Origin of the sequence: Bacillus sp. FSL M8-0025, assembly GCF_037975475.1 — a bacterium.
In the GTDB taxonomy this organism is placed as follows: domain Bacteria; phylum Bacillota; class Bacilli; order Bacillales; family Bacillaceae; genus Bacillus; species Bacillus subtilis.
Window position 1 is genome coordinate 2,398,905 of record NZ_CP150258.1, and the last position, 57,671, is coordinate 2,456,575.

General features: G+C 42.9%; 62 protein-coding genes (2 of these 62 cut by a window edge). 11 read left to right on the top strand and 51 right to left on the bottom strand.

Annotated features, from left to right (window positions below):
* The 4 genes from pbpA to MKX38_RS12300 all read right to left on the bottom strand — a co-directional run.
* On the bottom strand, positions 1–1,339 hold the 5' portion of the coding sequence (pbpA, locus tag MKX38_RS12285) for a penicillin-binding protein 2A (protein ID WP_017696170.1). Its footprint begins 812 nt before the window's first position; 1,339 of the gene's 2,151 nt are visible here — the first part of the coding sequence; its start codon is at positions 1,337–1,339; the stop codon falls past the left edge of the window.
* Between the two features lie 113 nt (positions 1,340–1,452).
* A complete protein-coding gene (locus MKX38_RS12290; RefSeq protein WP_003230095.1) occupies positions 1,453–2,745 on the bottom strand; it encodes an MFS transporter in 1,293 nt (430 codons plus the stop codon).
* Between the two features lie 106 nt (positions 2,746–2,851).
* Complete coding sequence (sodA, locus tag MKX38_RS12295) at positions 2,852–3,460, bottom strand: superoxide dismutase SodA (protein WP_004398583.1); 609 nt, start codon at positions 3,458–3,460, stop codon at positions 2,852–2,854.
* 177 nt (positions 3,461–3,637) lie between these two features.
* Entirely contained in the window at positions 3,638–4,120 is a 483-nt protein-coding gene (locus tag MKX38_RS12300) for a DUF456 domain-containing protein (RefSeq protein ID WP_004398518.1), read from the bottom strand.
* Positions 4,121–4,229: 109 nt separating this feature from the next.
* On the opposite strand from MKX38_RS12300, the gene MKX38_RS12305 reads away from it, so the two are divergent.
* The 3 genes from MKX38_RS12305 to ispG all read left to right on the top strand — a co-directional run bounded on the left by MKX38_RS12305 (position 4,230) and on the right by ispG (position 6,641).
* Positions 4,230–4,991: a DUF1189 domain-containing protein gene (locus MKX38_RS12305; protein ID WP_015384107.1), complete on the top strand. Its 762-nt coding sequence runs from the start codon at positions 4,230–4,232 to the stop codon at positions 4,989–4,991.
* A 94-nt stretch (positions 4,992–5,085) separates the two neighbouring features.
* On the top strand, positions 5,086–5,385 hold the full coding sequence (locus tag MKX38_RS12310; RefSeq protein WP_029317899.1) for a LysM domain-containing protein: 300 nt from the start codon (positions 5,086–5,088) through the stop codon (positions 5,383–5,385).
* Between the two features lie 122 nt (positions 5,386–5,507).
* Positions 5,508–6,641: a flavodoxin-dependent (E)-4-hydroxy-3-methylbut-2-enyl-diphosphate synthase gene (ispG, locus tag MKX38_RS12315; protein WP_010886567.1), complete on the top strand. Its 1,134-nt coding sequence runs from the start codon at positions 5,508–5,510 to the stop codon at positions 6,639–6,641.
* Positions 6,642–6,666: 25 nt separating this feature from the next.
* Here ispG and MKX38_RS12320 read toward each other — a convergent pair whose 3' ends face one another.
* Positions 6,667–7,056: a DUF308 domain-containing protein gene (locus MKX38_RS12320; protein ID WP_010886568.1), complete on the bottom strand. Its 390-nt coding sequence runs from the start codon at positions 7,054–7,056 to the stop codon at positions 6,667–6,669.
* 132 nt (positions 7,057–7,188) lie between these two features.
* Between MKX38_RS12320 and MKX38_RS12325 the strand changes: the two genes are divergently transcribed.
* Positions 7,189–7,770, top strand: a complete 582-nt coding sequence (locus tag MKX38_RS12325) for a hypothetical protein (protein WP_339187267.1) — start codon at positions 7,189–7,191, stop codon at positions 7,768–7,770.
* A 42-nt stretch (positions 7,771–7,812) separates the two neighbouring features.
* Here MKX38_RS12325 and zur read toward each other — a convergent pair whose 3' ends face one another.
* Both zur and MKX38_RS12335 read right to left on the bottom strand, forming a co-directional pair.
* The gene (gene zur / locus MKX38_RS12330) at positions 7,813–8,250 is read right to left on the bottom strand and encodes a zinc uptake transcriptional repressor Zur (RefSeq protein WP_004398578.1); all 438 of its coding nucleotides are present in this window, start codon (positions 8,248–8,250) and stop codon (positions 7,813–7,815) included.
* Between the two features lie 137 nt (positions 8,251–8,387).
* Positions 8,388–9,269 carry a YitT family protein gene (locus MKX38_RS12335; protein WP_003230077.1) on the bottom strand — a complete coding sequence of 294 codons (882 nt, stop codon included), beginning with the start codon at positions 9,267–9,269 and terminating at the stop codon, positions 8,388–8,390.
* 115 nt (positions 9,270–9,384) lie between these two features.
* Between MKX38_RS12335 and MKX38_RS12340 the strand changes: the two genes are divergently transcribed.
* The gene (locus MKX38_RS12340; RefSeq protein ID WP_003230076.1) at positions 9,385–9,639 is read left to right on the top strand and encodes a DUF2624 domain-containing protein; all 255 of its coding nucleotides are present in this window, start codon (positions 9,385–9,387) and stop codon (positions 9,637–9,639) included.
* A gap of 26 nt (positions 9,640–9,665) precedes the next feature.
* Here the strand turns inward: MKX38_RS12340 and MKX38_RS12345 are convergent, their stop codons facing one another.
* Entirely contained in the window at positions 9,666–10,559 is an 894-nt protein-coding gene (locus MKX38_RS12345; RefSeq protein ID WP_029317898.1) for a deoxyribonuclease IV, read from the bottom strand.
* 9 nt (positions 10,560–10,568) lie between these two features.
* A complete protein-coding gene (gene cshB, locus MKX38_RS12350; RefSeq protein WP_004399101.1) occupies positions 10,569–11,885 on the bottom strand; it encodes a DEAD-box ATP-dependent RNA helicase CshB in 1,317 nt (438 codons plus the stop codon).
* A gap of 168 nt (positions 11,886–12,053) precedes the next feature.
* On the opposite strand from cshB, the gene MKX38_RS12355 reads away from it, so the two are divergent.
* Entirely contained in the window at positions 12,054–12,797 is a 744-nt protein-coding gene (locus tag MKX38_RS12355; protein WP_003246095.1) for a YqfQ family protein, read from the top strand.
* Positions 12,798–12,919: 122 nt separating this feature from the next.
* Positions 12,920–13,864, top strand: a complete 945-nt coding sequence (locus MKX38_RS12360) for a 4-hydroxy-3-methylbut-2-enyl diphosphate reductase (protein ID WP_029317897.1) — start codon at positions 12,920–12,922, stop codon at positions 13,862–13,864.
* 22 nt (positions 13,865–13,886) lie between these two features.
* On the opposite strand, the gene MKX38_RS12365 is transcribed toward MKX38_RS12360, so the two are convergent.
* The 25 genes from MKX38_RS12365 to rpsU all read right to left on the bottom strand — a co-directional run bounded on the left by MKX38_RS12365 (position 13,887) and on the right by rpsU (position 36,931).
* Complete coding sequence (locus tag MKX38_RS12365) at positions 13,887–15,008, bottom strand: Nif3-like dinuclear metal center hexameric protein (protein WP_015251693.1); 1,122 nt, start codon at positions 15,006–15,008, stop codon at positions 13,887–13,889.
* The gene (trmK, locus tag MKX38_RS12370) at positions 15,001–15,651 is read right to left on the bottom strand and encodes a tRNA (adenine(22)-N(1))-methyltransferase TrmK (protein ID WP_014480286.1); all 651 of its coding nucleotides are present in this window, start codon (positions 15,649–15,651) and stop codon (positions 15,001–15,003) included. Before trmK ends, MKX38_RS12365 begins: the two co-directional genes overlap by 8 nt.
* A gap of 256 nt (positions 15,652–15,907) precedes the next feature.
* Complete coding sequence (cccA, locus tag MKX38_RS12375; protein WP_003230068.1) at positions 15,908–16,270, bottom strand: cytochrome c550; 363 nt, start codon at positions 16,268–16,270, stop codon at positions 15,908–15,910.
* A 329-nt stretch (positions 16,271–16,599) separates the two neighbouring features.
* A complete protein-coding gene (gene rpoD / locus MKX38_RS12380; RefSeq protein WP_003226225.1) occupies positions 16,600–17,715 on the bottom strand; it encodes an RNA polymerase sigma factor RpoD in 1,116 nt (371 codons plus the stop codon).
* Positions 17,716–17,913: 198 nt separating this feature from the next.
* Positions 17,914–19,725 carry a DNA primase gene (gene dnaG / locus MKX38_RS12385; protein ID WP_014480290.1) on the bottom strand — a complete coding sequence of 604 codons (1,812 nt, stop codon included), beginning with the start codon at positions 19,723–19,725 and terminating at the stop codon, positions 17,914–17,916.
* 33 nt (positions 19,726–19,758) lie between these two features.
* On the bottom strand, positions 19,759–20,253 hold the full coding sequence (locus tag MKX38_RS12390) for a YaiI/YqxD family protein (protein WP_003230065.1): 495 nt from the start codon (positions 20,251–20,253) through the stop codon (positions 19,759–19,761).
* A 253-nt stretch (positions 20,254–20,506) separates the two neighbouring features.
* Complete coding sequence (locus MKX38_RS12395; protein ID WP_003230064.1) at positions 20,507–21,319, bottom strand: pyruvate, water dikinase regulatory protein; 813 nt, start codon at positions 21,317–21,319, stop codon at positions 20,507–20,509.
* Between the two features lie 25 nt (positions 21,320–21,344).
* Complete coding sequence (ccpN, locus tag MKX38_RS12400; RefSeq protein WP_003237058.1) at positions 21,345–21,983, bottom strand: transcriptional regulator CcpN; 639 nt, start codon at positions 21,981–21,983, stop codon at positions 21,345–21,347.
* 132 nt (positions 21,984–22,115) lie between these two features.
* The gene (gene glyS, locus MKX38_RS12405; RefSeq protein WP_003230059.1) at positions 22,116–24,155 is read right to left on the bottom strand and encodes a glycine--tRNA ligase subunit beta; all 2,040 of its coding nucleotides are present in this window, start codon (positions 24,153–24,155) and stop codon (positions 22,116–22,118) included.
* Positions 24,148–25,035: a glycine--tRNA ligase subunit alpha gene (glyQ, locus tag MKX38_RS12410; protein WP_003226213.1), complete on the bottom strand. Its 888-nt coding sequence runs from the start codon at positions 25,033–25,035 to the stop codon at positions 24,148–24,150. The genes glyS and glyQ overlap by 8 nt, the downstream gene beginning before the upstream one ends.
* A 296-nt stretch (positions 25,036–25,331) precedes the next feature.
* Positions 25,332–26,099, bottom strand: coding sequence for a DNA repair protein RecO (gene recO, locus MKX38_RS12415; protein ID WP_339187270.1), 768 nt, complete (start codon positions 26,097–26,099; stop codon positions 25,332–25,334).
* A gap of 36 nt (positions 26,100–26,135) precedes the next feature.
* Positions 26,136–26,279, bottom strand: a complete 144-nt coding sequence (locus tag MKX38_RS12420; protein WP_003230053.1) for a YqzL family protein — start codon at positions 26,277–26,279, stop codon at positions 26,136–26,138.
* 147 nt (positions 26,280–26,426) lie between these two features.
* Entirely contained in the window at positions 26,427–27,332 is a 906-nt protein-coding gene (era, locus tag MKX38_RS12425) for a GTPase Era (protein WP_003230051.1), read from the bottom strand.
* Positions 27,313–27,723: a cytidine deaminase gene (locus MKX38_RS12430; protein ID WP_003230049.1), complete on the bottom strand. Its 411-nt coding sequence runs from the start codon at positions 27,721–27,723 to the stop codon at positions 27,313–27,315. Before MKX38_RS12430 ends, era begins: the two co-directional genes overlap by 20 nt.
* Before the next feature lie 118 nt (positions 27,724–27,841).
* Positions 27,842–28,213, bottom strand: a complete 372-nt coding sequence (locus MKX38_RS12435; protein ID WP_015384119.1) for a diacylglycerol kinase family protein — start codon at positions 28,211–28,213, stop codon at positions 27,842–27,844.
* On the bottom strand, positions 28,194–28,667 hold the full coding sequence (gene ybeY / locus MKX38_RS12440) for an rRNA maturation RNase YbeY (RefSeq protein WP_003230039.1): 474 nt from the start codon (positions 28,665–28,667) through the stop codon (positions 28,194–28,196). Before ybeY ends, MKX38_RS12435 begins: the two co-directional genes overlap by 20 nt.
* Entirely contained in the window at positions 28,668–30,803 is a 2,136-nt protein-coding gene (gene pgpH, locus MKX38_RS12445) for a cyclic-di-AMP phosphodiesterase PgpH (protein ID WP_010886570.1), read from the bottom strand.
* A 78-nt stretch (positions 30,804–30,881) separates the two neighbouring features.
* Positions 30,882–31,841, bottom strand: coding sequence for a PhoH family protein (locus tag MKX38_RS12450; protein ID WP_014477373.1), 960 nt, complete (start codon positions 31,839–31,841; stop codon positions 30,882–30,884).
* Entirely contained in the window at positions 31,838–33,034 is a 1,197-nt protein-coding gene (yqfD, locus tag MKX38_RS12455) for a sporulation protein YqfD (RefSeq protein WP_015251682.1), read from the bottom strand. The genes MKX38_RS12450 and yqfD overlap by 4 nt, the downstream gene beginning before the upstream one ends.
* Positions 33,035–33,052: 18 nt before the next feature.
* Positions 33,053–33,334: a sporulation protein YqfC gene (gene yqfC, locus MKX38_RS12460; protein WP_003226191.1), complete on the bottom strand. Its 282-nt coding sequence runs from the start codon at positions 33,332–33,334 to the stop codon at positions 33,053–33,055.
* 56 nt (positions 33,335–33,390) lie between these two features.
* On the bottom strand, positions 33,391–33,810 hold the full coding sequence (locus MKX38_RS12465; RefSeq protein WP_339187275.1) for a hypothetical protein: 420 nt from the start codon (positions 33,808–33,810) through the stop codon (positions 33,391–33,393).
* A gap of 24 nt (positions 33,811–33,834) precedes the next feature.
* Entirely contained in the window at positions 33,835–34,830 is a 996-nt protein-coding gene (gene floA / locus MKX38_RS12470; protein ID WP_003230026.1) for a flotillin-like protein FloA, read from the bottom strand.
* 21 nt (positions 34,831–34,851) lie between these two features.
* Positions 34,852–36,165 (bottom strand): nodulation protein NfeD, encoded by a 1,314-nt coding sequence (locus tag MKX38_RS12475; protein ID WP_161476862.1) that lies wholly within the window; start codon positions 36,163–36,165, stop codon positions 34,852–34,854.
* A gap of 131 nt (positions 36,166–36,296) precedes the next feature.
* Positions 36,297–36,743 (bottom strand): GatB/YqeY domain-containing protein, encoded by a 447-nt coding sequence (locus MKX38_RS12480; RefSeq protein WP_003230022.1) that lies wholly within the window; start codon positions 36,741–36,743, stop codon positions 36,297–36,299.
* Between the two features lie 14 nt (positions 36,744–36,757).
* Entirely contained in the window at positions 36,758–36,931 is a 174-nt protein-coding gene (rpsU, locus tag MKX38_RS12485; RefSeq protein WP_003152957.1) for a 30S ribosomal protein S21, read from the bottom strand.
* Positions 36,932–37,103: 172 nt separating this feature from the next.
* Between rpsU and MKX38_RS12490 the strand changes: the two genes are divergently transcribed.
* On the top strand, positions 37,104–38,027 hold the full coding sequence (locus MKX38_RS12490) for a Na/Pi symporter (RefSeq protein WP_015714282.1): 924 nt from the start codon (positions 37,104–37,106) through the stop codon (positions 38,025–38,027).
* Positions 38,028–38,062: 35 nt separating this feature from the next.
* Here the strand turns inward: MKX38_RS12490 and mtaB are convergent, their stop codons facing one another.
* From mtaB to gpr, 12 genes are all read right to left on the bottom strand, one after another.
* Positions 38,063–39,418 (bottom strand): tRNA (N(6)-L-threonylcarbamoyladenosine(37)-C(2))-methylthiotransferase MtaB, encoded by a 1,356-nt coding sequence (mtaB, locus tag MKX38_RS12495; protein ID WP_014114458.1) that lies wholly within the window; start codon positions 39,416–39,418, stop codon positions 38,063–38,065.
* Complete coding sequence (locus MKX38_RS12500) at positions 39,418–40,188, bottom strand: 16S rRNA (uracil(1498)-N(3))-methyltransferase (RefSeq protein WP_015384126.1); 771 nt, start codon at positions 40,186–40,188, stop codon at positions 39,418–39,420. The genes mtaB and MKX38_RS12500 overlap by 1 nt, the downstream gene beginning before the upstream one ends.
* Positions 40,189–40,210: 22 nt before the next feature.
* The gene (gene prmA, locus MKX38_RS12505) at positions 40,211–41,146 is read right to left on the bottom strand and encodes a 50S ribosomal protein L11 methyltransferase (protein ID WP_004398884.1); all 936 of its coding nucleotides are present in this window, start codon (positions 41,144–41,146) and stop codon (positions 40,211–40,213) included.
* A 24-nt stretch (positions 41,147–41,170) separates the two neighbouring features.
* Entirely contained in the window at positions 41,171–42,298 is a 1,128-nt protein-coding gene (gene dnaJ, locus MKX38_RS12510) for a molecular chaperone DnaJ (protein WP_003230010.1), read from the bottom strand.
* 199 nt (positions 42,299–42,497) lie between these two features.
* Positions 42,498–44,333 (bottom strand): molecular chaperone DnaK, encoded by a 1,836-nt coding sequence (gene dnaK, locus MKX38_RS12515; protein WP_004398786.1) that lies wholly within the window; start codon positions 44,331–44,333, stop codon positions 42,498–42,500.
* 23 nt (positions 44,334–44,356) lie between these two features.
* Positions 44,357–44,920 carry a nucleotide exchange factor GrpE gene (gene grpE, locus MKX38_RS12520; RefSeq protein WP_029317891.1) on the bottom strand — a complete coding sequence of 188 codons (564 nt, stop codon included), beginning with the start codon at positions 44,918–44,920 and terminating at the stop codon, positions 44,357–44,359.
* 71 nt (positions 44,921–44,991) lie between these two features.
* Positions 44,992–46,023, bottom strand: a complete 1,032-nt coding sequence (gene hrcA / locus MKX38_RS12525) for a heat-inducible transcriptional repressor HrcA (RefSeq protein WP_339189425.1) — start codon at positions 46,021–46,023, stop codon at positions 44,992–44,994.
* Positions 46,024–46,103: 80 nt separating this feature from the next.
* Positions 46,104–47,243: a radical SAM family heme chaperone HemW gene (gene hemW, locus MKX38_RS12530; RefSeq protein WP_088326539.1), complete on the bottom strand. Its 1,140-nt coding sequence runs from the start codon at positions 47,241–47,243 to the stop codon at positions 46,104–46,106.
* 52 nt (positions 47,244–47,295) lie between these two features.
* A complete protein-coding gene (gene lepA / locus MKX38_RS12535) occupies positions 47,296–49,134 on the bottom strand; it encodes a translation elongation factor 4 (protein ID WP_003229999.1) in 1,839 nt (612 codons plus the stop codon).
* 133 nt (positions 49,135–49,267) lie between these two features.
* Positions 49,268–49,606, bottom strand: a complete 339-nt coding sequence (locus tag MKX38_RS12540) for a YqxA family protein (RefSeq protein ID WP_014477382.1) — start codon at positions 49,604–49,606, stop codon at positions 49,268–49,270.
* A gap of 16 nt (positions 49,607–49,622) precedes the next feature.
* The gene (gene spoIIP, locus MKX38_RS12545; protein ID WP_038429323.1) at positions 49,623–50,828 is read right to left on the bottom strand and encodes a spore autolysin SpoIIP; all 1,206 of its coding nucleotides are present in this window, start codon (positions 50,826–50,828) and stop codon (positions 49,623–49,625) included.
* Between the two features lie 62 nt (positions 50,829–50,890).
* Positions 50,891–51,997 (bottom strand): GPR endopeptidase, encoded by a 1,107-nt coding sequence (gene gpr / locus MKX38_RS12550; RefSeq protein ID WP_014480309.1) that lies wholly within the window; start codon positions 51,995–51,997, stop codon positions 50,891–50,893.
* A gap of 204 nt (positions 51,998–52,201) precedes the next feature.
* Between gpr and rpsT the strand changes: the two genes are divergently transcribed.
* Positions 52,202–52,468 carry a 30S ribosomal protein S20 gene (rpsT, locus tag MKX38_RS12555; RefSeq protein WP_003229989.1) on the top strand — a complete coding sequence of 89 codons (267 nt, stop codon included), beginning with the start codon at positions 52,202–52,204 and terminating at the stop codon, positions 52,466–52,468.
* Positions 52,469–52,482: 14 nt separating this feature from the next.
* On the opposite strand, the gene holA is transcribed toward rpsT, so the two are convergent.
* The gene (gene holA, locus MKX38_RS12560) at positions 52,483–53,526 is read right to left on the bottom strand and encodes a DNA polymerase III subunit delta (RefSeq protein ID WP_160221684.1); all 1,044 of its coding nucleotides are present in this window, start codon (positions 53,524–53,526) and stop codon (positions 52,483–52,485) included.
* A 39-nt stretch (positions 53,527–53,565) separates the two neighbouring features.
* Entirely contained in the window at positions 53,566–53,715 is a 150-nt protein-coding gene (locus MKX38_RS12565; protein ID WP_003229985.1) for a hypothetical protein, read from the bottom strand.
* A gap of 40 nt (positions 53,716–53,755) precedes the next feature.
* On the opposite strand from MKX38_RS12565, the gene MKX38_RS12570 reads away from it, so the two are divergent.
* Positions 53,756–53,890, top strand: a complete 135-nt coding sequence (locus MKX38_RS12570; RefSeq protein WP_003229983.1) for a YqzM family protein — start codon at positions 53,756–53,758, stop codon at positions 53,888–53,890.
* Positions 53,891–53,929: 39 nt separating this feature from the next.
* On the opposite strand, the gene MKX38_RS12575 is transcribed toward MKX38_RS12570, so the two are convergent.
* From MKX38_RS12575 to comEA, 3 genes are all read right to left on the bottom strand, one after another.
* Entirely contained in the window at positions 53,930–56,260 is a 2,331-nt protein-coding gene (locus MKX38_RS12575; protein ID WP_128993168.1) for a DNA internalization-related competence protein ComEC/Rec2, read from the bottom strand.
* Positions 56,261–56,263: 3 nt separating this feature from the next.
* Positions 56,264–56,833, bottom strand: coding sequence for a ComE operon protein 2 (locus tag MKX38_RS12580; protein WP_003229978.1), 570 nt, complete (start codon positions 56,831–56,833; stop codon positions 56,264–56,266).
* 66 nt (positions 56,834–56,899) lie between these two features.
* On the bottom strand, positions 56,900–57,517 hold the full coding sequence (comEA, locus tag MKX38_RS12585) for a competence protein ComEA (protein WP_032722140.1): 618 nt from the start codon (positions 57,515–57,517) through the stop codon (positions 56,900–56,902).
* Between the two features lie 83 nt (positions 57,518–57,600).
* On the opposite strand from comEA, the gene comER reads away from it, so the two are divergent.
* Positions 57,601–57,671 carry the 5' end (the start) of a late competence protein ComER gene (comER, locus tag MKX38_RS12590; RefSeq protein WP_032722142.1) on the top strand. It continues 751 nt past the right edge of the window, so the window shows 71 of its 822 coding nt (coding positions 1–71); its start codon is at positions 57,601–57,603; the stop codon falls past the right edge of the window.

Consider the following 57,671-nt stretch of genomic DNA (forward strand, 5'->3'; position numbering starts at 1 on the left):
CTCTTTGAATGTTAACAGGTCCTAAAGTAGTCCAGGATTTTTTACCATTTTTATCCTGACCGATATACAATGGTTCATCCTGAAAAACTGTATTCAGGTTGATGGCACCGGTTTGAAGGCCTGTCAAGACTGTTGCCCCTTTGACTGCTGAACCCATGGCGTAAGATGACGTCATTGTACCTAAAGCGTAATCATCAATTTTATATTTCCCATTTTCTTGTTTAATCTGCTTGCCCGCCATTGAAAGCACTTCACCGTTTCTTGGGTCCATCATGACAACGAATGCCCTGTCTAACAATTGCGTGCTTGGTCTTGCTTTAGCAGATTTGAGGTTCTTCTCAATGATTTTTTCCACTTCTTTTTGCAAATCAATGTCAATCGTAAGGACGAGATCTTTACCGGCTTTACCTTCAGAAACGGTTTTCGTTCCCGTGACATTGCCGTTTGAATCTGTGATATTTTCGACTTTGGCTTTTTGGCCCTGCAGAAGGCTTTCGTATTGGTATTCCAGATAACTTTTTCCGACCCTGTCATTTCGGCTGTAGCCAAGCGACAGATAATGGTCGAGCAAGTTGGACGGCAATCCTTCATTAGAGCTGGAAACACTTCCGAGCACTGAGCGAAGAAGGTTTTTATAAGGATATTCACGTTCCCAATCGGACGTGACATCAACACCTGGCAGTTCGTCTAAATGTTCACTTACCACTGCCATTTCCTTCGCTGATACATCTTCGTTTTTGATATATTGAGGGGTCAATGCATAGCCCGAATCCATCTGTCTTTTGATAGCAAGGATCTGCATATCTTTATCCGTCAATTCATTCAGCTGCTTATCAGTAATCCGTTTTAGCTGAAGCTGGTATAAATCGTCATCGGATATTTTTTTGTCTTCAACCTGCTGTCTTTCTTTAGAGCTAATGAGCTTTTTCGCTTCTTTCGGTCTAGTCAAAATCCAATAATCTTTTTTATCCCGTTCTGTTACTTTTTTTGTATCGACTTTGATCATGTCAGACAGCTTTTTTGCGATCTTTAAGCGCTGTTCTTGCGTGGTCGATTTAGATCTCGTGTATGTGATTGCATTTAAAGCCTTATTTGTCACAATGGCATTAAAGTTTCGATCATAAATTTTCCCGCGTGGTACCGCTGAGCTGACTTCACTTTGTTCCTGCTTATTCGCTTGGTTTTTGTAATCATCGCCTTGCACGATCTGCTTGATGCCCAGTTCCACAATAATCCAGGTGAATATAACAAAGGCAGCTAAAAATAAAATATTCAGCCGGATCGGAAGCGACTTCTTTTTCTCTTTATGATTTTGCTTTTTTGGTTTATTTCTCCTCATAACATCACCTTTTCTATTTACAGAAAGAAAAGACACTCAAGTAAGAGTGCCAGTTTTCATTTTAAAGGTTTTTTCGACTTTTTTCTACAGATAACCCCTTTTTGGCAAAAAAATTATCTCTCGCCTTTTAACAGGGTCGGTTCTGTTACCCGTTTTTGGCCATCTTCTTCCATGGTTTCATTTTCCCCTTCTTTCTCCTTAAAACGGATATCCTTGACAAAGTAATAAATCAAAGGATGTCCTATACCCAATATCGCAAGTGACAAAGGAATTCCCACATCCTCTTTCAGAAGGGCCACAATCAGGAGAAAGCACAAAATGGAAACAATTCTGCCGGCGTTCAAGAACATTTCTCTAAGCACGATATATTCAATTCTTGCTTTTCTGGCATGCCTCGCGCGCCCTATCACATCATATGTAAGTGATACATATGGCACAAGCAACAGAGGATAGCCGATGGCAATAAAAACGCCATACGTTAATAATGTCGAAAAGCTCATATGGAACAGAATCAAAAACAGCGCGCCATACAAAATAAGTCCGCCCAGCAAAATCGATTTTTTTCTCGCCTTTTTCTTAATCAGCCTGGATGCAAAGTAGTAGGCAAAGAAGGAAACAGCTGAATTGACAAGACCGAATGTACCGAGAGCAAGTTCGCTGTTTGTCTCAATAAATACAAACACACTGATTAAAAAGACAAAAATCCCTTCTCTCAAACCCTGAAAAAAATGCGCATTCGTAATTCTCCGCCAATTCATATTGCTATGGCGCTCTCCAAATACTTTGCTCAGCATAAAACGGCCCTTTGATTCTCTCCGTTTTAAGAAAAAGCTCATCACGACGGCCAGGGCAAATAAACTGAGGGAGAGACTGAAAATCACTGTATAACCCGTATTATTTTCAAGCCTTGAGATCACGAATCCGGCTACAATCGGGCCGATCATTCCTGCAGAGGAAGACAGAATGCCCATAAACCCGTTGAAAAAGTCTCGCGTATCCGGCTCTGTTATTTCAAAGGTCAGCACGTTAAACGCTAGCCAATAAAAGCCATAGCCCACTCCGAGCACCGCGCCGATTAGCACGAGGCGGCTGGCCGCCGTTTCTCCGGCTAAAAGCACACTTAAATAAAAGGCAGCTAAAAAAATGACGCCGAACCTTAAAATGAATACCCTGTCTATTTTTTTGGCTAACCGTCCAGCCAAATAAAAGGTTATCGGCTGCATTGTCACAATGGATAAATTATATATCGCCAAATCAATAAATTTCCCTGACTGCTTCCAAAGATACACATTAACAAATGTATTGGACAGTGCAATTCCCAGCGAGTAAAGCCCGCCAATGGTCAGCAGAAAGAGTAACCCTTTGTTTACGTCTACATCGCCTATCACTTTTTTTAGTTTGCTCATTACTGACTCCCCTTTACTATCCTTTAGTCTGTCTCACTCAAACCGAGATATGTAAAAAGAAGACATAAAAAAACAAGGTCCCATAATGAGGACCTTGTTTGTGCCATTATTTTGCTTCGCTGTATAGACGAGCCACTTCGTCCCAGTTTACAACATTCCAGAAAGCTGAAATGTAATCAGGACGGCGGTTTTGATAGTTAAGGTAGTAAGCATGCTCCCAAACGTCAAGACCTAAGATAGGCGTTTTGCCTTCTGAAAGCGGAGAATCTTGGTTTGGCGTGCTTGTGATTTCAAGTTTACCGTTGTTCACAACAAGCCATGCCCAGCCAGAACCGAAGCGTCCAGCTGCTGCTGCTGCGAATTGCTCTTTGAATTTGTCAAAGCTTCCAAATACACTGTTGATCTCTTCAGCAAGCGCGCCAGTCGGTTCGCCTCCGCCGTTTGGAGATAAAAGTGTCCAGAATAATTTGTGGTTCGCGTGTCCGCCGCCGTTGTTGCGGACTGCAGTGCGGATGTTTTCAGGAACAGAATCAAGATCTGCAACAAGCTCTTCAACTGATTTGTTGGCAAGAGCAGTGTTTCCTTCAACCGCTTTGTTTAAATTTGTCACGTATGTGTTGTGGTGTTTCGTATGGTGAATAGTCATAGTTTCCTTATCGATATGCGGTTCTAAAGCATCGTACGCATAAGGTAATTCTGGAAGTTCGTAAGCCATGATAATTCCTCCTTAGTATATATGTACTGAAATGCCGCTTCACAGCGAGCCTTTCTTCATTCAATGTAACAAAAGAATGCTTTGTAATCAATGAAAAAGCTCACGATTTGGCTCATTTCAGCGACATATTTCACTTTAACCGATAATCTGCCCCATTAAACCTGCCGCCAGCATTTCTTATAGGACCGTCCATAAAAAGTATCCGATCATCAAAAGCTGTATGATGCCCTTTGCAATAACCCCTGTTAAAAAACCAATGAGTGAGCCGAGGCCAATTTTAAACGCTGACTTTAAGTCCTTCTGATGAACGATAAGTTCTGCGCAAACAGCCCCGATAAACGGACCCAATATGATCCCTGCAACCGGAATGACAAAAGGCCCGATTAATAAACCAATCGTGCTTCCCCAAATGGCAGCTTTGCTTCCTCCGAACCTTTTTACTCCAAGCAGATTCGACACGTAATCTGCTGCGAATAATACTGCGGCAAAAACTGCCTCAACAAGCCAGAACATATAAGAATACGGACTGAATGAAAATAAAAATCCGTACAATACAAATCCGGCAACAATAAATACTACGCTCGGAATAACAGGATACACCAGCCCGATAAAGGCAATGATAAAAACCGCTGCAATCAACAGCCAATACAACATATCCATAGCTTCCATCCTCCCATTTTACTCTGTCTTCTTCATGTCTTCCTTGTATTCACACGCATGCAACGATACAATAAGCAACATATATTAGTTTAGCTAGGAAGTGAAGATAGTGAATGTGTTTCAGCTTTTCATTAAAAGTACATACTCTCCCCGTGATATTGCAAAAACAAGATTTCAAGGAATCGGAAAAGCGATTCTTTATGTATTTTTGCTCTCTGTCCTGTTTGCAATCCCTACCGCTTATTATGTAAGTACAGGGACCGTAAAATCAATGAACGGCTTTAAAACTGTTTTAAACAAAGATTTCCCTGATTTCACAATTTCAAACGGCAAACTTCAAACGGATGAGAAAAAAGCCACGGAATCTCAAGCAAATGGTTTCGTTATCGTGTTCGATCCAACAGACTCCTATGGCACTGAACAAATTGAAGCAAAGCAAAACGCAATCGGCATCCTTCAGAACAAATTTGTTTTGGCCATTGACGGACAAGCCCAAGAAATGTCTTACTCAATGATGCCGTCAGAGTTACAGAAAAAAGATGTCATTGCAGGTTTAAACCAAAATAAAGCGATGATTGTAACTGTTCTCTCAGCTCTTATTTTTCTCGTAACAGCAGCGGGAAAATTTATTGAAGTATCGTTTTTAGCGCTTATCGGGTTAATCATTAAGAATTCGCAGAAAAAGCATTTATCCTATCATCAGCTCTGGAAGCTTTCTGCTTATTCCATCACCCTTTCAACTGTATTCTTTACAATCATGCGGGCATTAGAAGCAACCGTACCAAGTGAATTTTTGCTGAACTGGTTTGTCAATTTTGTCATCCTGTTTCTCGTTTTAAAAGAGATTCCGTCCAAAAAAGCTGCTGTATAAACCGAGGCTGCATTCGCAGTCTCTTTTCTTTTGTCATGAATCGAAATGGACAAGCATACTATGGTATAAAATTTCGTATGCGGGAGGAAAAGCGATGAAGCGTCTCACCTTAGTATGCAGCATTGTTTTTATACTTTTTATTCTTTTTTATGACCTTAAAATTGGAACCATACCCATTCAGGACCTCCCTGTCTATGAAGCATCAGCAAAAACGGCTGTACAAGAACCGACTTATAAAACGGTGAAGGTAAAGCCGGGTGATACGGTTATGTCGATAGTCGGATCAGCAGGTTCTCCGGATGACATTGTAAAGGATTTTGAAGCACTGAATCCAAATGTGAAAGCCAATGCCATTCAAGCGGGAACAGCGTATAAATTCCCGGTCTACCCTTAATTTAACGTTAATTTCTTGTCAGTTCGGCGAAGACACTGTTACAATGTAATTTGTAAAATAAATTCACATAAACCATACTAGAATTGTTATATCTAGAAGCGGCAACTACAATTAAGGAGCGATTGCAAGTGAGTGAAATCACACATCGTACAAAAACGCGTCCCGTCAAAGTGGGACCTTTAACAATAGGCGGCAACAATGAAGTTGTCATCCAAAGCATGACAACAACAAAAACACATGATGTAGAAGCAACGGTTGCGGAAATTAACCGTTTGGCTGAAGCCGGATGCCAAATCGTTCGGGTAGCATGTCCTGATGAACGGGCAGCAAACGCCATTGCGGATATTAAAAAGCGCATTTCCATTCCTCTCGTTGTTGACATACATTTCGATTATAAACTTGCGTTGAAAGCCATTGAAGGCGGCGCAGATAAAATCCGCATCAACCCCGGCAACATCGGCCGGCGCGAAAAAGTTGAAGCGGTTGTTAAAGCGGCCAAAGACAAAGGCATTCCGATCAGAATCGGAGTAAACGCCGGTTCATTGGAAAAACGCATTTTAGAAAAATACGGTTATCCGACTGCCGATGGAATGGTAGAAAGCGCACTTCATCACATTAAAATTCTTGAGGATCTTGATTTTCACGATATTATTGTCAGCATGAAGGCCTCTGACGTGAACCTTGCAATCGAGGCTTATGAAAAAGCGGCGAAAGCATTTGACTACCCGCTTCACCTCGGGATCACCGAGTCAGGAACACTGTTTGCCGGCACAGTAAAGAGCGCAGCAGGACTCGGCGCCATTTTAAGCAAAGGCATCGGGAACACCATGCGCATTTCACTAAGCGCAGACCCTGTAGAAGAGGTAAAAGTAGCAAGGGAGCTTCTGAAATCTTTCGGCTTAGCCTCCAATGCTGCCACGCTCATCTCTTGCCCGACTTGCGGCCGTATTGAGATTGATCTAATCAGCATTGCCAATGAAGTGGAAGAGTATATTTCTAAGATAAAAGCACCGATTAAAGTTGCTGTTCTCGGCTGCGCTGTAAACGGACCTGGTGAAGCGAGAGAAGCTGATATCGGAATCGCCGGCGCACGCGGTGAAGGACTGCTGTTCCGGAAAGGGAAAATTGTCCGTAAGGTTCCAGAGGAAACGATGGTAGAAGAACTCAAAAAAGAAATTGACATTCTTGCTGAGGAACACTACGCAAAACTTGAAGCTGAAAAAGCAAAATTAAAAGAAGAAACACAAAAAGCTTGACGGGAACCCGTCAAGCTTTTTTGTGTTAGAAAAATGGAATAATAAATATTCCAAGCACTAATGAAACGACACCGATACCCATTGCCCAGGCGCCAAGGCCTTGAGCACCTCTTCTTCTTGCGATATAGCCGACAATAATACCGGCAGCTCCCAATAAAACAGGCAGTACAAACAATGAAATAATAGACAAGGCTAAAGCGATATATCCTATTCCCCGTCCTTCATTGACATTGCCGCCGCTGCGATCATTGTCTTGGTCATTGCTGCGGTCAGCAGCACGATAAGGCTCTGCGATTTCAGCAGCTGTTTCCTCAAAAAAACCGTCATTGTCACGGGTAATATTTGTCCCTTCAGATCCATGATCAACATAGTAACTGTTGTTATCACGCTTTTCGTAATCGTTTGCCACCTTCAATTCCCCCTTCTGTTTTATTAAAGGAGCTTTTATAGTTTGATCCATTTTGCCTGATTCATGTTTGCTAAACTTTTCTGTTAATGTCAATTGTTTATGTTACACTTGAAGGGATGAAACTGAAGGAGTGTGGGCATGTTACGCTTAGGAATAGATATTGACGGCACAATCACGGCTCAGGATACATTCGTCCCTTATTTGAACCGTTCGTTTAATCTTTCCATTTCATTAAACGATATGACGGATTATGATTTAACAAAGCTGTTAAACATTACCCAGGAAGAATTTTGGGATTGGATGAATCAAAATGAAGCGATCATATATAAGGAAGCATTGCTTGCACAGCATGCGAAACAGTCACTTGATCTTCTCAAAGAGGAGCACAAGCTTATTTATATTACAGCGAGACGGACTCATTTAACTGATATTACCTATGAATGGTTTGACAGACAAAACATTCATTATGACCACATCGAACTCGTTGGCGGTCATCACAAAGTTGAAGCGGTCAAGAATCATAACATCGACCTGTTTTTTGAGGATCATCACGGGAACGCCATGATGATTGCGAAAGAAGCCGGGATACCGGTGATTTTGTTCAATTCCCCTTATAATCAGCTTCCGATTGATTCAAACATCATCAGAGTAAACAACTGGCTAGAAGCCGTTCAATGGATGAACAACAATAAGCATAACTTAATACGTGTCAATAACTGAAAAAGGAGCCCAAACCGGGCCCCTTTTTCATATATACGCATTTTACGCAGTAGTGTTTTCTTGGTTTTCCGCTGTACAATCAGGGCATGTGCCATAAATCTCAAATTTATGCCCGCTGACCTGATAGCCATCCAAATCATCACAAAGCTTGTCCATCGGACATGATTCAATTTCCTTTGTTTTGCCGCAGGCAAGACAAATAAAATGATGGTGGTGATGGGTGAATGAACACTTAAATCGGAAGAGCTTTTCACCGGACAGCTCAGTTGTTTCCAAAATCCCAAGTTCTTCATATAAAGAAAGATTTCTGTAGATTGTATCAAAGCTTAAGCCTGGATAATCATCATTCAGTGCAGACAGTACGTTTTTAGCGGTAAGATATCTGTCTGAATCAGCAAAAAGCTGCAGCATATCCTCCCGTTTGTTTGTATATTTATATCCGTTTTCTTTTAGTAGGTTCAGCGCTTCTTGTACGTTCATGAAGGGTCCCCCTTTTCGCTTTGCTTAAGAACGTATTACATGTATGAAAAAGAAAATGGCAGCTGTCTGTCCAGCAAGCCATTTTCTTTACTGCAGATAAAATTATACCCATAAAATGAATAAAAGTAAATGAAAGCCTAGTGGATTGCGTTTTTGAATTTTCCGCCTCTCGTTTCATGAGTATTCATAATTGTTATGAATGCATTTTGATCGACTTCAAACACAATCGATTTGAGCTTTGTCACTTCCAGCCTTGTGACAACCGCGTAAATTACGTCTTTTTCTTCGTCCGTATACCCGCCTTTCCCCTTCAGCTTCGTTGTGCCCCGACCAAGACGGTGCAAAATCGCGTCGGAAATCTCATCATACTGCTCAGACACAATAATGACAGCTTTTGTTTCATCAAGCCCTTGGATCACGGCATCAATCGTTTTCATCGCAATATAATAAGTCATGAATGAGTACATCGCTTGCTCAGGACCGAACACAAAAACTGCCCAAATGAAAATGAACACATTGATGAACATAACGAACTCACCTACTGAAAACGGGAGTTTTTTGGTCAGCAAAATACCGAGAATTTCTGTACCATCCATTGAACCTCCGTTTCGAATAACAAGCCCGACGCCAAAGCCGAGTAAAAGACCTCCGAACACAGTAGCCAAAATAGGCTGGGTTGTAATGGCTTCTACATGGTGAAGTGAGGATTCAATAACGGCAAGCCCGACAATCCCTATAAACGTAGAGACTAGAAAGGTCTTACCGATATATTTATATCCGAAGATCATAAAAGGAATATTTAATATCACAACGAAAAAAGCGAAATTCAGAAAGGGGTTTGACATAAAGAGGTGGTCTAAAATAAGTGATACACCGATAATCCCGCCATCAATAAAATCATTGGGGATTAAAAATAATTCAATACTTACAGCCGCAGATGCAGCTCCTACCAGAATCATAAAGACCCTGAAAATAAAATGGGTAAATGTTTCTTTCTTATGTTGTTTTGTTGGGGTCATAAAATCTCCTTTCCTGCAATAACTATTTTAAATACATTATAAATCTATTTTACCATTAAACACTGACACATTTTACTGATTTGCCCATACATTAAGTCTGGAGGTGGAATGACCGATGATTTTATTTCAAAGAATTATTTTGCAGCGGCTTAATCAGGCTACTGCTGATGATTTGCTGAAGTACTCAAAACAATACGGAATCAGCTTAACAAGATCGCAGGCCGTTGAAGTAGCGAACCTGTTATACGGGAAAAATGTAAACATCTTTAATGAGAGTGAACGAATGCGGCTGCTGAAACAAGTAGAGACGATTACATCGAAAGAAACAGCTCAAACAGTTAATGAACTATTCAAACAATTTACAAGCTAAAAAATGGGGGTGTTATCCCCCATTTTTTATTGCTGTAAAATCTTTTCAAGCAATGTATCATCAAATTGTTTTTCTTTCAGCATTTCAATCTCAAAACGGTATGGCGGTTTTTTGTTCTTTTTATCTTCACCGACGTATGGTGTTTCAAGAATTTTTGGAATGTCTTTTAACTGCTCATGGTGAACAACATATTGCAGTGCGTCAAAACCTATTTCACCAAAGCCAATATTTGCATGGCGGTCTTTTCTCGCACCTTTGACATTTTTGCTGTCATTGATATGAAGCACTTTAATACGGTCAATGCCAATGATTTTATCGAACTCATTTAGCACTCCGTCAAAGTCTTCGACAATGTTATACCCGGCATCATGTGTATGGCACGTGTCAAAGCACACTGACAGCTGCTCATTGTGTGTAACGCCTTCGATAATCTGCGCAAGCTCCTCAAAGCTTCTGCCGCATTCTGATCCTTTTCCAGCCATTGTTTCTAATGCAATCTGGACATTTTGATTCGGATCAATCACTTCATTTAAGCCTTCAATAATTTTTTTGATGCCCGCTTCAGCTCCTGCCCCTACGTGAGCGCCAGGATGAAGGACAATTTGCTTCGCTCCGATGGCCGCTGTCCGTTCAATTTCTGAACGAAGAAAATCAACACCCAGCTCAAAAGTGGACGGATTTGTCGTGTTGCCAATATTAATAATATAAGGCGCGTGTACGATAATCTCGTCAATGCCGTTTTCTTGCATATGTGCCCGGCCTGCTTCTATATTTAAGTCTTCAATTTTCTTTCGGCGCGTATTTTGCGGTGCGCCTGTATAGATCATAAACGTATTCGCCCCATAAGAGACTGCTTCCTGGCTTGCAGCCAGAAGCATATGTTTTCCGCTCATAGAGACGTGTGAGCCTATTCTCAGCAACAGGTTCCCCTACTTTCTTTTCTTAGATTGGTTTCTTCTCTGTTTTTTCTTGATTTTCTCCATCTCATAGCTCATTTTCTTTTTATACCCAGGCTTAACCTTCTTCGGCTTTTTCACGAGACGATGAGCAATTTCATCCGCTTCATTCGGCGTTTTTTTACGTTTTTTGCGGCGCTGACGGTCATCGCCTTTTTTCCATTCGCCCTTTTCAAGCTCTAAGTACTCAAATTCGATGCCCATTTTTTCAAGTCTTACTAATGCATCCTCATCAGTAAGCTCATAAATGGTCATCGCTTGTCCTGATGAGCCGGCACGAGCCGTTCTGCCCACACGGTGAACATAGAAATCGAGATCATCCGGCAGCTCATAGTTGATAACATGGCTGACACCTTTAATATCAATACCTCTTGCGGCAAGGTCAGTTGCAATGATATATGTGAATTCCAAATCATTGATCTGCTTCATGACTTTTTTCCGCTCACGTGGTGTTAATCCGCCGTGCAGCAAGCCGATTTTCATGCCTTTGCCAGTCAGATACTGGGCAATATGGTCAGCCGTATTTTTCGTGTTGGCAAACACAATCCCCAGGTATGGATTCAGATGCGACATGATGTCAAAAAGGAGCTTGTCCTTGTCACGATGTTTCGAAGGAATGAGGATATGCTCGATTTTCGCAGCAGTCACCTGTTTTGGCTCCACATGGGCGTATTTCGGATTTTCCATGTATTTCTTCAAGAATGGTTTCAGCTTTTCCGGTATGGTCGCTGAGAACACAAGCATTTGCAGATCCTCAGGCATGCGGGAACCGATGTAATCTACATCTGCAAGGAATCCCATGTCCAGCATTAAATCCGCTTCATCAATAACAAGAGATTCAGCTTTATGAACACTTAACGCCTGTTCTTTGATTAGGTCAGCAATCCGTCCGGGTGTACCGACAACAAGATGCGGCTGTATTTTCAATTTATCAATTGATTTTTGTTTATCAGTGCCTCCGATAAAACATTTCGAGCGAATCTGACTTCCTTCTTCACCCTGCGTGATTTTAAGCGCTTCCTGATAAATCTGGTTGGCAAGCTCTCTTGTCGGAGCCGTAATGACAACCTGAACGACATCCTTAGCAGGATCAATTTTGTTTAATAAAGGCAGTAAATAAGCGTGAGTTTTTCCAGTTCCCGTCTGAGACTGGCCGATGACGCTTTCTTTTTTTAGCACTGCAGGAATCAGCCTTTTCTGGATATCAGTCGGTTCGTAAAAACCAAGGCGATGTACTGCATCTATAATAAATGGTTTCAATTCATAAAGTTCAAATTTCGTTTCTTTCATTTTTCCCAGCTCCTTAAAGCGGCACATTATGTGTCCATCATCACATTATACCCGATTTTGCTTAAAAACACCACGTTTGCAAGGCGTTTGTTTTATTCAGTTATGTAAAGCAAATACCGCAGCCCATGCATATTCTAATAGCAGAGAGAGCTGAAAGGAGGTACAAGTATGTTTTCACCGCAGCAGCCAATGAGAAATTACCCACAGCCCGGACCGCCCCGCCCCATGCCAAATCAGCGAATGATGGGCAGAAGACCGCCTAATATGCGAGGACCTTCATTTGGAGCACAGCAGCAAGGTTTTCAGCAAGCCGGACAATTTCTTCCTCAGGCAAATGCCGGAGCGAGAAATGGTGCAGGTGCAGGCGGAGGCTTAAAAGGAATGCTGTCAAGATTCCTACCCGGCGGAGGAGGCGCTGGCAGCGCCGGAGTTCCCGGAATTCCAGGAGCAGGTGCAGCAGCGAGCGGAGGTGCTGGCCTGCAAGGCATTCAAAATATTGCCAATCCTGCATCATTATCCAGTATGCTTGGAAATGTGCAAAAAGTACTCGGCATGGCGCAGCAAGTCACCCCTATGATCCAGCAGTACGGCCCATTAGTCCGCAATCTGCCAGCAATGATGAAGCTGTACAGCCAATTAAGTAAAAGTGATGATACTGAGACAGAGGCCAATGAGGAAAGTGAAAAACAATCCGTTTCAGAAGAATCATCAGAAAAAGAAAAAGAGACTGAAACAAAAACCTCAGATGGGAACAAAAAATCAAAACCAAAAAGTTCTTCTCTCCCAAAGAAATCTAAAACAACTGACAATAAAGAACAAGAATTAAAAACATCTGCCCCGAAGAAAAAGGAAGCTGCCTCTCCTGCTCCGAAAAGAACATCAGGCAGTTCAAAACCGAGATTATATATTTAACATTCTTTGATATCTTAAGTGAGATTGGCTATAATGAGATCAGAAGAATGCAAGAATAGAGCCGTTTGATTACGGCTTTTTATATTGCCTTTACTCACTTCAGTATTGGAGGACAACCGAAAATGGACGTAATTAAAATTTCACCGCGCGGCTATTGCTATGGTGTTGTTGATGCTATGGTGATTGCCAAAAATGCGTCACTAGATAAAAGCTTGCCAAGACCCATCTATATACTCGGGATGATTGTTCATAATAAACACGTCACTGATGCGTTTGAAGAGGAAGGGATTTTTACATTGGACGGCTCTAACCGTCTGGACATCTTAAAGCAGGTTGACAAAGGAACTGTCATTTTCACTGCGCACGGTGTTTCTCCCGAAGTCAGAAGAATCGCAGAAGAAAAAGGGTTAGTCGCAATTGATGCTACATGTCCGGATGTGACGAAAACTCATAATCTAATCTTAGAGATGAAAGAAAAAGGATATCACGTGATCTATATCGGCAAAAAAGGGCATCCAGAGCCTGAGGGAGCCGTTGGCGTAGCGCCGGAGATCGTTCACTTAGTTGAAACAGAAGAAGATGTAAAGAACCTTGATATCCAAGCAGAGAAGTTAATCGTGACGAATCAAACAACAATGTCTCAATGGGATGTTCACGACATTATGGAGCTTGTCAAAGAAAAATATCCTCATGTCGAATATCACCAAGAGATTTGCCTCGCTACTCAAGTGCGGCAGGAAGCTGTATCAGAGCAGGCAAAAAAAGCGGACTTAACAATCGTTGTCGGAGACCCGAAAAGCAACAATTCAAATAGGCTTGCTCAAGTGTCAGAGGAAATAGCCAGGACAAAAGCATACCGGATCGGTGACTTAAGCGAATTGAAGCTCGAATGGCTGAAAGGCGTTAATACCGTTGCAGTTACAGCGGGAGCTTCAACACCGACGCCGATCACAAAAGAAGTCATTCGCTTTTTAGAGCAGTTTGATCACGAAGATCCATCAACTTGGACAACTGAACATAATATACCGCTCAAAAAAATACTTCCAAAAGTAAAAGCAAAAAACTGAGGCTGTAAAAGCCTCAGTTTTTTTATAGAAATGTAAATGGATTTGTATCTGTTTCAGAAACAAAGATATTCACGCCAAACTTTTTATCATTACACATTGATGTAAGTTTTCTCGTGACGCCTTCTTTCATGATTTTTTCCGCGTAATGGCCCGGATCAACCACATTTAGGCCAAGCATCATCGCATCATGGGCCACATGGAAGTATAAATCTCCTGTGACGTAAACATCGGCTCCCTTTCGTTTTGCATGATGAATATACTTGTTTCCATCTCCGCCAAGAACAGCTACTTTTTTCACCATGCTGTCAGCATCCCCAACCATTCTGACACCATTGACGTCAAGCTTGTCTTTCACAAATAAAGCGAATTCCTTGAGCGTCATCTCATTTTTAAGGGTTCCGACACGGCCGAGCCCTTTTTCGGCGGGAGTCTGTTCGACAGGATAGATATCGTAAGCGACTTCTTCATATGGATGGCTTTTTATCATTGCATTGATAACAGCCTTTTCGACGCTTTTAGGAAATACAGTCTCAAGCCTTACTTCATGAACAAGCTCAAGCTCTCCCACTTCACCGATAAAAGGCTTAGCTCCCTCTAATGGCTTAAAGCTGCCGATTCCTTCAGATGAAAACGCGCAATGGCTGTATTCACCGATATGGCCGGCCCCCGCATTTCCGAGCGCGGCTCTGACCTGCTCTTCATATTCCTTCGGCACGTAAACTGCCAGCTTTTTCAGAGGATCCGTATAAGTAGGTGCCAGCACTTCTGTCTCACTCAGCTCTAATGCTTCAGCAAGCAAATCATTCACGCCGCCGTCCGCAACGTCTAAATTTGTATGAGCTGCATAAACAGCAATATCATGCTTCAAACACTTTTCAATTAACCTTCCGGCAGGCTGATCTGTTGAAATATGCTTTAGCGGCCGGAAAATAGGAGGATGGTGTGCAATAATCAAGTCAACCTCTTTTTCAATCGCTTCATCGATAACGCTCTCTAACACATCAAGTGTAACCATCACATTTTTAATTGGTTTGTTTAAAGTGCCGATTTGCAGGCCGATTTTATCTCCTTCAACCGCATAGGCTTTCGGGGAAAATTGTTCAAACAGCTGGATGATCTGCTGCCCATTTACACTTTTAGCCATGATCGATTACCTCCTTTAACAGCTCCATTCGATCGGAGAGCTCCTTTAATTTTTGTTTGTTTTGCTCTGTATCCGCCGCTTGGCTGATCTGTTCATAAATGCTTTGAGTGTGCTGAAGCTCTTGTGTCCACTTTTTCAAAAAGACAGCATTTTTTTCTTTTGCCAAGAAAGGACCGACGAGCATCCCGGCTGATAAAGAAATACCGTCATAAGCCGCATCCCTGTCTCCCGCTTCTGCTACCAGCACCTCATAGCACTTTCCGTCCTCTTCAAGGATTACCTCATCTATCAGCGCATATCCTTCTTTATAAAGCCACTCCCTGATATGAACAGCATGAATATTCGGCTGTAAAATGAGCCGTTCCTTCCCCGTTAATTTGTCTTTGCCCGCTTCTAAAATGTGAGCGATCAAAGCCCCGCCCATTCCGGCAATCGTAATGGCATCAGCTTCACCTTTTTTAATCACTTCCAGTCCGTCTCCCTGCCTTACAGAAATGTGCGAGTTTAAGCCTGATTTTTCAACCTGCCGCTTTGCAGACAAAAACGGGCCGTCTGTTATTTCTCCGGCAATCGCCCCGCTGGCTTTATGATTCAGCACCGCATAACAAGGAAGGTATGCGTGGTCAGAGCCGATATCGGCCATCACCGCTCCATTCGGTATGTACTCCGCTACTGTTTGCAATCGTTTAGATAATTTTAATTCGTTCACTTGTCATCACAACTTTTCTCAATCATTTTTTCCTTTACTATCATATAAAAAATCAGCCCGGAATCCAAGCTGAAGCAAATGATTTTGAAATTATTTCTTTTGATGCGGGTCTGCACGCGGCAGTCAAAAATAAAAGGCTGTCGAGAACATCTCGGCGGCCTGTGAATGTATAAAGAGAAAAATAGTTCTTTTATTTAATTTTTGACACCCACTCTGCCATATCATCCAGCTTATCGGCAGGAACAAGACCGGAAGGCATTCCATTACCGCCTTTTTCGATCTTTGTTTTAATTTCAGCGACATCTTTCTTATCCCCTACACCTTTTAAGCTCGGACCCGAAACACCTTCATAATTTTCACCGTGGCATGCGATGCAGTTTGCCTTGTAAATTTCTTCTGGTGAAGCGTTTGCATCTTTCTTTTCAGCAGATTTGCTTTCTCCTCCGCTTGCAATCTCCCGAGAGTCATCAAGTCCTTTTACTGATAAAAAGAAAGTTAGACCAATTCCTAAAACAGCGATCAGCAAAAATGGAATAAGCGGGTTCCATTTCATTTCCCTTCCCCCTTTTTGATCCTTCCCCCTATGTAAACACTTCTAATTCTAACTTATTTTTACAAAAAGTAAATGGATTGCTATACAAAAGTTTTTTATTCACACTTTATACAAAATTGAATTGAAACATGCCTAAATCTCTAATATCCTTTTTATTCTATTGTATAATGTATTGTATACGCTTACAATAGAAAATATGGAATTAGATTTTGAAATTTTTCACCACAATGTTCATTTGCAAATGACATCATTTTTCAGTAAAATAAAGGCATATTATCCATATATCTTTTTAAAAAAAAGAAGAACGGATCTTCAAGACCCGTTCCATCTTATTCAAGGAAATCTTTCAAACGTTTACTTCTGCTAGGATGTCTTAGTTTCCGCAACGCTTTGGCTTCGATTTGTCGAATACGCTCTCTCGTTACTCCAAATACTTTGCCGACCTCTTCTAATGTTCTTGTACGGCCGTCATCAAGACCGAATCGAAGACGCAATACATTTTCTTCACGATCAGTTAACGTATCAAGCACATCTTCCAGCTGCTCTTTCAATAGCTCGTATGCGGCGTGGTCAGAAGGTGAAGTTGCTTCTTGGTCTTCAATGAAATCACCAAGGTGCGAGTCATCCTCTTCACCGATCGGTGTTTCCAGAGATACCGGCTCTTGAGCAATCTTTAAGATTTCGCGTACTTTTTCAGGCGTTAAATCCATATCTTCCGCAATTTCTTCAGGTGTTGGTTCTCTGCCTAAGTCTTGCAGTAATTGACGCTGCACACGGATTAATTTATTAATGGTTTCAACCATATGAACGGGAATCCGGATCGTTCTCGCCTGATCGGCAATGGCGCGTGTAATCGCCTGTCTGATCCACCACGTAGCATACGTACTGAATTTATAACCTTTGCGATAATCAAATTTTTCAACGGCTTTCATCAGACCCATGTTTCCTTCCTGGATCAGATCAAGGAACAGCATACCGCGTCCGACATACCGTTTTGCGATACTGACAACAAGCCGCAGGTTCGCTTCAGCCAATCTGCGTTTAGATTCTTCGTCACCTTCTTCAATCTTTTGAGCGTAGGCGATTTCTTCTTTTGCAGAAAGAAGGTTAACCCGACCGATTTCCTTTAAATACATACGAACTGGGTCATTGATTTTAACGCCAGGCGGTACACTTAGGTCATTAAGGTCAAATTCTTCTTCGGCTTTGGCAAGCTGCTGAATATTAGGATCTTCTGTTTCTTCATTCTCACTAATTAATTCAACACCTTGTTCACCTAAAAATTCATAATACTCATCCATTTGGTCTGATTCAATTTCAAAGCTGGACATACGCTCAGCAATTTCTTCATATGTCAAAACGCCACGTTTTTTACCAGACTCTGTTAATTGCTCTTTTACTTGGTCGAATGTTAATTCTGTCTCGTGGGTTTGTTTATCAGCCATTATGGATCCCTCCTTCCAAAGCTTGCAACGAATTCTATAAGCGGTATGATTCTTATTCGGTCCATTCAGGCGTTTTCTATGTGAACTGCCTTTAACAATGTGCGAATAATGAAATGACAATTCATGATGAGGTTAAGCGATCTATTTGCTCCTCCGCAAGGAATCATTGCCAATAAATGCTCCTCATCAGTTCTCCAGTTATTTTAAAGATCGGTTCAATGTAACGATTTCTTGAGCCAAAGAAGCAGCTCTTAAAAAATCTTTTTGCCTCTCTGCTTCGGCTCTTTCCGCCTCTTTTTCTTTTATCATTGACCAATTTCTTTGATTCAACACTTTTTTTACATAATCTGATAACTCGGCTTCGCTAAGCTCTTGATTAACCTGAAGCATTAATATATCGGACAAGAGCTGGCTTATATGATCATCCGTCACCCTGGCCATCAGATGCTGAGGCGTAAGCTCGGCTCCCTCTTCATAAAAAGCATAAAGATAGGCGGCTAATGCCCGGTGCTCATCAATATTAAATTGAAACCCTACCCGGTCAATCACTTTTTTGATGACGCTCCGATCTCGAAGCATGTGAGCGAGTAACAGCCTTTCTGCATTTTCATACGCCGGACGCAAACGTTTTTGCCTTGCTTTTGTCGTCAGATGCGCTCGCCGCGTTTTTGTTTCACCGCTATTGTCAGCAGGTTTGTTTTGCTTGCTGAAAACAGACAGCTGCTCAGTTAAAGACTCCTGTGAAAGCGAAAACTCTGAAGCAAGCTGCTTTACATAGACTTCCTGCTCTAGAGACCCTGAAAGCGTGCTGATTTCTTTCAGTACGTCTTTAATGTAAGCTAGTCGGTCGCCTTCATCGGACAGGTTCTTTCCTTTTCGGAAATATTGCATTTTGAACGCCATTACGGTGACACTGGCATCAATAATGTCGTTTTTAAATTTTTCCCCGCCGAATTTTTTGATGTAATCATCAGGGTCCAATCCGTCAGGAATCATTGCAACTCTGACTTTGCAGCCTTTTTTTTGCAGAAGCTCCGAAGCTTTTAAGGTGGCTTCATAACCGGCTTTATCAGAGTCATAGCAAAGAATGATTTCTTCGACGTTTCTTCTCAGGATCTTGACATGATCATCTGTAAGAGATGTTCCCATCGTGGCTATGCTTTCTTTTACACCCGAGCTTACGGCCGATATGACATCAGCAAACCCTTCAAATAAGACTGCTCTTTCCTGCTTTCTGATATGAAGGCGGGCCTTATAAAAATTGTAAAGCAGTTTGCTTTTATGAAAGAGCGGGGTTTCAGGACTGTTCATATACTTAGGCTGCTGGCTGCCAAGAGCCCTGCCTGAGAAAGCAACAACAGCCCCGTGATGATCATGGATCGGAAACATGACACGGTTTCTGAAGCGGTCGAAATATCCGCTTCCGTCTTCGCGTCTGATCAGGAGACCCGCTTTTTCCATTTGCGCCTCACTAAATCCCCTCTTTACAAGGAATTTCGTGATAAAGTCCCAAGAATCAAGAGCATAGCCAATCTGAAATTCATCAATCAGCTCTTTCGTAAAGCCCCTAGAAAGCAGATAATCCAGTGCCTCTTGACCTTCTTTTGTATTTATTAACAAATGATGGTAAAATTTCTTCAGGAGCTCATGGGCCTCAGCCATTTTTTGTTCTCCAGAAGACTCTGGCCGGGCTCCGGAATGGACTGTTATATCATCTGGAAAATCAATTTGGTATTTGTCAGCAAGGTGAGAAACTGACTCGGCAAAAGAATAGCCTTCCATCTGCCTTAAAAAAGAGAAAACATTGCCGCCCGCTCCGCAGCCAAAGCAATGAAAAATCTGTTTGTCGGGCGATACGGAAAACGAAGGTGTGCTTTCTCCATGAAAAGGACAGAGTCCAAAGTAGTTTCGGCCTTGCTTCTTTAATTGAACATAATCACCTATGACTTCAACGATATCTGCCGACTTTTGCACCTGATCCACAATTTCATCTGGTATCCGATTTCCCATCTTATAACACTCCGTCGTACATTATTCGATGCTTTAGTGCAAAATCCCTTCATCGTTCGACAGGATTTTTTGCAGCAGTGTAATAAATCGTTCTCGATCTTCTTTATTCAATTTTTTAGGCCCTTTGGCATATACGCCTTTTCTTCTTTGTTTGCCGGAAAAATGACGGCCCTCTAGGGCAAAATCAATCGTGTCTTCCTTGTAAAGACGACCTCTTTCCGACATAACAGAGACATTTCTGTTCAACAGCAGAGATGCTAATCCGATGTCCTGCGTCACAACAATATCTCCCGGTTTCACGTGATTTGCGATATATAAATCAGCAGCTTCTTTATGAGGATCAACATACTTCCATTTTTCTTCATTGCTTCTGGAAAGCTGATAATGTTCAAATGAAGCGACAAAAAGAACTTGAACTTCATACTCGGATGCTGTTTGTAAAATTTCATCTTTTACAGGACAAGCATCAGCATCGACAAAAATCGTCTTTTCTTGTTCATTAAGAAGAGTAATTCTCCATCCCTCCATTAAACTCCTGCATAAAAGCAAGCAAAATCGCACATCCTTTATTATTGTGGATGTATATGAATTTGTCGAAAAATTTCCGGGAGAAATTCTTGACATCTTACCCATAATAGTTTATTCGTATCACACGATCCTTAAACCTAAAATTAATCATTTTATCACAATTTTTTATTATAATACAAACTTCACAAAGATGCTATTGTTTTTCATTATTCCCTTTTGGCACAGCCAAAAACCCAGGATAGAGCGTCCTGAGTTATATGTTTTTTGTTTTGAGATGATGGATAATATTTGCTGTTTCCTCAACCGCTTTATTTGAAACATCAACAACCTGGCAGCCGATCCGATCCACAATCTTTTCGAAATACTCGAGTTCCTCTTTGATTCTGTTGATATTTGCATAAATCGCTTTATCATTAAGCCCGAGTGATTTTAAACGTTCTTTTCTGATATGATTCAGTTTATCAGGGCTAATCTTTAAACCGATGCATTTTTTCGGATCAACGTTAAAGAGTTCTTCCGGCGGATCAACCTCCGGTACAATCGGAACATTGGCAACCTTCAGGCGTTTGTGTGCGAGATATTGAGACAGCGGTGTTTTAGACGTTCTTGACACGCCGATCAAAACGATATCAGCTTTTAAAATCCCTCTTGGATCACGTCCATCATCGTATTTAACTGCAAACTCGATGGCCTCCACTTTTTTGAAATAATCTTCATCAAGCTGGCGCACCCGCCCCGGTTCGTATTTCGCTGTTAAACCATAGGCTGTTTCCATTTTATCAATCAACGGGCCGATAATATCATAATATAAAACATTTGCTTTTTCCGCTTCGGCTATCAAATATTCTCTGATTTCCGGCACCACGAGTGTAAAACAGATAATGCCGCCGTCTGCCTTTGCAAGTGAAATCACTTCATTGATAGTGCCTATATCTTCAACATAAGGAATTCTTCTTACATGAGTATCATCCGCCGATCCGTTAAATTGGCTGAGTGCTGCTTTTACTACCAATTCAGCCGTTTCACCGACGGAATCCGATACAACATAGATGATGCGGTTATTCATATTATCCCCCCGTTAGTTTGCAATCTTATAGGATTTCATTTTCAGATAAACTGACAAGTATTTTGGTCATATTTGTTTTTGTCACTCTGCCGATCACTTCAAAGCCTTTATCGGTGTCTTTGATGACAGGCAGTGCATCAATTTGTTTTTCTATTAAGTGCTTTGCAATGTCCATCACATAATCCTCGCGTCTGCACACCGTAATGTTCGGCATCCTTGTCATGATGATGTGAACAGGGACCGATGTAAGCTCCTGCTGGCCAATGCTCGCTCTGAGCAAGTCTTTTCGTGAAAGCACCCCGACTAAAACAGCATCGCGGTCCACCACAAACAGAGTACCTACATCTTCTAAAAACATGGTGCAAATCGCATCGTACACAGAAACGTTTTCGTGAATCACTACGGGGATAGATTGAAAGTCTTTCACCTGAAGCTTTTTGAGTTTATCCGCCAAAAGCTGTGTGCCGGTTTTTCCCGTATAGAAATAACCGACTCTCGGGCGCGCCTCGAGGAATCCTGACATGGTGAGTATGGCTAAATCCGGGCGCAATGTCGCCCTGGTTAGGTTCAGCTTTTCTGCAATATGCTCCCCTGTAATCGGCCCGTTTTCTTTTACAATCTGCAAAATATGTTCTTGCCGTTTATTTAGTTCGATCGTACTCACCACCTTTTCACTTCATAGCTATGTAAAGAAATAATAATCCATATTATAACGTAAATATCTTGTAATCAAACAAAAAACTTATAAATGGGGAAAAGACGATTACCGATCACACAGCAACCGCCTTTTCTCTCTTTATTTTACAATAAGGGCATTCATATTCGCAAAGGACTTGATCTCATCCGCCAAGCTTACCATTTGCGCTAAACGATTTGCCTTTAATGACTCATTATCCGCTATAACCATTGTATGATCGAAGTAAGCATCGATCGGTTCTTTTAAGGCTGCAAGTGAAGCAAGCGCCGCCTCATAATCTTTTTTGCTGAAGTTTTCCTGCAGATTTTGCTTCGCTGTTTGGTAGGCATCAAACAGTTTTGCTTCGTATTCATTTTCAAACAGATCAGGCTGAATGTCTCCGCGGACTCCTTTTTTGCTGATAGAGATCACTCGGCCTAACGCTTCGGCTGTTTCCTTAAAGCCAGGTGCACCAAGCTTTTGCTCCAGTACTTGTGCTTTATGCAGCGCAGAGTACGGCTCAAGCTCAGAGCTTTCCAGCACGGCGTCAATGACATCATGTCTGATTTGTTCAGCATTCAAGACATATTTCAAGCGCTGAGTGAAGAAATCCAGCAGTTCATTTTCTTTATCGGTTTGAACGAAAGTAAGCAGCTCTTCAAATGAAATTCCCCAGTTGCGGTCAAGAAGAATCGCAACAATACCGCTTGCTTGGCGGCGCAGTCCGTAAGGGTCCTGGGAACCGGTCGGAATTACGCCGATAGAGAAGAATGAAGCGATTGTGTCAAGCTTATCCGCCATTGCTACAACAGCTCCGGTGAAAGTAGAAGGCGTTTCTCCGCCCGCTGATCTAGGCATATAATGTTCATTAACTGCCGCAGCCACAGCTTCATCTTCGCCAAGCATTCTCGCATACTTTTCGCCCATAATTCCTTGAAGTTCAGGGAATTCATATATCATATGCGTCACAAGGTCGAATTTAGAAATTTCAGCAGCCCGCTTCACATGTTTTAATGTATCTTCATCAGCCTGAAGACGAACGGCAAGTTTCTCTGCGATTGATGTGACTCTCCTAACCTTATCAGCAAGAGAACCAAGCTCTTCATGGAAAACGATATTTTCAAGCTTCTTCACATTTGCATCAATGTTTAGTTTCTGATCTTCTTTGTAGAAGAATGAAGCATCAGATAAACGTGCGCGCAGCACTTTTTCATTGCCTCGGGCCACATTTTCAATCGCGTGGCTGTTGCCGTTTCGGACTGTGATAAAGTGAGGCAGCAGGTCACCGTTTTTGTCTTTGACAGGGAAGTAGCGCTGATGCTCTTTCATTGTTGTGACAAGCACTTCTTCAGGAATTGACAGAAACTCGGATTCAAATGAACCGTAAAGAGCTGTCGGGTATTCTACTAAATGATTCACTTCATCAAGAAGGTCTTCGTCAACTGGAATGCTCCAATTGTTTTCAGCAGCCATTGTTTCCAGCTGAGATTGAATCATTTGCTTTCGGACGCTAGGATCAGCAATAACATGCTGTCCTTTGAGCTGCTCTTCATAAGCTGAAGGTGATTCAATTGACACTTCATGTCCGAGGAAACGGTGTCCCTGTGTTGTCCGTCCAGACTCAACGTTTGTGATCGAAAATGGAATGACATCCTGTCCAAATAATGCGACAATCCATTTGATCGGTCGGATATAACGCAAATCTTCATTTCCCCAGCGCATGTTTTTCGGGAAATGCAAGCTTGTAATTAAACCGCTCAATTCTGGCAGAAGCGACTTCGTTTCTTGGCCGGCTTGGAATTTTTGCACGAATACATACTCTATGCCTTTTACTTCTTTGATGTACAGGTCTTCCACATTTGCGCCTTGGCCTTTTGAAAAGCCGATTGCCGCTTTTGTCCAGTTCCCGTCCGCATCAAGGGCAATTTTTTTCGCAGGCCCTTTTGCTTCTTCTTTTATATCATCCTGCTTTTCTGCGACATCCTTAACGAACACAGCAAGACGTCTCGGTGTATTGAAGAGTTTCACTTCACCGTGAGTAATATTTTTTTCTTTAAGCCAGCCTGTCAGCTTGTCGCCAAGCTGAACCATGCTTTCATTCAAAAAGCGCGCCGGCATTTCCTCTAATCCGATCTCTAAAAGTAAATCCTGTTTACTCATGAGAAGAACCCTCCCCTTTAAGCATTGGGAACCCTAGTTTTTCTCGTTCCTCATAGTAGGTTTTTGCTACTTTTCTAGCTAAATTCCGCACTCTTGCGATATAGCCCGTCCGCTCGGTAACAGAGATCGCACCTTTGGCATCAAGCAGGTTGAAAGTGTGCGAGCATTTCAGCACATAGTCATATGCTGGATGAACAAGTCCGTTGTCCATTTGCTTGATCGCTTCTTTTTCATATGTGCTGAACAATTGGAACAGCATATCGACGTCTGATGTTTCAAACGTATAAACAGAATGCTCATATTCAGCCATCATGAATAAATCTTTTACTGTAAACCCTGACGTCCATTCCAAGTCAAACACGTTTTCTTTATCCTGGATATAAGACGCGAGACGCTCAATTCCATACGTAATCTCTACAGAAACGGGTTTACACTCTAATCCCCCGACCTGCTGGAAATACGTAAATTGTGTTATTTCCATTCCGTCAAGCCAAACTTCCCAGCCTAGACCCGCGCAGCCTAAAGACGGATTCTCCCAGTTGTCTTCAACAAAGCGAATATCGTGCTCAAGCGGATCAATTCCAAGAGCACGCAAGGAATCCAAATACAGCTCTTGAATGTTATCAGGTGACGGTTTAATAATGACCTGGAACTGATGATGCTGATACAGTCTGTTCGGGTTCTCCCCGTAGCGGCCGTCTGCCGGACGTCTGGAAGGCTCTACATAAGCCACTTTCCACGGCTCAGGACCGATACTGCGCAAAAATGTATACGGGCTCATCGTGCCGGCTCCTTTTTCTACATCGTAAGCCTGCATAAGCACACAGCCCTGACTGGACCAATGCTTTTGCAAGGTTAGAATCATGTCTTGAATATTCATTTCAAGCACCTCCACTTTTCTTTCATAAGTTGACTGCGGCAGCAACCAAAAAACTCCCGTCTCTATGCTTGCCAGCCGCAAACATAGGGACGAGAGTTCTCCCGCGGTTCCACCCTAGTTGCTGAGAACAAAATCCCAGCCTCTTTTTTAAAATTGCTCAAGAATGCCTTTCGTTGCGTGCTCATCCTTAGCTTACACCGCCCTAAGGTCGCTTTCATGAGGTAAACGCAAGTACTTCTTTCTCTCACTGCAACATATTTTATAATAAATGATCATATAAAAAGATGGACCAAAAGTCAACTTTTGTTTTCACCCATAAGATGTTTCATGCTTTCCATTTGATCTAAAAAGCGCTTTGATTTTAAATACAATCCCGAATATTCTTCGTAATATAAATCAATCACTTGCTTTAATTCAGCTTTTGTTTCCTCTTTTAAGGACACATTTCCGAGCCTCGACAGATCAAAATAGTAAAAGAGTCTTAACAGCCTTGCCGTTTGCGGTTTGATCGGTATCCTGTAAGGATCTTTTTCAAAACAGCGGTGGCATATAAAACCATTATCACGAACAGAGAAATGAAAGGTTCCGTCTTGGCTTTTACAATGTACACAATGATTTAGCTCAGGATACAGGCCCATGACACCGAGCATCTTCATTTGAACAATGAAGGTGATAACATCCGGATCTGTCCCTTCATTCAGCTGTTTTAATGACTCTAATATGAATTCAAATAAATAAGGATTTGGCTTTTTTTCTTCTGTGCCTCTGTCGACTAACTCAGCAATATAGGCAGCATATGCTGTTAAAAACAAGTCTTCCCTGATGCCTCTCATGCTGAGGATCATTTCCCCCTGCTGAAGCGTTCCGAGGCCCGATGTTTTTTGCACTAAGAAAGAACCATACAAAAAGGGCTGGCTGACTGCTGATAAACGGCTGTTCGGTTTTTTGGCGCCTCGTGCCATAACACCTATTTTTCCGTGTTCTCTTGTCAGTAAAGTTACGATTTTATTCGTCTCTCCGTAATCATTTGTGCGAAGAACGATTCCTTCACATTTTGTCAGCATTTCCGCACCTTCCTCAAGCAGGAGCGGCCAAGAGGTTTATAAAATTGGATAATCAAATCGGGCTAGCTCATCTTCTAGTTCTTCGGGTCTTTCCATGTTCTCTTTTTCCAGTTCTTTAAAAAGAAGATACGTATCAACATTTCCTGTTTGAGAAAATACGTTCCAGGTAAAATTCAACACAAGAAACCCACCTTTCTGTAGTTAAACTAGCTTACCTAAACTCCAAATTCTTACCTTTATCTTGACCAGATGTCCTCCATTTCATGTTAAACAAAATTTGCTAATGTATCCCTGTTCCTGTGAGATAATGACACACACAGCTAGAGATTAATATTCGTCCTCTTTAAAGCCAAAATCGCGAAGCTGGGACATTTTATTACGCCAGTCTTTCTGCACTTTCACCCACAATTCAAGGTAGACACGGGAGCCCAACAGTGCTTCAATATCCGCTCTCGCTCTTTTTCCAACCTCTTTTAGAAGGCTTCCTTTTTTACCGATCACGATGCCTTTCTGGGAATCCCGCTCGACCACAATCGTTGCCGCTACGTGCACAGAACCGTTGTCCTGCCCTTTGATGGATTCGATGGCCACCGCAATGCTGTGCGGGATTTCTTCTCTCGTCAAATGCAGCACCTTTTCCCTGATTAATTCAGAAATGATAAATCGCTCAGGGTGGTCAGTTACCTGGTCACTCGGATAGAATTGCGGCCCTTCCGGCAAATACGCTTCAATCTGAGCGAGCAAGGTTTCGATGTTATTTCCTTCTAAAGCAGAAATCGGAACAATTTCCTTAAAAGGATAACGTTTGCGGTATTCGTCAATTAGCAGAAGCAATTGGTCGGGATGAATTTTATCGATTTTGTTTACGATTAAGAATACAGGTGTAGACATCGTCTGCAATTTCTCAATGATGAATTCGTCGCCCTTTCCGTAGCCTTCCTCAGCATTGATCATAAACAAGATCAAATCAACTTCTTTTAATGTATTTTGCGCCACTTTCATCATAAAGTCCCCAAGCTTATGCTTAGGTTTATGAATCCCTGGTGTGTCAATAAAAATGGTTTGTGATGTGCCTGTCGTCAGTACTCCTTGCACCTTGTTTCTCGTCGTTTGGGGCTTATCGCTCATGATCGCGATTTTTTGTCCAATGACTCTGTTCAAAAATGTAGATTTTCCTACGTTTGGTCTTCCAATAATGGATACAAATCCTGATTTAAAGCTTTCGTTCGTCATGTAAATCCTCCGATGAAAATGCGCCTGGCAATAATTCTTCCACAGTCATTTCTTTTATTTGTCCTTGTAAATTAGTCAGTACGACAATAACGTCTTTTGTGCAAAGCTCAGAAATCACCTGGCGGCAGGCTCCGCACGGAGATACCGGTCCAGGGGTGTCAGCCGCAACGGCCAGCATCTGAAACTCTGTATCCCCTTCAGAAACAGCTTTAAATAAAGCGGTACGCTCGGCGCAATTGCACATGCTGTATGCCGCGTTCTCAATGTTGCAGCCTCTGTACACTTTTCCATCCTTGGTAAGAAGAGCGGCTCCTACTTGGAATTTGGAATACGGCGCATATGCCATATCACGCGCTTTTAAAGCTTCTGTTATTAATTCTTGTCTGTTCATGTGTACATTCCTCTCTTACCTATAATGGTACCGCTATCACTTTATATTTTACATAATCGCGCGCTTTTTTTCACGCCCATTTCTAAAAATGTAAAATAAATGTAAGAATTTTCAGCCATTACAGCTTTGGCAAAAAAATAAGTAAACCAATGATACACGAAATCACGGCAAAAACGCAAACAGCCCCGGCGGCAGCGTCCTTGGCCGCTTTAGCAAGAGGGTGATGTTTGTCAGTTATTAAATCAACCGTATGTTCAATGGCTGTATTTAAAAGCTCAAGCGAAAACATACCGCCTATCAAAAGGAATATAATCATCCACTCAATCATGCTGAGCTCTACAAGGAAGCCGCAAATGAGAACAGCACAGGCGGCTGCGGCATGAAATTGGAAATTCCGCTCCGTCCGCGCTGTTTCCCAGATGCCCCGGCCTGCATGCACGAAGCTTTTGAAGAATCGCTTCAGCTCATTTCTATGATCTTTTGAGTCCATAAGCGTCCAGCAATTCCTTTTGCTTAGTAAACATCTCCTCTTCTTCCTCTTTCGTCATATGGTCATATCCTAAAAGGTGCAGAAATCCGTGTACAGCTAGAAATCCGAGCTCTCTTTTAAAAGAATGATTATACTCCTCTGCCTGCTCTCTTGTGCGATCGGCACTGATGATAATATCACCTAAAACCGGAGGCATTTCGGCGCCCACGATTTCGATCTCGCCTTCCCCCTCTTCTTCAAGAGCAAATGAGATGACATCTGTCGGAGCATCCTTTCCCCGGTATTCTTTGTTAATCTGATGTATGTCATCATTGGAAACAATCGTGACAGAAACTTCAGCCTGATCCTGAACGCCTTCACGCTCAGCGGCAAATTGAAGCAGATTTTCTACTTCTTTGAGCATCTCTTCTGAGACGCTTCCCGTTTCATCAACGATATCAATCAGTAAACTCATCTATTTCACCTTCTTAGTAGCCTCCGGATATTCAATCCGGGAGTGGAAAATTCCTTTTAATGTTGCACAGAGCGTTTTTGCGATTGTATCCAGCTCTTTAAATGTCAAATCGCATTCACTGAACTGTCCGTCCTGAAGCTTATCGGATATAATACCCCGGACAAGCTTTTCAATTCGTTCAGGATTTGGATTATGCATGGATCTGACGGCCGCTTCAACACTGTCGGCCACTGATATAATTGCGGCTTCCTTTGACTGCGGCTTCGGCCCCGGATAACGGAACTCTTCCTCTGTAATCTGGTCGCCTTTTTCCTTCGCTTTATAGTAAAAAAACTTTAAAAGCGAGGTTCCATGATGCTGCTCAGCAATATCGACAAGTTCTTTCGGAAATTTATAGCTTCTCAGCATATTCGCACCGTCTGTCGTATGCGAGATAATAATATTTTTACTCAACTGAGGTGACAGCTTGTCATGCGGATTGTCAATATTCATTTGGTTTTCAATAAAATATTGCGGGCGCTTTGTTTTTCCGAGATCGTGATAATATGCGCCGACTCTTGCAAGCAAACCATTAGCCCCAACCGCTTCACAGGCTGCCTCTGATAAATTGGCAACCATTACACTGTGATGATATGTACCTGGTGTTTCTGTCAGTATTTTGCGCAATAGCGGATGGTTAGGATTAGACAGCTCGAGCAGCCTCATGGTGGATAAAATGCCAAAGCCCGTCTCAAAAAACGGCATCAGGCCGATGATCAATACAGATGAAGCAAACCCCGACACAACCCCCATGAGCATTAACGTGCCGATTTCAAGACCCGACAGCGCAGTGTTCTGGATCAATAATAAGGATAGAACGACAACCATATTAATAAACGCCACGAAAAGTCCGGTCTGCAAAATCTTTGATCTTGCATTGTGTTTTCCTAAAAATAATACACCTGAAATGCCGCTGATCAAATAATAAATCCCTATGACATAATTGAATGTTCCTGTCACACCCTGATTAAACATCATACTTCCGCAAATCGCAAGAATGATACTTCCCAAAATGGCAATGCGTTCATTCATCAGCAGTTTGATTAAGATGGCGCCTGCCGCAATGGGGACCAGATAGCCGATATTATTATACTCCATCTTCTGAAACAAACTGACAACCTCCATGATCACAAGCAAAAGTGTTGTGATTATGGAGAATAACAGAATGGATTGGTTTTTAAACTTCAGATTTTGTTTCTGTTTTTCAAAATAATATACAAGTGTTGCAATGAAAAGTCCGATCATAATCAATAGCCCGCTGATCGGTTTAAAGAGATTTGAGTTATTTAATAACCCAGTCAGCTCAAGTTTCCTGTACACTTCCCGATCAATGAGGTCATTTTCTTCCACGAGCACTTGCCCCTGTTTGATTTGGACCTGCTGGACATTATCTGAGGCTTCCTGCCGTTTTGCCTCTGTTGCTTTCGGATCGAAAACGTAATTCGGAATAATAGCAAAACGCCCGATTTCTGTCGCAGCTCCCAAGTATTTAGACGGAATAGAATTGCTCTTTAGCTCTTTTTCTACCTTATCCTTTGCATCAGATAGTTTATCCGAGGGGATTTCACTGCTCATGACCGTATTTACTGCGGTAATGACCGTATCTCTGACAAAAGAAAAGTCTTCACTGTCTGCTTTAAGCAATGTCTTGATGGAATCCTCCGATATAGAATCATTCACATCTGAAGTCAATTTGTCCTTTACAGATTTGACCATTGATTTTTCCGATGGTGATTTACTGCCTTCTTCCGATGATTTTTTCACTTCACTAATACTGTCGAATATTGATGACACAAGGTCAATCCGATTGTCTGTATATTCTTTTTTTAATGTATATTGATCTTCAACCGCGTCCTCAGCGGCTTGCTTTTTTTCCTCTGTGGCTTTTTGATCTTCTACGGTTGCCGGAGCGTAAATGGTCTTGTCGCTGACTGAAAACAGGTCTAAATCAAGTGTTTCCGGCTTAACATGTACAAAGAGCAAAGCAAACATAATGGCAGCCAGCAGAAGATACAGCAGTACATGCATGGAGCGGGCATTTTTAAAACTGCTCCATTTTTTTGAGCTGCTTTTGGTCTTAGCCTTCTTTTTCAACACAAGAACCTCCTCTTGAAACATCAAGCCCATAAGCAATCATAAAAATGACCCGATAACGCGCGATCGGGTCATTCAGCATTAATTTTGCTTATCGTATGCTTCAATAATTTTCGCAACAAGCGGATGTCTGACCACGTCTGTCTGGTCTAGCTCAATCATAGAAATGCCGTCTATTCCTTTCAGCATCTCCTTCGCTACTGCAAGTCCCGATTTGACGCCTTTCGGCAGATCAATTTGGCTGACGTCACCTGTAATGATCATTTTAGAGCCAAAACCCAGTCTCGTCAAAAACATTTTCATTTGAGCAGGCGTGGTATTCTGTGCTTCATCAAGTATAACATAAGCATCATCGAGCGTCCGCCCCCTCATATATGCGAGCGGAGCAATTTCAATGATGCCTCTTTCCATCAGACGTTCTGTATGATCTGCCCCAAGCACATCATGGAGAGCGTCATACAGCGGGCGCAAATAAGGATCTACTTTTTCTTTTAGGTCACCTGGGAGAAAACCAAGGCTTTCACCGGCTTCCACGGCAGGTCTTGTTAAAATGATTTTTTTGATATGTCCGTTTTTTAAAGCATGGACTGCTTTTACGACAGCCAGGTACGTTTTCCCGGTTCCCGCCGGACCAATGCCGAATACAAGGTCATTCCGCTTCATAGCGGCCACGTATTCCCGCTGTCCCATTGTTTTTACACGGATTGATTTGCCTTTTGCGTTTTTTGTAATTTCTTCTTCATACATGCTTTCAAAGTATTCAAGTTCATTCTTCTTTGCCATTTTGATGGCGTAAATCACATCACGTTCAGAGATCTCTATCCCCTTGCGAATTAAAGCGAGGAGCGATCCCAGCAGCCTGTCTGCAATCTGAAACGATTCATCATCGCCTGAAACATAAATCGTCTCGCCGCGCGTAATGATATTTACATTCAGATCTTTCTCCATCAATTTCAAAAAAGAATCTTGGTTCCCGAAGAGTGAAAGCGCCTCGTCCGGGTTTTTCAGTTTTTGATTCATCGCAAGTAAATGTTCTGTCATTCTTCAGTCTCCCTGACAATAGGTGTGGTTTGAACGATATCTTCTATAACTTGGTAGAGAATAATCAACTTTACTTTACCATTCTCAACAGTCTGGTGCAAAACTTTTTCACTTTTCACCTCGCCGTTTTCGCCTATTTTATCCTCTACATCCTGTTTACCCAATTTAATGCCTTCTTGAACTGCTTCTTCTTTTGTATATTTTCGCAAAGCCTCTTCACTTTCTCTCGTTTGCTCTTTGACATAGGATACAGGGAGCTTAAATCCGAGAAAATGAAGCGAATGCTTTTCTTGTTCTGTTTTTGGATGCTTCAATTCCTCTTTTTTAAACGTCATCCCCCAGATCGGGATTGCCAAAGAACCAAAAGAAAGCTTGTGCTTTGTCCTTACTTTGCCCGTATAGACGTTAAATAATGTTTCAAGCGGGACTGTCACTTCTGATCTATACCAGGTTTCTCCGTAAATTTCTGCTTTTGAGGCGACTTCCTGCTGATGGTCTTCGCTGCCGATCAGTCCCGAAACAAGTAGCTGCCCCTTTTCAACGTGATCGTGTATGGCGGCCATGGGCTGTCCTTTTTGCACAAACATTCTCGTAATGGTTGCTTTCTTTTTGGCGACAATATTGCGCGGGCTAACATATTTTTCTTTTTCGGGCTCATTTTTCTCCACAACTTTCATGTGAATGGTCGTCCCCTTCAGATCAACTCCGACCCAAGTGATATTGTCTATTCCATTGGTTAATGATTTCTGTATTTTTTCGGGTGACATCATTAAAAACTGCAGACGGCCCTTTTTGACGCCGATTTCATTAAGATGCTGCCTCATTTGATGTTCTGTTTCAGGCTTAGCGCCTGTCACATCAATTTTCCACACCATATTGGACAGCAAAAACAAAAGGATGAAAAAAATCGCAAAACCGATCGTAAACCCTATATTCAGCTTTGATTTCAGCAACAGGAAGGGAAATCCCTTCCGATAGATAAATCGGGCTTTACATTTAAATTTACTTCTCACCCGCCGAAAGGCATGTACATCCTGAAGCTGTATATATAACGATACGGCTTCTTTCTTTTTTTTGACATGAAAGACCGGAATCCCCTGTCTTGTGCATTCATTAAGGAGCCGCTCAATCCCTCTTCCCGTCAATTCAATCTGGACCTTACCCGAAAAAAAAGACAGCCATTTATTTTTCACAACATTTCCCCCTCGGCTTTATGACTCAACATATCGAACGACATCAATCGTACCCTCCAAAAGTATCTCTTCCGGAAGAATCGCCTTGATGACAAAATTTTTACCAGATATGATGCACTGGCCCTGCTTCAGCATCAGCCGCACTTCATTCTCACTGAAAAGCAAAAGGCCTCTGTGGTTTTCTATGTAGATATGAAGTCTGCCAACCATTGTAATCCTCGGCAGATCCATCATAACGTCCGGGGGAATTTCCAATGCTCTTGTCAGCCAAGCTTTCATACGATTCTTTCTTTGCCCCATACAAAAAGAACCCCCTTTCATCTCATATGTATGATTTGAAAGGAGGTTCTAACACTTTAATTTTTACGGGCCGGGCGCATCGTACGGTGAGGTTTTTTCGCCCGTGGAGGCCCGAACACCTCTCCTAGAACGATCCCCTGTACGACGGTGTCCTTATTCACCTGAAGCATTTTTTGTTTTGTATATACTGTTTTTTGTTTGGCAGCAGCAAGATCTCGTCCCAGCCCTTTCAGGTTTCTTGCTGTTTCCCTGCGTCTTTCTTCCGCTTCCCGTCTTGCCTGTTCCATACGGTTAGGGATAGGTGCAGGGGCATCTTCTTTTGACTGCTTCTTTTGAGGAGAAGCAGATTGCACGTGTTGAGGTTTTTTTCTTTTTTGGCTGTTTTGCTTTTCTTCTTTGCTCTTTTTGCCGAAAATCGCAGAAATGATTCCGATGATCGCTGCAATAATAAGCGGATTGGTCAGTAAATCTTCCATCAGCGTTCTCCCTTCTTAGAGAGATTATGATTTGCGGTCTTCATCCGAAGGGTCTTTCGTCAGCTTGCCGAATGAATCACGCATTTCTGTGTCAGCATCGATGTTCTTGATATTCATGTAATCCATGACGCCAATATTCCCTTCACGCAAAGCTTCTGCCATCGCAAGCGGCACTTCCGCCTCGGCTTCTACCACTTTCGCGCGCATCTCTTCTACGCGGGCACGCATTTCCTGTTCTTGAGCGACAGCCATCGCACGTCGTTCTTCCGCTTTTGCCTGCGCGATGTTTTTATCAGCCTCGGCCTGATCGGTTTGTAAAATTGCACCGATGTTTTTGCCGATATCTACATCTGCAATATCAATTGAGAGAATTTCAAACGCAGTTCCTGAGTCCAATCCTTTTCCAAGGACTGTCTGAGAAATCATGTCAGGGTTTTCAAGCACTTTTTTATGATTATCAGATGAACCGATTGTAGAAACGATCCCCTCACCTACACGAGCTACAATGGTTTCTTCCCCTGCTCCCCCGACGAGGCGCTCGATATTCGCTCTTACTGTGATTCTCGCTTTCGCTTTCACTTCAATTCCGTCCATGGCGACACCGGCAATGAACGGTGTTTCAATCACCTTAGGATTAACGCTCATTTGAACAGCTTCCAACACGTCCCGGCCTGCAAGATCAATGGCAGCACAGCGCTCGAATGTGAGTTCAATGTTAGCTCGCTGAGCGGCGATAAGCGCGTTGACGACTCTGTCAACATTACCTCCAGCCAGGTAGTGGCTTTCAAGCTGGTTTGTTCCAACATTAAGTCCCGCTTTATGGGCTTTAATCAGCGGGTTAACAACCCGATTCGGAATGACACGGCGAAGCCTCATCCCAACTAGAGTGAAAATGCTGATTTTCACTCCGGCTGCCAAAGCTGAAATCCAAAGCATTACAGGCACAAATGTAAAAAATACTGCCAAAACAATGATCGCTACTGCGACAATTGCCAGAATCATAAGTGTTGACGGATCCATATAACTTCTCCTCGTTTCTATTTAAATTTCTCTCACGACAATGCGTGAGCCTTCTACTTTAATCACTTTTACTTTTTTATCTTTTTCTGTAAACGATCCCTCCGAAACAACGTCAAGGCGTTCATCATCAATAATCACGGTACCGGAAGGACGCAGCGGTGTAAAGGTTATACCCACTTTTCCCATTAAGTCCGTGCGCGTTTGATTTGAAACGTAGCCGCTCTCCGTGTTTGTAGAATCATTTAATATCAATTTCTTAAAGAATTTCATACGCTTTCCCAACACCCTTGTCAGTAAAATAAAAGCTGTAATCGAAACAGCTGAGGCGATCAAGAGAGAAACCGCCATGACAGTGAAGCTCCCCGCGGCTAAAAACAGGCTCGCAATAATCGCTCCCAAGCCCAGTAATCCAATGATTCCTCCGGGAAGAAAAATCTCAAGCAGAATGAGAATCACCCCTGCTATAAAGAGGAGAACCGTCTCATACCCGGCAAGGCCTGCTGCGAGATGCCCGTAGAAGAACAGCAATAACGCAATGAGTCCAGCCGTTCCAGGGAGGCCGACACCCGGGGAAAAAAGCTCCACCGTCAGACCTAAAAAAGCGATTGTCAGCAGAATAGGGACAATGACCGGATTCGTCAGCCATCTTGCTGTCTTTTCCGCAAAGCTCTCCTTTGCGTAGCTAATCTGCGCCTTTTCGAACCCAAGCTTCTTTACGAGCGTGGACAAATTGTCAGCAGTGCCTTCTGAATAGCCTACCTCAATTGCCTTGTCTGCGTTAAGTGTCAGCAGATCTCCCTTAGGCGCGCCGACTTCCTTGGCATCTATATCCGGATCAGCCATTGCGAGCGCATATTTTGGATCGCGGTTATTTTTCACTGCGGCATCTTCCATCTCTGCCAGCCAAAGTGATTGAGCTTTTTGGTCAGCGGCATTGCCTTGGCCATCAACAATCGCGGCGGCTCCCATTTTTCCGCCAGGCGCCATATAAATGTGATCTGCTTGAAGTGCAATATATGCACCAGCAGACAACGCTCGTTTGTTGACATATGCAGTTACGGGGATCTCGCTTTCGGTTATCAAATCGGCCATATCAATAGCAGATTTGACCAATCCCCCTGGGGTATTGATATCAAGAATAATATGGTCTGCATGTGCATCCTTTGCATCTTGTAACGAACGGGACAAAAACGAGGCGAGACCCTGTTCGACATTTTTTTCAACCGGAATCACATAAACAGCTTGCTTTTCTGCTTTTGCGTTCAGTTGTACGCCTAATAAAGAAAGCAAAAATATACCCAAAAGAGCAGCACGGAATCCTTTGATTTGAAGCAAGGGCGGTGTATCCCTCCTTCCTTTTATAATAAAGTGCCTTCTCTTCATACGTAACAAATGTATCAAAGGTTTCATTTTTTTATGTATAAAAAAAGACATCTCTCTTAGAAAGATGTCCTTTTCTTTGCCATTTAAGACAGTTGACTGCTCACAAGCTTATTAATTAAACTTCCGTCAGCTTTACCTTTTACTTTAGGCATAATTGCCCCCATCACTTTGCCCATGTCCGCTTTTGAGCTCGCACCGACCTCCGCGATGGTTTCATTTACGATTGTACGCAGCTCTTCTTCTGACAGCTGCTCAGGTAAATAAACTTCTAAAATGTCCAGCTCTTTTTGAACTTTATCTACTAAATCTAAACGATTAGCGTTTGAAAATTCCTGGAGGGAGTCTTTACGTTGCTTAAGTTCACGAGAAAGGACAGTGAGTTCCTCATCCTCGGTCAAACTGTCTTTCTTAAGCTTAATTGCTTCATTTTGAAGTGAAGCCTTAACCATTCGAACGACAGTCAGTTTGTCTTTCTCACGGTTTTTCATATACAGCTTCATATCCTGGTTGAGACGCTCAAGAAGACTCATAAATCCACCCTCTTTTAGAATTTGCGTTTTCTAGCAGCTTCAGACTTTTTCTTGCGCTTTACGCTAGGTTTTTCATAAAATTCACGCTTTCTTGCTTCTTGCAAAGTACCTGTCTTTGATACACTGCGTTTGAAGCGACGAAGAGCATCTTCAAGCGATTCGTTTTTTCTAACGACCGTTTTTGACATTCTCTTTCCCTCCCTCCGAATACACCAATCGACTACCTTTAAGTTACACATATAAACATGTACTTTGACATTATAATATAAGCCATCAGTCAGGTCAACTAAGTGAGTTCACTTTTCCGTCATGAGTGCGACTGCCTGTCTATATAATGAAAGAAAGGGGTTGGTGAATAGGATGTTAATTCTGATTAGCTTTACTGCTCTTATATTATTCTTTCTCGCAGGCATGAACATGCTTCGAAAGGGCTTAATTTCAATGGCGTACTCAAAAATTGAAGAACGTTTGCTTTTATTTACAGACCATCCGTTAAAAGCGTTTCTTATCAGCATTGTATTTACGGGGATACTTCAGAGCAGCTCAGCCTTTATGGTCATTGTCATCGGCTTTGTAAGTGCGGGCGTTCTTTCTTTTAAGCGGACGATACCGATGATTCTGGGGACAAATGTTGGCTCTACTTTTACAACTGAATTTATTGCTATCAAAATGGATATTTTGATTTGGGTTCTTTTAATAGGAGGTTTATTGTTTTTTCTGACTGGCAGGTATCCTTTGAAACAGCTGGGAACAAGCTTCCTTGGACTGGGCATCATCTTCTTTTGCATCAGCGGATTCAGCCATCTTGCCGGGCCGCTGACGAAGCTGAAAACGGGAGCCGACGTTCTATACCATGTTAACGATTCAAACTGGTCCGCTTTGCTAATCGGGATGGTGTTAACTGCCATCATTCACTCCAGTTCTGTCTGTATCGGCATTTTGATGAGTTTTATGAATGAAGGGATTATCGGACTGACACAGGCGATGAGCGTCGTACTCGGATCAAATATCGGGACATGCATTACAGCTGTCATGGCTGCTGTATCCGGCGGATATGCGGCGAAACAGACAGCGTATGCCCATGTGGTATTTAACGTGCTAGGGGTCGCTCTAGTATTGCCTTTTCTGACCGCAGCGACCGGCTTTGTAGAACAGTTATCACCTGATCCTGCCCAAAGGATTGCTCATTTCAGCCTTTTATTTAATGTGGTGACAGCTCTTTTGTTTCTTCCGCTTACAAACTTGTTTTACCGATTGATTCACCTTCTTATCCCGGCTAAATAAAAAACCGGTACATTTTAATGCACCGATTTTTTAGGTTAAGAAGACAAACGCATGTGTTCAGTTATTTCATCCTCAACCACACGGACAAACTGTCCTTCGTTGTAAGGATAACCTGCTTTTAGGATTTTGACTTTTACGATTTTACCGATCATATCTTCCGTGCCTTTGAAAACAACCTTCATATAGTTGTCTGTGTAACCGACAAACATGTTCTCTTCTTCTGTTTCTTTATAGGCTTCCTCAGGAATAATCTCAAGCACTTCATTTTCATACTGAGAAGCGTATTCTTTTGCAAGCTGGTCAGAAAGAGCAATCAGGCGGTGCACACGTTCGTTTTTCACGTTTTCATCCACTTGGTCTTCCATTCGCGCAGCTGGTGTTCCTGTACGTTTACTGTAAGGGAAAACATGCAGTTCAGAGAATTTATGTTCTTTAATAAAGTTATAGGTTTCCATAAATTCTTCTTCTGTTTCTCCAGGGAATCCGACGATGACATCAGAAGTAACAGCTAAGCCTGGCAGTGCTTTTTTCAATTTATTTAAACGGTCTGCAAAGAATTCCATTGTATATTTGCGTCTCATCCGTTTAAGCACTGTGTTTGATCCGGATTGGATCGGAATATGCAAATGATTCACTATCTTATCTGAGCGGTCTAAGACCTCGATCACTTCGTCAGTGATTTGGCTGGCTTCGATTGAAGAAATTCTGATCCGTTTCACGCCTTCCACACGGGTGTCTAATTCGCTCAAAAGCTTCGCGAAGTTGTAATCTTTCATATCTTCGCCGTAGCCGCCTGTATGAATACCCGTAAGAACAATTTCCTTATATCCGGCATCAACAAGCTGCTGCGCTTGTTTAATGACTTCTTCAGGGTCGCGGGAGCGGAGCAGGCCGCGCGCCCACGGAATGATACAGAATGTGCAGAAATTATTGCAGCCCTCCTGTATTTTCAATGACGCTCTTGTACGGTCCGTGAAAGCAGGCACATCAAGCTCTTCATATACTCTTGCTTTCATGATGTTGCTGACGCCATTAATCGGCTGGCGTTCTTCTCGGTATTGGTCAATGTAGCCAAGCATTTTTTCACGGTCCTGTGTTCCAACTACAATGTCGACACCGGGGATCGCCATAATCTCAGCAGGTGAGGTTTGCGCGTAGCAGCCTGTGACACAGATGACACCGTCAGGATTTTGACGAATGGCGCGTCTGATCACTTGGCGGCTTTTTTTATCTCCCGTATTTGTAACCGTACATGTATTAATGACATATACATCAGCTGTTTGTTCAAAGTCTCTTCTTTCATAGCCCGCTTCTTTGAAAAGCTGCCAGATTGCTTCTGTTTCATAATGGTTGACTTTACAGCCAAGCGTATGGAAAGCAACAGTTGCCATTACTGATCACCTCTTAATAACTCTGTTTGATAAGAAATCGCACTCAACGCGTATAGCGGAGCGGTTTCTGTCCTTAAAATTCTCGGTCCAAGGCCGCACGTCACACCGTCTTGCTCTGTGAGCCGTTCAACCTCCGCTTCTGTTAAACCGCCTTCGGGACCAAATACGATCAATAGAGATGATCCTTTCGGAAGGCTGCTTACAATCGCGCTGAATGCGCTTATTTCCCCTTGCTTCGATGACTCCTCGTATGCAACGACACATTTATCGAAATCCTGCATCCTTTGAAGAAGCTGCTGAAAAGAATGGACATCCATCACTCGCGGCACTTCGTTACGGTACGATTGCTCAGCCGCTTCCTTCGCAATTTTCGTCCATCTTTCCCGCTTTTTCTTTGCCTTTTTGTCATCCAGCTTGACAACAGAACGCGCGGCTTGGAAAGGAATAAAGGCATGAGCTCCGAGCTCAGTCCCCTTTTGGATAATCCATTCAAGCTTATCTCCTTTCGGAAGGCCGCTCGCAATATAGACCTTTATAGGAAGCTCTCTGTTTTCATTCGTCCATTCTATCACAAGGCAGGACACTTTATCTTTGGAAACAGATTGAAGTTCACATTTTGCCTCGAAGCCGTCTTGAGAGCAGCAGATAATCTGATCTCCCTCATTCATTCTCATCACGTTCACAATATGATGAACATCTTCGCCGGTAATCGAAAAAGCCGGCGCTTCCTCTATTTGCTGCTTCGTGAGCTCGATAAAATATCGTTGCATACGCTGTGACACCTACTAACTGTTATTTTTTCGCAATAATGCTGACCCAATCTTCCATTGAAAGGATTTCTACAATGGTAAAGCCAGCTTGTTCCAGTGCTTCTTTTACTTCTTGTTTTTTATGACCGATGATTCCTGACGTAATAAAGTGACCGCCTTCTTTTAACAGGCTGTACGCTTGTGAAGTAAAGCGAAGAATGACTTCAGCCAAAATGTTGGCCACAATCACATCATGTTCCCCTTCAATCCCGTCTAACAAATTGTTTTGCTTCACTTGAGCAATATCGCTGACTTTGTTCAGCTTGAGATTAAGGCGTGCACTTTCTACAGCCACGGGATCAAGATCGTAGGCATGAACCGATTCAGCCTCAAGCATTGCAGCCGCAATACTTAAAATTCCCGAACCAGTGCCGACATCAATCACCTTATCACCCTTTTGCACAAAGCGTTCAAGCGCCTGAATGCAGAGTACGGTTGTCGGATGTGTCCCTGTGCCGAAAGCCATTCCCGGGTCCATTTCAATAATCAGTTCATCAGTATGGACCGGCGTATATTCCTCCCACGTCGGCACAATTGTAAACTTTTCAGAAATTTTCACAGGATGATAATACTTTTTCCAGGCAGTCGCCCACTCTTCTTCATTTACTTCAGAAATAGTGATGTGGTTTCTGCCCAAATCAATATTGTAAAGAAGGAGATTATTAATCGTTTCTTTAATGCCGTCTACAGTTTCGCCCAGAAAACTGTTAACCGGCAGATATGCTTTGACAATGACACCCTCATCTGGGTAATCATTGGGGTCGAGCTGGTAGATTTCCCCGTACACATTCTCACGTTCTTTAATTAAATCAAGCGGGTCCTCTATCACAACCCCACTTGCACCAGCTTCATGCAATATATTTGAGATAGGTTCGACCGCTTCATGTGTTGTGTGAATGCTTAATTCGGACCATTTCAAAACTACCAACTCCTCATCCAATAATTAATCGCCTTTAAACGCGCGTTTTACCTTGTCAAAGAAACTCATTTCCTGTTCGTCAGGCAGGTTTCCGCTGACTTCGGCAAATTCGCGGATAATGTCTTTTTGTTTATCAGTCAGATTTGTCGGCGTAACGACGCGGACGACGATATGCTGGTCACCCTGTCCATAGCCTCTGACATTTTGAACGCCTTTGCCTCTTAATCTGAATTTCGTTCCTGTTTGTGTACCGGCCGGAATTTTCAATTTCACTTTTCCATGCAGCGTCGGCACTTCTACCTCATCTCCAAGAGCAGCCTGAGCAAACGTTAACGGCATTTCACAGTAAATATCATCGCCGTCACGCTCGAAGAACTCGTGTGCGCGTACATGGAACACGACAAATAAATCCCCAGCAGGGCCGCCGTTTATTCCTGGTTCACCCTGTCCCGAGAGACGAAGCTGCTGCCCGTCATCTACACCGGCTGGAATTGTCACATTGATTTTCTTGCGTTTTTTGATTTTTCCTTTGCCGCCGCAGTCCGCACATTTGTTTTTAATGATTTTGCCTGTACCTTCACAGTGGTGGCAGACCCGTCTGTTAACGACTTTTCCAAACGGTGTATTTTGCTCCACGTTTAACTGGCCGGAGCCTCCGCAGTGGGAGCATGTTTCTGGATTTGTTCCAGGTTTCGCACCTGAGCCTTTACATGTTTCGCACGTTTCCTCGCGGGGAATTTCGATGGTTGTTTCTTTACCGAAAGCAGCATCCTCAAACGACAGGGTCATCGTATACTGTAAATCAGCACCCTGGCGCGGAGCGTTGGGATCTCTTCGTCTTGTGCCTCCGCCGAATATACTTGAGAAAATATCATCGAAACCAAAACCGCCGAAATCGCCGCCGCCAAAACCTCCGCCGCCGAAGCCTTGGTTAGGATCAGTGTGACCAAATTGATCGTAATGCGCACGTTTTTGGTCATCTGACAGCGTTTCGTATGCTTCTTTTACCTCTTTAAATTTTTCATCTGATCCGGCTTCTTTGTTAATATCAGGATGATATTTTTTTGACAGCTTCCGATAAGCTTTTTTAATTTCATCCTTTGAAGCGCTCTTACTTACTCCCAGCACTTCATAGTAATCACGCTTACTCATCTCGCTTCACTCTCCCGAATTTCTCACATAAATTAGATTGTATCATTTTGAATTATGATTTTTCAATTCCTTTTATCCCGGGCAAGAAAAAAAGTCAAAGCCAAGAGATGCCTGACTTTGACTTTCTAATCATTGAATCAGATTATGAAATGTGTTCTTTTCGGTCAGCTCCGGAAGGGGGGCTGACACTAAAAAGAACTTATTTTTTGTTTTGGTCGTCGTTTACTTCTTCGTATTCAGCGTCGACAACGTTGTCATCCGCTTTGCCTTCAGCGTTTGCTCCGCCTTGAGCTTGCTGTGCTTTAGCAGCTTCTTCATAAAGCTTCATAGAAAGCTCTTGAACGATTGTTTGAAGCTCATCTTTTTTCGCTTTGATCTCTTCAAATTCGTTTTTCTCAATCGCTGCTTTTAAAGCATCTTTGGCATCGTTGGCTTTTTTCACTTGTTCTTCGTCCACTTTGCCTTCAAGATCTTTTAATGTTTTCTCAGTTTGGAAAACAAGCTGATCTGCTTCGTTGCGGACTTCGATTTCTTCTTTTTTCTTCGCATCAGCGTCAGCATTTTCTTCCGCTTCTTTTACCATGCGTTCGATCTCTTCATCTGAGAGACCTGAAGAAGATTTGATTGTAATGTTTTGTTCTTTTCCTGTGCCTAAGTCTTTTGCTCTTACGTTTACGATACCGTTTTTGTCAATATCGAAAGAAACTTCGATTTGAGGCACGCCGCGCGGTGCTGGCGGGATATCAGTAAGCTGGAAGCGGCCGAGTGTTTTGTTGTCGGCAGACATTGGGCGCTCACCTTGCAGAACATGGATATCAACAGCTGTTTGGTTATCAGCAGCAGTTGAGAACACTTGAGATTTGCTTGTCGGGATCGTCGTGTTGCGGTCGATCAGTTTTGTAAACACGCCGCCCATTGTTTCGATACCGAGAGAAAGCGGTGTAACGTCAAGAAGAACAACGTCTTTTACGTCACCTGTGATAACGCCGCCCTGAATCGCAGCACCAAGCGCTACAACTTCATCCGGGTTTACGCCTTTATGCGCTTCTTTTCCAGTTTCTTTTTTGATTGCTTCTTGTACGGCAGGGATACGAGTTGATCCGCCGACAAGGATGACTTTGTCGATTTCGCTTGCAGAAAGTCCTGCATCTTGAAGCGCTTGACGGACAGGACCCATTGTGCGCTCTACTAAATGAGAAGAAAGCTCTTCGAATTTAGCGCGAGTTAATGTAAGTTCAAGGTGAAGGGGTCCTGCTTCTCCAGCTGTGATAAACGGTAAAGAAATTTGCGTAGAAGATACGCCGGAAAGATCTTTTTTCGCTTTTTCAGCTGCGTCTTTCAAACGCTGAAGCGCCATTTTGTCTTTTGATAAATCAATGCCGTTTTCTTTTTTGAATTCAGACACAAGATGATCGATGATAACTTGGTCAAAATCGTCCCCACCCAGACGGTTGTCGCCGGCAGTTGAACGAACTTCGAATACACCGTCGCCAAGCTCAAGGATGGAAACGTCGAATGTACCGCCGCCAAGGTCGTATACTAGGATCGTTTGATCTTCATCTGTTTTATCAAGTCCGTATGCAAGCGCTGCTGCAGTCGGCTCGTTGATGATACGTTCTACTTCAAGACCTGCAATTTTACCAGCGTCTTTTGTTGCTTGACGCTCAGCATCGTTAAAGTATGCAGGAACTGTGATAACTGCTTTTGATACTGTTTCGCCAAGATAGCTTTCAGCGTATGATTTAAGGTGTTGAAGGATGATAGCAGACACTTCTTGTGGAGTGTAATCCTTTCCTTCAATTTCAACTTTATAATCAGTACCCATATGACGTTTGATAGACATAATTGTGTTAGGGTTTGTAATAGATTGGCGTTTAGCCACTTCCCCTACTTGACGTTCGCCGTTTTTAAATGCAACAACTGATGGCGTTGTGCGGTTTCCTTCAGCGTTAGCAATAACTTTAGGCTCGCCGCCTTCAAGCACTGCCACACATGAGTTTGTTGTTCCTAAGTCGATTCCGATAACTTTACTCACTTGAATAACCTCCTGCTATGTAATTATTGATTCACTTTGACCATGGAAGGGCGAATGACGCGATCCTTCAGCTTATAGCCTTTTTGCATTTCCTCAACAACAATGTTTGAGCCGTAGTTTTCGTCTTCAGCCTGCATAACAGCTTGGTGCAGATTAGGATCAAATTCCTGCCCTACAGCTTCGATGGCTTCGACGCCTTCTTTTTTCAAGGCTTCTACGAGCTGACGGTGGACCATTTCCATTCCCTGGAGCAAACTTTTCGTCTGTTCATTGTCGGCTTCAACCTGAAGCGCTCGTTCAAAGCTGTCAAGAGCCGGCAGTAAATCAGTCACGATATTTTGAGAACGGTATTTTTGGGACGCTTCCATCTCTAAACGGCTGCGTCGTTTATAGTTTTCAAAGTCTGCTTGAACACGCAAAAGTTTGTTTTCTTTTTCCTCAAGCAAACCTTGCAATTCGTTAATTTGGTTTTGAAGAAGTTCGCTTTCATTTGTTTCTTCCTGATGTTCATCAGCGGCAGCTTGTTCTTCAATGATTTCTTGCTCTTCTGTTTCGTTTTGTTCAACGGTTTGTTTTTCTTCTGACATTGTGTTCACCTCCCTCAAAGTGTAAGGAGAAGGACAGGTGCTGCCCTTCGATAAAATTTGCCAAAATTCCCTTATTCATCATACAGACTTGTTAATGCTTTTGACAAGTCCGAAGTCACATGCTGAAGCAGGCTGACAACCCTGGAATAATTCATGCGGGTCGGGCCGATAATCGCAATTGAGCCGATCTGCTTCTGGTCTACGGAATAAGAAGCCGTAATCAGACTGCAATTTTCCATCTCTTCATAGTCGTTTTCTTTTCCGATTTTAATCGAAATTCCCGTGTGCGGGGATTGAACCAGCTTTAAAACATCCTGTTCTTTCTCAATTAATGAAAGCAGCGACCGAACTCGGGTGATATCATGGAACTCAGGCTGGTTCAGCATATTGATTTTCCCGCCAAAAAACAACTTTTCAACGTGATTTGTGGAATGAAAGGTTGAACGAAGCGCGTCGAGTATATTGTCATAGTTTTTAATGTGCTGTCTTAGGTACATGACAACTTCTTTAAATATGCGCTCATTCAGTTCATCCATTGGAGCGCCGCTTAAACGGTCGTTCAGTATATTTACCAGTTTTTCAATATCAGACAGATCCATTTTGGCCGGAAAGTTAATCGTTTTGTTTTCCACATGCCCCGTATTGGTAACGAGAATCGCTACCGCCATATCAGGCTGAATCGGAATGATTTGAATCTGTTTAAGGTAATTCTCACTCAGCTTCGGCCCGAGTACGATGGATGTGTAATTCGTCAGATCGGACAAAATTTGCGCTGATTTTTGAACTGTCTTCTCCAGCTCGAAAATTTTCTCTTTGAAGATCGAGTGGATTTGGTCCAGGTCGCTTTTCGTCAGTTTGACGGGTGACAGCAAATGGTCAACATAGTACCGATACCCTTTTTCTGACGGAACACGTCCTGAGGATGAATGGGTTTTTTCAATAAAGCCCAATTCCTCCAAGTCAGCCATCTCGTTTCTTATTGTTGCAGAGCTAAATGTGATTTCATCTTTTTTCGAAAGAGTTCTTGATCCCACCGGCTGTGCCGATTTAATAAAATCGTTGATTATAACCTGAAGGATCAGCAGCTGACGATTTGTTAACATCATCATCACCTCTGTTAGCACTCTCAATAAGCGAGTGCTAATTCTATAACAAAAGTATCAAACCACAAGAAAAATGTCAATTATAACTCACCCAAAAAAGCGCCAAAAACTTCATTGCCTAATAATTTCCCTTGATGAGTCAAATAAACGGCAGACTCTGAATTGTGAATCAGCCCTTTTTCAGCGAGGTCATTTAACACGCTTGGGAAAAGTCCATCCAGGGAACGGCCGTATTTTTCTGCGAATCGTTTTTTGCTGACACCGGCTGTTTTTCTCAAACCTAAAAACATTTCTTCCTCAATCTGTTCTTCTGTTGTCACTTCATGTGTATCTCTGTACGGAAAACCCTTTTCAGCTATCAGGTCAATGTAATGCTTAACAGGTCCGACGTTCACTGTTCGTGTGCCGCCGATATATCCGTGAGCGCCGGCTCCGAAACCGAAATATTGTTCGTTGCTCCAATACGTTAGATTGTGCTTAGATTCCATGCCTGCCTTAGCAAAGTTGCTGATTTCATATTGATGAATGCCGTGAGCTTCCATCTTGCTCATCACCATTTCATACATTTCAGCTTCCTGCTCCTGCGGCGGAAGATGAAGCCGCCCTTTTTGCATCAAATTATAAAATACCGTTTTCGGTTCTACAATAAGGGAGTAAACGGAATAATGCTCGGCATCCAGTGATAAAGCAGTGTTTATGGAATGTTCCAGATGCTTGAGGGTTTGCCCCGGAAGCCCGAACATGAGATCAAGACTGATATTCTCAAAACCGATTTCCCGCGCTCTTTCAAAAGAGGTGAATACATCTTTTTGCTTGTGCACTCGGCCGATTTTTTCTAACAGATCGTCTTCGAACGTTTGCACACCAAAGCTGAGGCGATTTACGCCTGCTTCTTTTAATATTTTTAATTTCTCTGCGGACAAGTCGTCCGGATTCGCTTCAACCGCAAATTCCGATAAGTCGCTTGAGGGCTTCAGTACGCGGTTGATCATGTCCATCAGCTTTTTAAGCTGTTCCTCAGACAGGGAGGTCGGCGTGCCTCCTCCGATAAAGATTGTTTTGAGATCAGGCTGCCCAGTTTTTGCTATTGTATTTATCATTTCCTGTTCGAGTGCGTTTAAATACTCATCGACTGGCTGACTTTGAATAAAATATTTATTGAAATCGCAGTAGTGGCAAATATGCTCACAAAATGGGATATGGATATAAGCTGATTTCAACGGATTCACCTTCTTTACAGAAAGAAGCCGCAGTACAAGACTGCGGCGGCTTCTATTGTTTTTTCGGACTGTCGTCCATTTTCAGAACTGCCATAAATGCTTCTTGCGGCACTTCAACTGAGCCGACCTGCTTCATCCGGCGTTTTCCTTCTTTTTGTTTTTCAAGAAGTTTCCGTTTACGCGAGATGTCCCCTCCGTAACATTTAGCCAATACGTTTTTACGCATTGCTTTTATGGTGGAGCGGGCCACGATTTTCTGGCCGATTGCGGCTTGTACCGGAACTTCAAACTGCTGGCGCGGAATGAGTTCTTTCAGTTTTTCAACGATCACTTTTCCGCGTTCATATGCGTAATCACGATGCACGATAAAGGAAAGGGCATCGATTTTTTCACCATTCAGCATAATGTCCATTTTCACAAGCTTGGACGGTTTGTAGCCGATCAGTTCATAATCAAAGGACGCATAGCCTTTAGTGCTTGATTTCAGCTGGTCAAAAAACTCATATACGATTTCCGCTAATGGCATATCATAAATGATGCTGACACGGTTTGCGTCTAAATACTGCATGTCAATGAAATTGCCGCGTTTTCCTTGGCAAAGCTCCATTACAGCGCCGACATAGTCATTCGGCACCATCATCGTCGCTTTTACGTATGGCTCCTCAACCCTTTCGATCTTTTGAGGATCCGGCATGTTGGACGGGTTATCGACAACGACCTTTTCGCCGTCTGTCATATACACGTCATAGATAACGCTTGGCGCTGTCGTAATCAGGTCGATGTTGAACTCACGCTCAATTCGCTCCTGAATGATCTCCATGTGAAGCATGCCTAAAAATCCGCAGCGGAACCCGAATCCAAGCGCTTGCGAAGTTTCCGCTTCATATTGAAGGGAGGAATCATTCAGCTCAAGCTTTTCAAGAGCTTCCCTTAAATCATTATACTTCGCTGTATCAATCGGATACAAACCACAGTACACCATCGGGTTTAGCTTGCGGTATCCCGGCAGCGCTTCTTCTGCAGGATTGGCAGCGCTCGTTATTGTATCACCGACACGTGTGTCACCGACATTTTTGATTGAGGCAGTCAGGAAGCCTACATCACCGACCGTCAGTTCATTTGTCGGAGTTGCTTTCGGCGTGAACACGCCCACCTCTGTTACTTCGAATTCTTTCCCGGTTGCCATCATTTTGATTTTTTGTCCCGGCTTTACCGTTCCTTCAACGACTCTGATATAAGCCACGACACCGCGGTAGGCGTCATAAAGCGAGTCGAAGATCAGCGCTTTGAGCGGCGCCTCCGGATCTCCGGTCGGAGCTGGCACCTTTTCTACGATTTGTTCTAAAATCTCCTCAATCCCGATACCGGCTTTTGCTGAAGCAAGCACGGCTTCTGATGCGTCAAGGCCGATAACGTCTTCTACCTCTTGGCGCACACGTTCGGGCTCGGCGCTCGGAAGGTCGATTTTATTGATGACCGGAAGGATTTCAAGATCGTTGTCAAGCGCTAAGTAGACATTGGCGAGCGTCTGCGCTTCAATCCCCTGGGCTGCATCCACGACAAGAATCGCTCCCTCGCAGGCAGCAAGGCTTCGGGATACTTCATACGTGAAGTCGACGTGTCCCGGCGTATCGATTAGATGAAAGATATATTCTTCTCCGTCTTTTGCTTTATATTTAAGCTGAACAGAGTTTAATTTAATGGTTATACCCCGCTCACGTTCAAGATCCATAGAATCGAGCAATTGTTCTTTCATTTCTCGTTGAGTGATTGCCGACGTTTTTTCTAAAATACGATCCGCTAAGGTCGATTTTCCGTGGTCAATATGGGCAATGATAGAGAAATTCCGTATTCTCGATTGCCTCTCTAAACGCTTTTCTTTATCTGTCACAATCTATCACTCCTACTATTAAACGCAAAATACACTAGCTTAGATTATATCAATAGGATTGTAAAGATTCAATGTAAAACAAGAAAGAGAAAAGTTCCCTATCATATCTGGGCTGCTTTTCTCTTTCACGTACTTATTGATTCATATCCCGTATCCATTCATACATTGACTGGGCAGTATTGGTTACGGTGTCCGAAAGCGCTTTTCCGGCTTTTGAAAACATATTGAATGTCTCCACCTTTTCCAGCTCTTTTTGTTTTTCTTCTAAATCTTTTGCCGTGACTGTTTCTCCTAGGATTGAGGCTTCTTTTTCATTATCTTTTCCGTCGGTGAGCGTAAACGCCCCCTTCAGTGAAGGGTCATGATAGCCTTTCATACTCAGCATCCCGTTGTTTGCCTGCTGCATGCCGAACAGAACGCCTAAAAACATGATCGTGACAAGCAGTAAGCACTTTCCAAAGTATGCAATCAAATCAACCACCTATTTCTTATTGTTTTTTCGTCTCCCCGCTCGCTGCGTTGACCTTTTCAGCATCCCAGTACATTTCGCTGAATACGTCCGCGGCCGCGTTAGCCGCACGCTGCAGCTCTTCGAGATTATTATCCACTCCGCCAAACTCGAGCAAAAGCGCTCTATCGGTTAAATCCTGATTGTAAACACCATTATCGCCTGGCGAGCCTTTGGAAAAGACACCTGTGCTAAGTCCGGGGTATTTTTTCTCCATCAGTTTATGAAGCTCACTCGCAATTTTATAGTTTTCTTCGAAGTTTTTGCTTTTTTTCCCGACGACAAAGGCTACCCTGGCATAGCTTTTTCCTTTAATCGTTGCGGTTGTGTCTTTTTTGCGCCGTGAGTCCCTGTGGATGTCAATGATATATTGCAGATTTTTGTTTGAAGCAAGGGCGTCTTTCACAACCGGCCTTGATTCATCATAGGACCTGGCATAGTTTAGGCCTTTTTTATTTAATTTTGACTGTATATCGGTTTTATTCACTGTGGCTCCGATTCCCTGGGATTCAAGCGCTTGTCCGAACATATCTCCTACAAGCGTGACGTTGGCTTTAGAATGGCGCGCCATGTCAGGATCGGTCTCGCCTTTTAATAGAGGGAGATATGATTCCGTATTGTGCGTGTGATAGATAAACACGACCTTTTTATCACCTGTTGTTTGTTTGGGCGGATCTTTTTGCGCATTATCTGATTGCGTTTGCTGTTTTTCAATCTCTGCCAAATTCGCTTCCCTTTCTTCCTCCATCACCTTAGACGGCGGCGGCGATTCCGCAGGCATATTCGTATAATCCGTCCCTTGTCCAGCTAACAAAATCTCGGTATCAAATTGTGCAAACCCTGGCAGCTCCCGACCGAGAAAGCTCCGCGGATCTTCGAGGTTAATGCTCGTCGCCAGCTTTAAAGAAAGACGAGAAAGATGAAATGAGCTGTCGGTTTGAGAGAGGTCAGAAGCAAAATAATGGTTTTCCATCCGCAGCAAATGTGCAAATACGTCACCCGGCAATTCTTCAGCAATCCCATAAAAAGAGTCAGACGACGGCCTAAGTTCCGGCCGGAGAGACGTCAGCACACCGGATAGAACAAAAATCACGATAAGGCTTACGATAAATAGAAAGATGGCTTTTATCGCTTTCCCTCCATTTACCGCAACAACAATCTGTCTGTTTCTGCGTTTATTTCTCATTGAATCCCTCCAGCGCTTGTCTAGTAATTACTCTATGAACAAGCTAGAGGAAGTAGAACTGTTTAGTGATTGTAGGAGCCTTTGTTTTCTTGTGACACTTTTTCATGAAGCGCTGTGTTTAGTCCGTTCGCTAAAACATTTGCCATATCGTCGATAAATGAATCGACTTCCTTCGGCGTAACCATTAAGTTGTGTCCTAAAGGCGAAAGCACCTCGTGAATGAGCTGCCGTTTTTCATCTTCTTGAAGGGTTCCGACAATCCCTAGGAACGATTGGCGCTGCTTTTGATCGGGAAGATCTTCTTCAGTGAGCACTTTCTTTTTCCCAAACGTCATGCCTGCCGGAACAAGCGATCTTGATGGCCTGTTATCCTTCATTTCTCTGCCAAAATGTTTTAATATGTAGTCCACCGTGTCGCTGGCAATTGTCACGGCATCAACTACTGTCGGAACACCGATAGCAATCACCGGAACACCAAGCGTGTCTTTGCTTAAATCTTTTCGTTTATTCCCCACTCCAGATCCCGGGTGAATGCCTGTATCCGATATTTGAATGGTTGTGTTGACCCTTTCCACCGCCCGCGCCGCCAACGCATCAATGGCGATGACAAAATCAGGCTTCGATTGCTCAATCACACCTTTAATAATGTCACTTGTTTCGATTCCTGTTATCCCCATTACACCCGGTGCAAATGCACTGACAGGCCTGTAACCCTCCTGTACGTTTTCCGGCTGAAGCTTAAACAAGTGCCTTGTTACCAACAGATTTTCTACTGCCATCGGTCCAAGCGCATCAGGTGTCACGTTCCAGTTGCCGAGCCCAACGATCAAACAGCTCGCATCTTTTGAGATATTAAGGTTTTCAAGAAAAGCTGAGAATTCCTCCGCAAAGACAGCAGAGACCTTCTCCTGCATTTCCGAATCATTCTCCCTGATTCCCTGTGCTTCAAGCGTTAAATAGCGCCCTTCTTTTTTTCCCGAAAGCTCCGCGCCTTCCTTTGTAACATCAACTGTGCGGATTTTAATGCCGCCGTGATCACGCTCTTTTTCAATAAAGCCTTTAATTTCTTTTGTCGGCACAGCCTGCTGATTGGCCATTGCTTCCTTCGTTTCCACTGCCAAATCGGTCCGTATCAAATACTGATTCACATCCAGCTCACTCTTTTTCATACAGGGGGCCTCCTTCACATTAAGTACCTATATTGTTGCCATTTGCTGAATGAATCATGCTAAAAAGAGAACCTTCAATGAAAAATACTTTACATTTATATTGCAATCTAAAGGTGTGTTTGATAGAATACAATTTGTTCTATTGTGAAGAAGATTTAACCTTAAGACACTGTGCTACAGGTTGTATCTTAGGAGGTGAAACACATGCCAAACATTAAATCAGCGATTAAACGTACAAAAACAAACAACGAACGCCGCGTTCATAACGCGACAATCAAATCTGCTATGCGTACTGCAATCAAACAAGTTGAAGCTTCTGTTGCCAACAACGAAGCTGACAAAGCGAAAACTGCTCTTACTGAAGCAGCTAAACGTATTGATAAAGCAGTGAAAACAGGTCTTGTACACAAAAATACCGCAGCTCGATACAAATCAAGACTAGCGAAAAAAGTGAACGGACTTTCTGCATAATATAAAAACGATCCTCAATAATGGGGATCGTTTTTTTCATTTCTTTTTAACAGCTGTAAAAGGAACAGTTCGAGCAGAAGCTGCTTGTCCTTTTTTCCGGTTTTCATCTCATAGTCCATGACGGCAAGCTGTTCAATAATTGAACGGAGCTCCTCCTCTGAAAAAAGCCTTGCTTGATCCATCGCCAGCTTTACCCGAAATGGGTGAACTTTTAGATTAGAAGCGATTTGTTTTTGTCCGTATCCCTGTTCCGCGAAGTATTTTGTCTGAAGAATCAGCCGGAACTGGTTCGAAATAAGCGCCATAATTTTGATCGGTTCTTCATTTTGTTTAAGCAAATCATAAAAAATTTGCAGACTCTCAGTTCGTTTTCGGTTGACGATTTTATTGATCAGCTCAAAAATATTTTGTTCAAGGCTTCTAGCAACAAGCATTTTCACATCATCCAGCGTAATTTCTTCACGATCTCCAATAAACGTGCAGAGCTTTTGAATCTCCTGAAAAATCGATGACAGATGCCCGTTCACAAGCAGAACCAAATGCTCCGCCGCTTCCGTGCCGATTGTTTTCTGCTCTGTTTTTGCAAGGTTGACAGTAAAGTCTGTCGTTTCCTTTGCGTTTAATTCCTTCGCCTCCATCATAAACGCGTGCTTCTTTAACGCTTTCGTCAGCTTTTTCCGCTCATCAAGCTTTTCATACGGAGCAAGCAGGACAAAGACTGTGTAAGGAGCAGGTGATTGTATATATGATTCAAGCGCACTGACGTTGTGCTCAATTTTTTCTTTTTTCTTTTCACCTGTTAAAAAATATGGATTTTTCACAATGACAAGACGCCGCTCCCCCATAAACGGAAACGTTTCAGCATCTGCAATTGCTTGATCCAGCGGGTCCTCTTCCAGATCAAAAACGGACAGATTGAAATCCTTTGTCTCCTGATCAACGACCGTCTGTCTGATCCTGCTGATGGTTTCTTGCAGCAGATATGTCTCTTTTCCGTATAAACAATAAACCGGATGGACCTCTCCTTTTTTCAGGCTTTTCCACACATCAAATACCATTGTTGTACGACTTCCTCTCTTTCATCATCCCCTTCTATCCTAAATTGAGTTTGCAAAATAGTAAAGAGGAAGCCTGACTGCTGCTTCCCCATTTATATTAAACGCCTGTTCGCAAGCCCCCGGGACAGCTTGTAAAAAGGCGATAATCACCAGAACAGAAAACGTTACCTTAGCTTCTAGATTTTTCAAAACAATTCCATTATACTTAAGTCAGTCAGGAGGGATAAAGTTGAATGATTTTGAAAAAAACGTTCAAAGCAAACGAAATGATGCTGTAGATTCAGCTGTTGGTTTTGTTGTGTCCTTCGGATTTTTCGCCTTCTTGTTTGTCATGGCAACGGTTATTCACCTAGTTGGTTCATAACAGCGACTGCCCGGGCTGCTGATTTCTCGGCAGTCTTTTTTAGTTCGTCTCTGTTATATCTGATGTATCATATGGAGGATAGACAGAAAAGGTTCCAACTCTGTTTTTGTATCTATATTGGATCGTTCCGTTTTGATCTGTTCGCAGCACGCGGATAGAATGTCTCTGTAATAGTTGCAGAACTTTTTGATGAGGATGATGGTACCGATTGTTTTTCCCGGCTGAGATAATGGCCGTTTTCGGCTGAAGCTGTTGGATGAATTCTTCACCGGTAGAGCCTTTGCTCCCATGGTGCCCCACCTTTAAGACATCTGCTTTAATATTTGGAAACACGTCCATCACCTCCTGTTCCCCTTCTTTCTCCAGATCACCCGTCAAAATCCAGCTCAGAACGCCCGTCTCCATCCACAGAACGAGAGAGGAATTATTTTTGCTTGCCGGATCAGGTGTTTCAGGTGACAGTACATGGAACTGCAAATCCTTTATTTGCAATACATCGCCTCGCTTCACCTCTTCAATTGTCACTCCCTCTTTTCTGGCTGTCTGCAGCACTTTCTCATCTTTAGGTTCAGAAACGAACCCTTTCGGAATCACGAGGCGCTTTACTTTATGATGCTTCAGCAGAGTCTCCGCCTCTCCGATATGATCTTGGTCAGCGTGCGTCAGAATTAAAGCGTCAAGCTGTTTGATTCCCTTAGCAGTTAAAAACGGAATCAGCACCTTTTCCCCCAGTGAAAACGAATGCTGTTTTTCGCGCCAAGGCTCTGACGAGTAAGACAAAGTGCCGCCGGTATCAATTAAGACACGACCCCGCTGATGCGGAGCACCTACAAACATGCTGTCACCCTGTCCAATATCTATCATATCCACTTCTCCTTCGGAACTAAGACACGGATATATAAAGAGCAGAAACAGCACCGTGCAGCAAATGCCTCCGGTTACCATCAACTGCGACAAGGAGCGTTTTTCAATCGCCATAAGCAATAGGATGATCGCAACCGTGAATAAAAAAAGCAAAACAGGTGCAGGATGTGCGATCATAATCGTGAACACATCAACATCTGCAATGTTTGTGATTAGCCTATTGGTCCAGCTTATCAATAAATCAAACCAGCTGAAAAACAATCTCCCAAACGAAGCGGAAAGACTTAATAGAAGAACACCTGCTACAGCTCCCGGCAAAATACAGAAGGTATAAAATGGTACCATCAACATATTCATCGGTACGCTGATGATAGAAAACTGATGAAAATGATACAGGAGAATCGGAAGCGAGCCCAGCTGAGCGATGAGTGATACAATTGTCAGCTGCCCCAAGGAGGTTTTAACCTGATGAAAAATAGAAGAGGATAGAATTAAAGAAAAACTGACGGCGAACGATAGCTGAAAACCGGCTTCAAAGAGATGATAAGGATTGAAGAGCAGAAGGACGATGTATGAAAGACAAATTGCAGTTGCAGAGTGGACACGCCATTTGACAAGGCTTCCAGCTAAGTAAACACCCGACATGAGAGCGGCGCGTAGCACTGAAGGAGCAGCGCCGGTCAACATCACATAGAGCGGCAGAAATAACAGCAACAGAATTGACGCCTTTTCTCTAGTTATACCAAGGCGAATCATGATATAAAACAAACCTGTTGTCAAAATCCCCACGTGGAGTCCTGATATTGCCAAGAGATGGACAACACCAAGCTTTTGATACGCGGTAAGCACTTCATCCTCCACATAAAATCTGTCACCAACTGTAAGTGCCTGTACAATCCCTGCCGAATCAGGAGGCAAAAGGCTGTTTGTGAATGATATGATATGTTTTCTCAAGCTGAGCACCTTGTACTTAAAATTTTCAGGTTCGCTGCAGTTTTGAATAGACGTGACAGAGTAGTTCCAATGAATATGCTGCCGATAAAGATACTCGTTATAATCAAATGCACCCGGCACAGTTGCGTGATTCGGTTCTTCCAATGTACCAGTCAACTCACATGACATTCCTGGTTCTATGTATAACAGCTGTTCTTTTTCACCAGCAGACTGAATGCGATACGCAGCAGCCCATTTTTCCTTATCAGGTGTCTCAACCATCATAGACATACGGTCGCCGTCAATTTTGGGAATAGTGTCAATCACTGCCTTGAATTGATAGGTTCCCTGCCGATAGGAAGAGACATTCTGAGAATCTGTGACTGCATACAGTACAAAAAACAATATAAAAGAGAAGAAACAAACAATAATAAGAAAAGCGTGCCTCGTTTTGATTAAAATGATGAGGAGAAAGAGGATGAAAAGAAAAATAGCGTGGAAATAAGCGGCGGCAGTAATTCCAGCCGTTGCCGAAGCTGCCGCCATAGGCAATAATAAGCGCGAATTACGCATTCATCACACGTAGCTCGTGAAAAGTGTATTCGCCTGTTCATGTATCTTTTTCAATTCTTCCTCCGCTAAACCGGCATCGGCCAATTTCCCTATAAGACCCGCTACAAATGAAAGCTTTTCTCTGTTTTTCAGATCAACGATCATTTCATCGAGTTCAACCTGTTCAACAGTTACACCCGCCTGTTCAAATAATTCCTGCGCATACGGATGTGTTTTGTAATCCTCAGCATAATAAACCGTTTTGATACCAGCTTGAATAATAGATTTGCAGCATTGAATGCACGGATAATGCGTCACATAAATCTCGGCTCCATCAGTCGGCACCCCAAACTTAGAGCATTGAAGAATCGCATTCATTTCAGCGTGAATGGTTCTTGCGCAATGATCATCTATCATTAAGCATCCTTCATCTGCACAATGTACGCCGCCCGCGATTGACCCATTGTAGCCTCCTGCTATCATGCGTTTGTCTCTGACTATAGTAGCGCCGACAGATAATCTCGGACATGTGCTGCGCAGCGCCAATAAATGGCTTTGAGCCATAAAGTATTGATTCCATGAAATTCGTTCCACGTTGTTCCCTCCAAATGTTGTGTTGCCTGACCTTTAGTTTACCTATCATAATGCATGACCGTCAAATCACTTTACTGTAATGGAAGACTTTATTTTCTCAAATGACTTTTCACCTATTCCTGAAACCTTAGTGATATCTTCAATTGTTGGGAAACGCCCGTTTTCTTCCCGGTATGCAATAATAGCTTCAGCTTTGGATGGCCCCACCCCTGAGATGCCTTGTAACTCCTCTAAGGTTGCTGTATTGATATTCACCAGCGCTCCCTTCCCTCCATCGCTTTGGACAGACCCTCCGCCACCTTGCTGCACTGCTGTTTCCTCTCCCTTTTTCGGGATGTACACCACTGTCCCGTCCTGCAGAATCTCCGCCAAATTTACTTGCGCTTCGTCTGCTTGTTCACTGGTCCCGCCCGCTTTCTCAATTGCCTGAGATACTCTGTCCCCTGTTCGCAATTCATAAACGCCAGGATGCCGAACAGCACCTTTGATGTCTATCACAATTGTTTCATTTGACTCGTCGTTGTTTGCTTCCTGCTTTACCACTGTATTTTCTGTCTCTGTTGGTACAGCTTGCTTCACCGGCTCTTTATTTTTCCCTGTGGCCAGAAAGATCATAATCGCTGTGAAAACAGCCGCAGAAGCCGCTAAAATAATTGCTTTCTTATGCTGATTCAACCAATTCATCGTGCATGTTCCCCGCTTTCGTCATATTTTATTTTCATAACACATATGGTTTAGAGGATAATAGCTCAAAGGAGGGGAAACCATTGAAGATAGGCTTTATCGGCACAGGAAATATGGGTACGATCCTTATCGAATCATTTATTGAATCAAAAGC

Excerpts from the sequence above, each read along its gene's own strand:
- ybeY (WP_003230039.1), bottom strand. The coding sequence starts at position 28,667 with ATGAGTTTACTGATTGATATCGTTGATGAAACGGGAAGCGTCTCAGAA.
- era (WP_003230051.1), bottom strand. The coding sequence starts at position 27,332 with ATGACGAACGAAAGCTTTAAATCAGGATTTGTATCCATTATTGGAAGA.
- spoIIP (WP_038429323.1), bottom strand. The coding sequence starts at position 50,828 with ATGAGAAATAAACGCAGAAACAGACAGATTGTTGTTGCGGTAAATGGA.
- MKX38_RS12490 (WP_015714282.1), top strand. The coding sequence starts at position 37,104 with ATGTTAATTCTGATTAGCTTTACTGCTCTTATATTATTCTTTCTCGCA.
- MKX38_RS12340 (WP_003230076.1), top strand. The coding sequence starts at position 9,385 with ATGATTTTATTTCAAAGAATTATTTTGCAGCGGCTTAATCAGGCTACT.
- MKX38_RS12395 (WP_003230064.1), bottom strand. The coding sequence starts at position 21,319 with ATGAATAACCGCATCATCTATGTTGTATCGGATTCCGTCGGTGAAACG.
- glyQ (WP_003226213.1), bottom strand. The coding sequence starts at position 25,035 with ATGAATATTCAAGACATGATTCTAACCTTGCAAAAGCATTGGTCCAGT.
- floA (WP_003230026.1), bottom strand. The coding sequence starts at position 34,830 with ATGGATCCGTCAACACTTATGATTCTGGCAATTGTCGCAGTAGCGATC.
- MKX38_RS12310 (WP_029317899.1), top strand. The coding sequence starts at position 5,086 with ATGAAGCGTCTCACCTTAGTATGCAGCATTGTTTTTATACTTTTTATT.
- MKX38_RS12300 (WP_004398518.1), bottom strand. The coding sequence starts at position 4,120 with ATGGATATGTTGTATTGGCTGTTGATTGCAGCGGTTTTTATCATTGCC.
- recO (WP_339187270.1), bottom strand. The coding sequence starts at position 26,099 with ATGCTGACAAAATGTGAAGGAATCGTTCTTCGCACAAATGATTACGGA.
- MKX38_RS12430 (WP_003230049.1), bottom strand. The coding sequence starts at position 27,723 with ATGAACAGACAAGAATTAATAACAGAAGCTTTAAAAGCGCGTGATATG.
- MKX38_RS12500 (WP_015384126.1), bottom strand. The coding sequence starts at position 40,188 with ATGCAACGATATTTTATCGAGCTCACGAAGCAGCAAATAGAGGAAGCG.
- MKX38_RS12365 (WP_015251693.1), bottom strand. The coding sequence starts at position 15,008 with ATGGCTAAAAGTGTAAATGGGCAGCAGATCATCCAGCTGTTTGAACAA.
- grpE (WP_029317891.1), bottom strand. The coding sequence starts at position 44,920 with ATGTCAGAAGAAAAACAAACCGTTGAACAAAACGAAACAGAAGAGCAA.
- rpsU (WP_003152957.1), bottom strand. The coding sequence starts at position 36,931 with ATGTCAAAAACGGTCGTTAGAAAAAACGAATCGCTTGAAGATGCTCTT.
- glyS (WP_003230059.1), bottom strand. The coding sequence starts at position 24,155 with ATGAGTAAACAGGATTTACTTTTAGAGATCGGATTAGAGGAAATGCCG.
- dnaG (WP_014480290.1), bottom strand. The coding sequence starts at position 19,725 with ATGGGAAATCGGATACCAGATGAAATTGTGGATCAGGTGCAAAAGTCG.
- cshB (WP_004399101.1), bottom strand. The coding sequence starts at position 11,885 with ATGAAAGAAACGAAATTTGAACTTTATGAATTGAAACCATTTATTATA.
- zur (WP_004398578.1), bottom strand. The coding sequence starts at position 8,250 with ATGAACGTACAAGAAGCGCTGAACCTACTAAAAGAAAACGGATATAAA.
- MKX38_RS12335 (WP_003230077.1), bottom strand. The coding sequence starts at position 9,269 with ATGACCCCAACAAAACAACATAAGAAAGAAACATTTACCCATTTTATT.
- holA (WP_160221684.1), bottom strand. The coding sequence starts at position 53,526 with ATGGTATTTGATGTGTGGAAAAGCCTGAAAAAAGGAGAGGTCCATCCG.
- MKX38_RS12465 (WP_339187275.1), bottom strand. The coding sequence starts at position 33,810 with ATGGAAGATTTACTGACCAATCCGCTTATTATTGCAGCGATCATCGGA.
- cccA (WP_003230068.1), bottom strand. The coding sequence starts at position 16,270 with ATGAAATGGAACCCGCTTATTCCATTTTTGCTGATCGCTGTTTTAGGA.
- MKX38_RS12290 (WP_003230095.1), bottom strand. The coding sequence starts at position 2,745 with ATGAGCAAACTAAAAAAAGTGATAGGCGATGTAGACGTAAACAAAGGG.
- gpr (WP_014480309.1), bottom strand. The coding sequence starts at position 51,997 with ATGAAAAAGAGTGAGCTGGATGTGAATCAGTATTTGATACGGACCGAT.
- MKX38_RS12325 (WP_339187267.1), top strand. The coding sequence starts at position 7,189 with ATGTTACGCTTAGGAATAGATATTGACGGCACAATCACGGCTCAGGAT.
- mtaB (WP_014114458.1), bottom strand. The coding sequence starts at position 39,418 with ATGGCAACTGTTGCTTTCCATACGCTTGGCTGTAAAGTCAACCATTAT.
- MKX38_RS12480 (WP_003230022.1), bottom strand. The coding sequence starts at position 36,743 with ATGAGTCTTCTTGAGCGTCTCAACCAGGATATGAAGCTGTATATGAAA.
- trmK (WP_014480286.1), bottom strand. The coding sequence starts at position 15,651 with ATGGCCGATATCGGCTCTGACCACGCATACCTTCCTTGTTATGCGGTG.
- MKX38_RS12355 (WP_003246095.1), top strand. The coding sequence starts at position 12,054 with ATGTTTTCACCGCAGCAGCCAATGAGAAATTACCCACAGCCCGGACCG.
- dnaJ (WP_003230010.1), bottom strand. The coding sequence starts at position 42,298 with ATGAGTAAGCGTGATTACTATGAAGTGCTGGGAGTAAGTAAGAGCGCT.
- MKX38_RS12390 (WP_003230065.1), bottom strand. The coding sequence starts at position 20,253 with ATGGAGGGATGGAGAATTACTCTTCTTAATGAACAAGAAAAGACGATT.
- sodA (WP_004398583.1), bottom strand. The coding sequence starts at position 3,460 with ATGGCTTACGAACTTCCAGAATTACCTTATGCGTACGATGCTTTAGAA.
- MKX38_RS12575 (WP_128993168.1), bottom strand. The coding sequence starts at position 56,260 with ATGCGTAATTCGCGCTTATTATTGCCTATGGCGGCAGCTTCGGCAACG.
- MKX38_RS12435 (WP_015384119.1), bottom strand. The coding sequence starts at position 28,213 with ATGGACTCAAAAGATCATAGAAATGAGCTGAAGCGATTCTTCAAAAGC.
- MKX38_RS12450 (WP_014477373.1), bottom strand. The coding sequence starts at position 31,841 with ATGACAGAACATTTACTTGCGATGAATCAAAAACTGAAAAACCCGGAC.
- yqfC (WP_003226191.1), bottom strand. The coding sequence starts at position 33,334 with ATGGGGCAAAGAAAGAATCGTATGAAAGCTTGGCTGACAAGAGCATTG.
- rpsT (WP_003229989.1), top strand. The coding sequence starts at position 52,202 with ATGCCAAACATTAAATCAGCGATTAAACGTACAAAAACAAACAACGAA.
- comEA (WP_032722140.1), bottom strand. The coding sequence starts at position 57,517 with ATGAATTGGTTGAATCAGCATAAGAAAGCAATTATTTTAGCGGCTTCT.
- MKX38_RS12360 (WP_029317897.1), top strand. The coding sequence starts at position 12,920 with ATGGACGTAATTAAAATTTCACCGCGCGGCTATTGCTATGGTGTTGTT.
- hrcA (WP_339189425.1), bottom strand. The coding sequence starts at position 46,023 with ATGTTAACAAATCGTCAGCTGCTGATCCTTCAGGTTATAATCAACGAT.
- rpoD (WP_003226225.1), bottom strand. The coding sequence starts at position 17,715 with ATGGCTGATAAACAAACCCACGAGACAGAATTAACATTCGACCAAGTA.